The organism is Paenibacillus sp. S-12, assembly GCF_030363895.1.
GTDB classification, from domain to species: domain Bacteria; phylum Bacillota; class Bacilli; order Paenibacillales; family Paenibacillaceae; genus Paenibacillus_B; species Paenibacillus_B alvei.
This window is the reverse complement of record NZ_JASIUF010000009.1, coordinates 1-57671: the sequence shown is the minus strand read 5'-3', so window position 1 is coordinate 57671 and position 57671 is coordinate 1. Positions and strand designations below refer to the sequence as shown.

The 57671-nt window shown below is 45.6% G+C and carries 49 protein-coding genes and 1 riboswitch (1 of these 50 running past the window's edge); of the genes, 15 read left to right on the top strand and 34 right to left on the bottom strand.

The features are described from left to right. Window positions 1-429 carry the 5' portion of an SDR family oxidoreductase gene (locus NO352_RS09405; RefSeq protein WP_289355461.1) on the bottom strand. 291 nt of this gene lie to the left of the window's left edge, so 429 of the gene's 720 nt are visible here — the first part of the coding sequence; it begins with the start codon at window positions 427-429; its stop codon lies beyond the left edge, outside the window. Next, window positions 410-976, bottom strand: a complete 567-nt coding sequence (locus NO352_RS09400) for an NAD(P)H-dependent oxidoreductase (protein WP_289355460.1) — start codon at window positions 974-976, stop codon at window positions 410-412. The genes NO352_RS09405 and NO352_RS09400 overlap by 20 nt, the downstream gene beginning before the upstream one ends. Window positions 977-1134: 158 nt before the next feature. Here NO352_RS09400 and NO352_RS09395 point away from each other — a divergent pair, with 158 nt between their 5' ends. Further along, window positions 1135-1476 carry a winged helix-turn-helix transcriptional regulator gene (locus NO352_RS09395; protein WP_171419233.1) on the top strand — a complete coding sequence of 114 codons (342 nt, stop codon included), beginning with the start codon at window positions 1135-1137 and terminating at the stop codon, window positions 1474-1476. 86 nt (window positions 1477-1562) lie between these two features. Here NO352_RS09395 and NO352_RS09390 read toward each other — a convergent pair whose 3' ends face one another. After that, window positions 1563-2030: a hypothetical protein gene (locus NO352_RS09390; RefSeq protein ID WP_289355459.1), complete on the bottom strand. Its 468-nt coding sequence runs from the start codon at window positions 2028-2030 to the stop codon at window positions 1563-1565. 87 nt (window positions 2031-2117) lie between these two features. Beyond that, window positions 2118-2342 (bottom strand): hypothetical protein, encoded by a 225-nt coding sequence (locus NO352_RS09385; protein WP_289355458.1) that lies wholly within the window; start codon window positions 2340-2342, stop codon window positions 2118-2120. A 393-nt stretch (window positions 2343-2735) separates the two neighbouring features. Between NO352_RS09385 and NO352_RS09380 the strand changes: the two genes are divergently transcribed. Next, window positions 2736-3125, top strand: coding sequence for a DUF1259 domain-containing protein (locus NO352_RS09380; protein ID WP_289355457.1), 390 nt, complete (start codon window positions 2736-2738; stop codon window positions 3123-3125). A gap of 98 nt (window positions 3126-3223) precedes the next feature. Here NO352_RS09380 and NO352_RS09375 read toward each other — a convergent pair whose 3' ends face one another. The 3 genes from NO352_RS09375 to NO352_RS09365 all read right to left on the bottom strand — a co-directional run bounded on the left by NO352_RS09375 (window position 3224) and on the right by NO352_RS09365 (window position 6500). After that, window positions 3224-3745, bottom strand: coding sequence for a MarR family transcriptional regulator (locus NO352_RS09375; protein ID WP_289355456.1), 522 nt, complete (start codon window positions 3743-3745; stop codon window positions 3224-3226). A gap of 176 nt (window positions 3746-3921) precedes the next feature. Beyond that, a complete protein-coding gene (locus tag NO352_RS09370) occupies window positions 3922-5409 on the bottom strand; it encodes a monooxygenase (RefSeq protein ID WP_289355455.1) in 1488 nt (495 codons plus the stop codon). Between the two features lie 326 nt (window positions 5410-5735). Then, window positions 5736-6500, bottom strand: a complete 765-nt coding sequence (locus NO352_RS09365) for an SDR family oxidoreductase (protein ID WP_289355454.1) — start codon at window positions 6498-6500, stop codon at window positions 5736-5738. A gap of 602 nt (window positions 6501-7102) precedes the next feature. Between NO352_RS09365 and NO352_RS09360 the strand changes: the two genes are divergently transcribed. Continuing rightward, window positions 7103-8008 (top strand): cation diffusion facilitator family transporter, encoded by a 906-nt coding sequence (locus NO352_RS09360; RefSeq protein WP_005549143.1) that lies wholly within the window; start codon window positions 7103-7105, stop codon window positions 8006-8008. A 106-nt stretch (window positions 8009-8114) separates the two neighbouring features. Here the strand turns inward: NO352_RS09360 and NO352_RS09355 are convergent, their stop codons facing one another. From NO352_RS09355 to NO352_RS09295, 13 genes are all read right to left on the bottom strand, one after another. After that, a complete protein-coding gene (locus tag NO352_RS09355; protein ID WP_289355453.1) occupies window positions 8115-8741 on the bottom strand; it encodes a LysE family translocator in 627 nt (208 codons plus the stop codon). A gap of 11 nt (window positions 8742-8752) precedes the next feature. Further along, a complete protein-coding gene (locus NO352_RS09350; protein WP_268600359.1) occupies window positions 8753-9193 on the bottom strand; it encodes an Lrp/AsnC family transcriptional regulator in 441 nt (146 codons plus the stop codon). 296 nt (window positions 9194-9489) lie between these two features. Further along, on the bottom strand, window positions 9490-11481 hold the full coding sequence (locus NO352_RS09345) for an alpha/beta hydrolase family protein (RefSeq protein ID WP_289355452.1): 1992 nt from the start codon (window positions 11479-11481) through the stop codon (window positions 9490-9492). Between the two features lie 141 nt (window positions 11482-11622). Further along, window positions 11623-12783, bottom strand: coding sequence for a DUF6348 family protein (locus NO352_RS09340; RefSeq protein ID WP_289355451.1), 1161 nt, complete (start codon window positions 12781-12783; stop codon window positions 11623-11625). A 134-nt stretch (window positions 12784-12917) separates the two neighbouring features. Next, entirely contained in the window at window positions 12918-15227 is a 2310-nt protein-coding gene (locus NO352_RS09335; protein WP_289355450.1) for a glycoside hydrolase family 3 protein, read from the bottom strand. A gap of 77 nt (window positions 15228-15304) precedes the next feature. Beyond that, a complete protein-coding gene (locus tag NO352_RS09330) occupies window positions 15305-17620 on the bottom strand; it encodes a beta-glucosidase family protein (RefSeq protein ID WP_289355449.1) in 2316 nt (771 codons plus the stop codon). Beyond that, complete coding sequence (locus tag NO352_RS09325) at window positions 17613-18926, bottom strand: MFS transporter (protein WP_005549154.1); 1314 nt, start codon at window positions 18924-18926, stop codon at window positions 17613-17615. The genes NO352_RS09330 and NO352_RS09325 overlap by 8 nt, the downstream gene beginning before the upstream one ends. Window positions 18927-19092: 166 nt before the next feature. Continuing rightward, window positions 19093-21621: a GH39 family glycosyl hydrolase gene (locus tag NO352_RS09320; protein ID WP_289355447.1), complete on the bottom strand. Its 2529-nt coding sequence runs from the start codon at window positions 21619-21621 to the stop codon at window positions 19093-19095. Window positions 21622-21856: 235 nt separating this feature from the next. Next, window positions 21857-22660: a 2,4-dienoyl-CoA reductase gene (gene fadH / locus NO352_RS09315; protein ID WP_005549157.1), complete on the bottom strand. Its 804-nt coding sequence runs from the start codon at window positions 22658-22660 to the stop codon at window positions 21857-21859. A gap of 199 nt (window positions 22661-22859) precedes the next feature. Further along, a complete protein-coding gene (locus tag NO352_RS09310) occupies window positions 22860-23918 on the bottom strand; it encodes a right-handed parallel beta-helix repeat-containing protein (RefSeq protein WP_289355446.1) in 1059 nt (352 codons plus the stop codon). An 81-nt stretch (window positions 23919-23999) separates the two neighbouring features. Continuing rightward, window positions 24000-24560 carry a GNAT family N-acetyltransferase gene (locus NO352_RS09305; RefSeq protein ID WP_289355445.1) on the bottom strand — a complete coding sequence of 187 codons (561 nt, stop codon included), beginning with the start codon at window positions 24558-24560 and terminating at the stop codon, window positions 24000-24002. A gap of 175 nt (window positions 24561-24735) precedes the next feature. Then, entirely contained in the window at window positions 24736-25182 is a 447-nt protein-coding gene (locus tag NO352_RS09300; RefSeq protein WP_005549163.1) for a GNAT family N-acetyltransferase, read from the bottom strand. A 254-nt stretch (window positions 25183-25436) separates the two neighbouring features. After that, window positions 25437-26903 carry a SulP family inorganic anion transporter gene (locus NO352_RS09295; RefSeq protein ID WP_289355444.1) on the bottom strand — a complete coding sequence of 489 codons (1467 nt, stop codon included), beginning with the start codon at window positions 26901-26903 and terminating at the stop codon, window positions 25437-25439. Window positions 26904-27070: 167 nt separating this feature from the next. Here NO352_RS09295 and NO352_RS09290 point away from each other — a divergent pair, with 167 nt between their 5' ends. Continuing rightward, window positions 27071-27610: a recombinase family protein gene (locus NO352_RS09290; protein WP_289355443.1), complete on the top strand. Its 540-nt coding sequence runs from the start codon at window positions 27071-27073 to the stop codon at window positions 27608-27610. A 108-nt stretch (window positions 27611-27718) separates the two neighbouring features. On the opposite strand, the gene fabG is transcribed toward NO352_RS09290, so the two are convergent. From fabG to NO352_RS09255, 7 genes are all read right to left on the bottom strand, one after another. Next, the gene (gene fabG, locus NO352_RS09285) at window positions 27719-28498 is read right to left on the bottom strand and encodes a 3-oxoacyl-ACP reductase FabG (RefSeq protein WP_289355442.1); all 780 of its coding nucleotides are present in this window, start codon (window positions 28496-28498) and stop codon (window positions 27719-27721) included. Between the two features lie 151 nt (window positions 28499-28649). After that, entirely contained in the window at window positions 28650-29786 is a 1137-nt protein-coding gene (locus NO352_RS09280) for an FtsW/RodA/SpoVE family cell cycle protein (RefSeq protein ID WP_268600347.1), read from the bottom strand. Next, complete coding sequence (gene ftsW / locus NO352_RS09275; protein ID WP_171419395.1) at window positions 29761-30936, bottom strand: putative lipid II flippase FtsW; 1176 nt, start codon at window positions 30934-30936, stop codon at window positions 29761-29763. Before ftsW ends, NO352_RS09280 begins: the two co-directional genes overlap by 26 nt. A 37-nt stretch (window positions 30937-30973) precedes the next feature. Next, on the bottom strand, window positions 30974-31945 hold the full coding sequence (locus NO352_RS09270) for an LCP family protein (protein ID WP_289355441.1): 972 nt from the start codon (window positions 31943-31945) through the stop codon (window positions 30974-30976). A 17-nt stretch (window positions 31946-31962) separates the two neighbouring features. Beyond that, complete coding sequence (locus NO352_RS09265; RefSeq protein ID WP_289355440.1) at window positions 31963-32529, bottom strand: hypothetical protein; 567 nt, start codon at window positions 32527-32529, stop codon at window positions 31963-31965. A gap of 95 nt (window positions 32530-32624) precedes the next feature. Beyond that, on the bottom strand, window positions 32625-34040 hold the full coding sequence (locus NO352_RS09260; RefSeq protein WP_289355439.1) for a sensor histidine kinase: 1416 nt from the start codon (window positions 34038-34040) through the stop codon (window positions 32625-32627). A 3-nt stretch (window positions 34041-34043) separates the two neighbouring features. Further along, window positions 34044-34769 carry a response regulator transcription factor gene (locus NO352_RS09255; RefSeq protein ID WP_005549178.1) on the bottom strand — a complete coding sequence of 242 codons (726 nt, stop codon included), beginning with the start codon at window positions 34767-34769 and terminating at the stop codon, window positions 34044-34046. 135 nt (window positions 34770-34904) lie between these two features. Then, window positions 34905-35077: riboswitch (M-box (ykoK) riboswitch) on the bottom strand. Between the two features lie 692 nt (window positions 35078-35769). On the opposite strand from NO352_RS09255, the gene NO352_RS09250 reads away from it, so the two are divergent. Continuing rightward, a complete protein-coding gene (locus tag NO352_RS09250) occupies window positions 35770-39213 on the top strand; it encodes a GMC family oxidoreductase N-terminal domain-containing protein (RefSeq protein ID WP_289355438.1) in 3444 nt (1147 codons plus the stop codon). 110 nt (window positions 39214-39323) lie between these two features. Here the strand turns inward: NO352_RS09250 and NO352_RS09245 are convergent, their stop codons facing one another. Then, window positions 39324-41090, bottom strand: a complete 1767-nt coding sequence (locus NO352_RS09245) for a metallophosphoesterase (RefSeq protein WP_289355437.1) — start codon at window positions 41088-41090, stop codon at window positions 39324-39326. Between the two features lie 531 nt (window positions 41091-41621). On the opposite strand from NO352_RS09245, the gene NO352_RS09240 reads away from it, so the two are divergent. Next, complete coding sequence (locus NO352_RS09240; RefSeq protein WP_085981377.1) at window positions 41622-42908, top strand: lytic polysaccharide monooxygenase; 1287 nt, start codon at window positions 41622-41624, stop codon at window positions 42906-42908. Window positions 42909-42916: 8 nt separating this feature from the next. On the opposite strand, the gene NO352_RS09235 is transcribed toward NO352_RS09240, so the two are convergent. Together NO352_RS09235 and NO352_RS09230 are read right to left on the bottom strand one after the other, a co-directional pair. After that, the gene (locus NO352_RS09235) at window positions 42917-43579 is read right to left on the bottom strand and encodes a winged helix-turn-helix domain-containing protein (RefSeq protein WP_289355436.1); all 663 of its coding nucleotides are present in this window, start codon (window positions 43577-43579) and stop codon (window positions 42917-42919) included. A gap of 146 nt (window positions 43580-43725) precedes the next feature. After that, on the bottom strand, window positions 43726-44661 hold the full coding sequence (locus NO352_RS09230) for an aldo/keto reductase (protein WP_262866760.1): 936 nt from the start codon (window positions 44659-44661) through the stop codon (window positions 43726-43728). Window positions 44662-44915: 254 nt separating this feature from the next. On the opposite strand from NO352_RS09230, the gene NO352_RS09225 reads away from it, so the two are divergent. Together NO352_RS09225 and NO352_RS09220 are read left to right on the top strand one after the other, a co-directional pair. After that, the gene (locus NO352_RS09225; RefSeq protein WP_268600345.1) at window positions 44916-46013 is read left to right on the top strand and encodes a hypothetical protein; all 1098 of its coding nucleotides are present in this window, start codon (window positions 44916-44918) and stop codon (window positions 46011-46013) included. A gap of 43 nt (window positions 46014-46056) precedes the next feature. Next, window positions 46057-46611: a GNAT family N-acetyltransferase gene (locus tag NO352_RS09220; RefSeq protein WP_005549187.1), complete on the top strand. Its 555-nt coding sequence runs from the start codon at window positions 46057-46059 to the stop codon at window positions 46609-46611. 135 nt (window positions 46612-46746) lie between these two features. Here NO352_RS09220 and NO352_RS09215 read toward each other — a convergent pair whose 3' ends face one another. Further along, window positions 46747-47751, bottom strand: coding sequence for a hypothetical protein (locus NO352_RS09215; protein WP_289355435.1), 1005 nt, complete (start codon window positions 47749-47751; stop codon window positions 46747-46749). A gap of 198 nt (window positions 47752-47949) precedes the next feature. Between NO352_RS09215 and NO352_RS09210 the strand changes: the two genes are divergently transcribed. From NO352_RS09210 to NO352_RS09185, 6 genes are all read left to right on the top strand, one after another. After that, a complete protein-coding gene (locus NO352_RS09210) occupies window positions 47950-48429 on the top strand; it encodes a DUF6530 family protein (RefSeq protein WP_005549191.1) in 480 nt (159 codons plus the stop codon). A gap of 1 nt (window position 48430) precedes the next feature. Continuing rightward, entirely contained in the window at window positions 48431-49645 is a 1215-nt protein-coding gene (locus tag NO352_RS09205) for an MFS transporter (protein ID WP_289355434.1), read from the top strand. 13 nt (window positions 49646-49658) lie between these two features. Beyond that, complete coding sequence (locus NO352_RS09200; RefSeq protein ID WP_289355433.1) at window positions 49659-50777, top strand: AAA family ATPase; 1119 nt, start codon at window positions 49659-49661, stop codon at window positions 50775-50777. 143 nt (window positions 50778-50920) lie between these two features. Further along, window positions 50921-51880, top strand: a complete 960-nt coding sequence (locus NO352_RS09195; protein ID WP_483311827.1) for a vWA domain-containing protein — start codon at window positions 50921-50923, stop codon at window positions 51878-51880. A 40-nt stretch (window positions 51881-51920) separates the two neighbouring features. After that, entirely contained in the window at window positions 51921-52280 is a 360-nt protein-coding gene (locus NO352_RS09190) for a GIY-YIG nuclease family protein (protein WP_005549195.1), read from the top strand. 151 nt (window positions 52281-52431) lie between these two features. Beyond that, window positions 52432-52911, top strand: a complete 480-nt coding sequence (locus NO352_RS09185) for a DUF6530 family protein (RefSeq protein WP_005549197.1) — start codon at window positions 52432-52434, stop codon at window positions 52909-52911. Between the two features lie 163 nt (window positions 52912-53074). On the opposite strand, the gene NO352_RS09180 is transcribed toward NO352_RS09185, so the two are convergent. Next, window positions 53075-54058, bottom strand: coding sequence for a hypothetical protein (locus tag NO352_RS09180; protein WP_289355432.1), 984 nt, complete (start codon window positions 54056-54058; stop codon window positions 53075-53077). Window positions 54059-54267: 209 nt separating this feature from the next. Next, window positions 54268-55245: an NAD(P)H-quinone oxidoreductase gene (locus NO352_RS09175; RefSeq protein WP_005549201.1), complete on the bottom strand. Its 978-nt coding sequence runs from the start codon at window positions 55243-55245 to the stop codon at window positions 54268-54270. A gap of 546 nt (window positions 55246-55791) precedes the next feature. On the opposite strand from NO352_RS09175, the gene NO352_RS25125 reads away from it, so the two are divergent. Beyond that, window positions 55792-56127 (top strand): fused MFS/spermidine synthase, encoded by a 336-nt coding sequence (locus NO352_RS25125; RefSeq protein WP_353961244.1) that lies wholly within the window; start codon window positions 55792-55794, stop codon window positions 56125-56127. Between the two features lie 129 nt (window positions 56128-56256). On the opposite strand, the gene NO352_RS09170 is transcribed toward NO352_RS25125, so the two are convergent. Continuing rightward, a partial coding sequence (locus tag NO352_RS09170; protein WP_289355431.1) for a collagen-like triple helix repeat-containing protein occupies window positions 56257-57671 on the bottom strand: 1415 nt, incomplete at its 5' end.

Below are 57671 nucleotides of genomic sequence, written 5' to 3'. Positions count from 1 at the left end.
CGAACCAATCATAGCCTTATAGGCTACAACTCCAGAAAACAAAACGATCGAGCCGTTCGTTGAGAGCTTAGACGCGCCATACTTTACAGCATGATATTGTCCCCAAAACTTATTCTCGAACAATTGTCTCGCTTGATTGGTATCCGACTTCAGGAAGGAGCCGCCAGAAGTCTCGGCCGCACTTACGACAAGATGATCGAATGCATCGACATGCTGGAAGAAAGCCTCTACCTCATGTTCAATCGTCAGGTCAAGTTGATGTGTCTCTGCTTTCGTCCCAAGCTGTTCCTTGGCAAGCTGCAACTTGTTCATAGAGCGGCTCGCAATGACTACTTCGGCTCCATGCGCAATCGCTTGTTTTGCAGATTCAAGTCCGATCCCGGAGCTGCCACCGATAATTACGATCTTTTTATTTTGCAACTGGTTCATTTGTAAGTGCCTCCTTCAAGTGCTGTTCAAGATTGGCAATATATTGTTTGATGTTTGGATTTTTGACTACATCGTAGCAAGAAAAGCTTTTTAACGGCTTCATACCTAAAAATTTGTGTATCCGGTGCAGGTGCTGCAGCGCCTCGTCCAAGCTGTTCCCTTCGAAAAATTGAGTCTCATCCTCAAATGCAGATGCCGGAGCATTCCAGGTTGTGGAGAGCATATATGTTTTATCTGTCAGCAACCCCCCAGTTCCGTATTGATCCGCGCCAGTGAAGAATGTTCCGTATGCATAGACCTCGTCCATATACGTTTTAAGCAGTCCCGGCACACTGAACCAATAGATGGGTGTCTGATAAATCACTACATCGGCCCACAAAAATTTCTGCTGTTCTTCTTCTGCGTGGTAACCGTTTTGAATGACTGTTGTCTTGACATTGTTGTACGGACTCAGCACTCGAATCATGTTCTCCACTAATGTGTTGTTCAGCTTTCCCTCCGCAGAACGGTATTGCTGATGACCGTTAATAATCAGAATATTTTTCATCGGATTCAGCTCCTTGATTTTGATGTATTGGCTGCAAACTCATTATATGTTCCATTAATTCATTTAGGGAAGTACTGATATTTTATTCACATTATTTCCGTAAATGAAGTATTGTGATATGATGGGACTAAATCGTCATATTTTTAGGAGGATTCGTTATGACTGGTTCATCTGATTCTATTACGTTGACCAAAGGAACGCCCGGACAAACTTGTCCGATAGCAAAAACACTCGATGTGATTGGGACAAAATGGACATTTTTGATCATCCGGGATTTGTTGATAGAAGGCACAATGCGATTTAGCGATTTATTAAGAGCAATGGATGGAATCAGCCCGAAAACACTATCGCTGCGGTTAAAGGAACTAGAGGATCACGGCATAGTGGATAGGAACGTATACCCCGAAGTCCCTCCGCGGGTCGAGTATACGCTTACTGACAAAGGCAAGCTCTTAGAAGGAATTTTCATCGAACTAAAGCGATTCGGATTACAGCTATAACAAGATAAAGAAGCCGGAGCAAGGGGTGGTGTCCCTCCCCTCTCCGGCTAATCGATTTTCTCAACTTACAGAACGATGAGTGTTGATTATTGTAACGTCAGCTTCTTGGTCCACGTACGTTCCTTGCCTGAATCATTGCGGAATACGAATGTAACTTCCCCAGTCTCTCCCTTTCGTTTTTCATCATAAATAAATCCGGAAAATTGGCCATTTCCACTAATATAAAACCCGTCTTCTCCATTGCCGCCATGTTCGATCGCTTGCTCTGTTGTATTGATAACAGTTGTCTTATCTGACTTCCATCTCAATTCGGCTAAAGAATAACCTTTAGGGATTTGCTCGACTTGGAAATAAAAATGCCGCTCTGGCTGGCCTGGATATTTCGTCTGATCCACAACGACTAAGATGGGCTCCTCAAGCTCAGTCTGCGTTTGCGCTGGTGGAGCTGGCTGTTTTTTTGCGTTAGAGCTTATTTCTCCATTTTTTCCGCACGCTGAAGCTGCTAGAATAGCTGCACAGCATAAGATGAGTCCGCTTAATTTAACAAGGTTCAATATTGTCACCCTCTGATTCATTTAATGAAAAATAAAACACAACTCTTGCATCAGCCGATACACGAAAATCTTCTTGCGCAGTCCAAGCTATGTTGCAGTGTTTCCTGCCCGCTTGTACATCGAACGCCTCAACAACCCTCGTACTTGCTCATTGATGGAATAAGAGCCTCGCTTAAGTTCAATCGCCCTCGCTTCATATCTGGACAGTTCCATCATATCCATGATCGGGGCATTCATCTTATCCACTTCAGACAAAATATGCTGGTAGTAGCGATCTCGTTTCTCTAGTGCGACATTGTCCTGCAATCCCACCGTGAACCCTTTTACAATACCGAGTGGTGTCTTCAGCTCATGAGAGTATGCTTAACTCGTTAGTACAGACATCGTAACCATCGCACCTATAAATAATATTGTTATACCTTTGTTCATGGCAATAGCCTCCTGTAATCAGGTTTACAAAGGCTATTATAGAAATCCAATGTGTTCATCATGTGTACATCGCCTCAACAGCGGACTTCAATGTCAGGACTTTTACATCACATTAGGGAAGCGCCTAGTCAAGTGAAGTCCATAACACATAAATTATGTTGACTATAGAATGCTTAGCATGCATCCACCAACTTCTTTTTCGGTTTTCAATTCGTGTATTGAATTAACGTAATGGGGATTTCATGGGAATGTTCTCGGAAGGGGGATCAGTCTAACATGAGCAATGATGAACGCCTATGCAAGAGATTCGCACTGATCATCGGTGGACAATCTGGATTCGCCGGCGGAAAGTGCGTGGCAACAATAACTCGAAAGCACCTACGGACTTTCATTTTGGGGAAAAGATTCCGTGTAACCTCTTCTTTCTCGTTTGAATCAAAAAATACTATAACAGGCAAAGCCTTATGCTTAGGAAGAATCGCTCTTTTGCAAAACGAAACCAATCGTTTTCTATCTGCTATTCGCAAACAGGGCATACTCGTCTCTTCTGTTCACAATGAATGGCTGTTTGAACGTCCGCGTTTGATTTATGTCAATATTGAAGCGGTAGAAAAACCGCTAATCTTCGCTAGAAAAGTCAGAAAAGCACTGGATGATTCCAACTAATTAGCTTTAATAAACTTCTTCCCGCTTGATACGTACAAATCCATGTGTGAGATTACGCCCAGCCCGTTCGAGTATGGACTGGGCGCATAATAAACAAGCTAGTCTTTAGATTCCAAAGTCTCATGGATATACAGCCAATTGTTCAATATATCTTGGAACAGCCTTTGTACGATGAGAAGCTCTTCTTCGTTATATTGATCCAGAATGTCCGAAAATCGCTGCTCCAGTTCTTTATGCGCTCGATCATGCAGTACGTTCAATCGCTTCCCTTTTGGATTCAAACGAAAATAAACTTCTTTTTTGTTATCGCTCAGTTGGGTTCTGCGTATGATGTCATTCGACAACAATTTGGAGCAAATTCGTGACACCGTCGCTTTGGAGATCCGTAATCGTTCGGCCAGTGATGTGACATTGATCGGTTCATGCTCCCCAATGCAGGATATCACATGAAGTTCTGTAATATTCAACTGAAGTTCTTGATCAAACTCATCCCCCAGCTTATTTAGCACTTTAGCAATATGCTTTTGAATCATAAATTCGTGCTGCTCTTGTTGATGAATGAGATCAATAAATAATTCGTAAAATGCATGCTTACTGTAAGCAGAATTTACCTGATCCATGCCTATCCTCCGCTTGAATTAATTCTTTTATTATACCCGATCTTGCATCAGCGGAGTAGCAGGAGACATAGGCATTCCTGAATCGGGAGCTGATAGCATCCTACTATAATCGAACCAAATTTATAGCGATAGATACTGTTTATCATGTATGCGCAGCCTTCGGTCAATTGAAGAATTTATCGTGCGCACCACCGATGTATAGCTTTTTGCAAAAGTGAAGGGAGATCTGGCTGTTGCTTGCTTAATGCCCATGCGACATGTCCGTCAGGACGTATCAGAGCTGCATGGACATCGGCCCATTCAGAGCGCTGCTCAGCAATGGTGGCATGTATCATCTGGAATGGAGCGGAAGCGCCACAATGTGCAGACTCATCTGTGTGATCTTCCAGCAAGAGGCATACATAACTACCAGCATGAAGAAGTGAGTATAAGGATGTGGCCTCCCCGTTTGCTAACAAGATGTCTAAATCAGGAAGTCTCTTCCCATGAAGAGGATGGATAGGCAGCTGTGAGTCTGGTTCGTAATTTACACCGATTGCAGATATCCGTTCTGATAAGTATCGATTAGCGTCAGGGAATTTCAGCAGATCGGCCATCATTTTTCTAAGCTCTAAGCCAGCGGGGCTGAAGTCAATTAATTTTGTCTGTACCTCTGTGTTATGCAGTAATTGTTCTGCCACCGGATGCCGCTCGCTATGATAGCTGTCAAGCAGACATGCTGGAGCCCAGCCCTGAATCTCACCCGCCAGTTTCCAACCAAGGTTCATAGCTTCCTGCAAACCAACATTTAGGCCTTGGCCGCCTGACGGGAAATGGATATGCGCTGCATCGCCAGCCAGTAAAATGCGGCCGTTTCGATAATATTTCGCGATTCGTGTGGCATTGCCGAAGCGCGACATCCATATCGGATCGGATATGCCATAATCCGTGCCGCATATCTGCTGCAGACTAGTGCTTAATTCCATTAGGGACACAGGCTTTTCCTTAGGTGTCTGCGTGCACATCGGATCGACAACAACAATTCGATACTTGTCCTCCGGCAAAGGTATAATGTATGCGTTTCCGCGTTGATTGAATACGAATAATAGGTTGTCACTAGGTGGATTCGAAAGCGTTACATCGCCTAAGGCAGCCGTGATATTGCTATCCGTGCCTTCGAACGGAATTCCCGCTTGCTTGCGAACAATACTGCCAGCGCCATCCGTACCAATAACATATTGCGATTGGAGTAAAAGCATACCCTCTGTACCTACAGCAACGATTTCGGCTATTTCATCATTTTGGCGAACCGCCACGACTTCCATTCCTCTGTAAATTGGAACATTCAGACTGCGAATGTGCTCTTCCAGTAATCGTTCGGTTGTCCTCTGTGGAATCAATAACATATGATTCGAGCCTGTATCCAACACTGAAAAGTCCAGTCTTGTTTCCAAGGCAGAGAAATGACCACTCGGTATGATTTGCCCTTCATCCATAAATCTTTTCAGAAGTCCTCTCATTCCCAGTATCTCCAAGGAACGAGGATGCAGGTTGAATGCTTTTGAAAATGTTCCCGGCTGAGGCAAGCGTTCAACAATGCAAACGGACACGCCAAACAAGGCAAGCTCAGAGGCCAGCATCAATCCAACAGGCCCCGCTCCGACGATTATAGCTTGATAATCCATGTTATCAACTCCTTTGGGCATAATGTGAACTGAAAATACATCCATCAACCTATTTTTGTTACATATGTAACAATATGATTGTAAATAAGTTCACCACATACTCCGCTAATCCTCCTTTCTATAATCAAACAATGTTATCTAAAGAGAGTACAAAAAGTGGTCATGTAATTGTTACATACGAAACAATTACATCATAATCCTATCACTCACACATTACAAGATCAAATTTTAAATAAACGGCAAATCGCATAAATAGATAAAGAAAGTTGATATTCAACAAAACAAAAAGGAGAAGGCTGGCCTTCTCCCTATAATTGTTACATTTGTTACAAATGTGATCCCCCGCTTGCATCAATCAACTGTCCGGTTATCCAGCGGCTGTCGGTCGAGGCCAAAAAGGCGGAAATATCTGCTATATCCTCGGGTTCTCCCCATCTGTTAAAGGTGGATAATCCGGCAGCCAACTTCTGTCCATGAGAATTTCCCAAAGTCCTGGCATTCATCTCCGTATTTATGATACCGGGAAGAATTGCATTTACTGTAATATGACGCGACCCTAATTGCTTAGCTAAGGCGATAGTAAGTGTATTAATTGCCCCCTTGGTCATACTGTAAGCGAACACGCTCGGGGAGGCCGCGCGTGTCACAAATGAAGAGAGATTAATAATTCGTCCATAATCGTTTAGGCGAGGCAGCGCCTGTTGAATAACAAAAAATGGCCCTTTCACATTGACGCTCATCACTTCATCAAATGTCTCTTCCGTTGCGTCCTCAATGGACAGAATTTGCCCAATTCCAGCGTTATTCACCAAAATATCAAATCGAGGATCCCCCGTATATTCTCGAATCGTCTCATCCAAAACTTCATAAAGTTGATTGATCCCGCTAACATTACTTACATCAGCGCCTACCTTGAACGCAGCTCCTCCATATTGTTGGATTTGCCGAACCACTTCTTCTGCTTGCTCTTGTCTTCTCCCATAATGTACAGCGACTAAAGCGCCCTCCTGTGCAAGACGCAGCGCAATGGCTCGTCCGATCCCCCTGCTTGCACCTGTTACGACTGCGACTTTCCCTTGTAATTTGCTCATAAGCTCATCTCCTTGTGTATATGATCCATTATGTTATAGCACAAGGCGATATTCGAAATGTTGCTCTCCCATATCCACACAGGTATCACAAAAAGGGAATACTGTCCTTCCCTTTACCATTTCGTATGGAGGCTCGCAATAGTTACAAACTCCAAAGTGCTTTTCTTCCTTCCCTTCAACCCATTTAGCTAGGTCTGCTCATCCTTTATTTTCTTTGTAGAAGACGGCTTTAACGGCAAATCGGCTGCAAAATCAATTGCCTTCTCTATCTCGATGGCTGGTTTATGAGCCGATGCAGCCATTTCAGGTTATCTGGTTTGAAAACCCTTCATTGTTATTTTTGGGACAGGTATCCCCATAATAGGAGAGCCGTTTGATATCAAGTTAGACATACTGGTTGCCTCCTTAACAAGCTGGATCAGATATCCATTTAATAGCACACAATCTTCGCACAACACAGAATATTATGGTATAAGATGGGATTATTCAGTTTTTTTGCATTCCATCAACTTTTTTCAACATGCACTATTTACCTGCAAACACGAAAAAAGGTTTCTGTAGACCCACACGATTTTCATCTGCTATGTTGGAATTAGCAAACGATGACAATAGTAAGGGTGATGATATTGAACGGTCAAAAAGTTGCATTTCTGTCTGTGCTCAGCAACACGACTGTCGTAATATTAAAGCTGATCGTAGGAATCTTAACGGGATCTATCGCGATTATTTCTGAAGCGATACATTCATTTTTAGATTTAGCAGCATCAGTTATTGCATGTTTCTCTGTACGCATATCGAGTCGTTCTGCGGATCGCAACCATCCCTATGGACATGGGAAAGTTGAGAATATTTCAGGAACAATCGAAACCCTGCTCATATTTGCAGCCGGTATTTGGATTATTTACGAATGTGCCCATAAAATCATGCAGCCTGCGGAAATTGAAATGCCATACTTGGGGATCGCTGTCATGTTTGTTGGAGCGACCATTAATTTTATTGTTGCGAAAAAGGTGCGCAAAACGGCGGATGAGCTTCATTCGGTAGCGATGAAGTCTAATGCCCTGCATTTGCTCACGGACGTATATACATCGCTAGGCGTAGGGGCAAGCTTGCTTCTTGTTACATTGACGGGATGGACAATCTTAGATCCGATTATCGGGATATTTCTTGCGATGTACATTATGAAGGAAGCATTTACACTTATGAAGGAATCCTTTCCTCCCCTGCTCGATGCTAGATTGTCCGAAGAGGAAGAACAGCAGCTTCAGCAGCTGATACTCCTTCATAAGGAGAAGTATATAGAATTTCATGATTTTCGTACAAGACGCTCCGGCCCGGTCGAATACGTAGACTTTCACCTCGTGGTACCCTCTGGCATGGATATCGCCACCGCGCATCATCTATGTGATGAGATCGAACATACCATTCAGAGCTCCTTCGAGCGTGCAGAAGTATTGATTCATATTGAGCCTGAGCATGAACGGAGAGATAGACTCGCTCAGCAATAAATAGATTGGGCAGCTCCCTCACCGGGGACTGCCCTGTCTTTGTGTTCATCATTCAGAATGAGGGACAGTACATGAGGAGGCAGTCAATCCAGGACAATCCTCCAAATTAGATTGATTTCCTCACGTTCCACACCTTCAATAGAGACTCAGCTCCAAGACCGATTAATAACATTCCAGCTATTATATTCATGCTTCGCATAATTGCAGGTGTCACAAAGCTGCCAATCCAGGCTCCGATGCATGCAACCATAGTTAAAAAGAAAAGTGTAGAACATAAAGCACCCAAACTAAATACATAAACCTCCATCTTCTTCAACTCATCTTCAAGCACCCTTGTCGAAAATACATCGGCCCAAAAAACGATGCTGAGCGGGTTTGAAGCGACCAATAGGACAGCAGGCAAAAAGACGCTAGTTGTACGAGAATGAACCCTATCGCCTATACTGTAATAATCATTAGTTTCCAGCGCGTTCGCAACAAAGCTCATCCCAAATAGGCACAAGACGATAGCTCCAAATAGGTTCAATCCCATTTTGATTCGTTTGCACTTTATTACTGCTGCCACACCAAAAATGGCGGCTAACATAAAGATAAGATCAATGAATACAGTAGCTAGCACTGCGGTCTCAGCAGTTAGAAATCCCTGGAACGAAGCTGTTTGAAAGATAAAAATACATACCGGTCCTACAGCGAACTGCAGTGTCATACCAAAGAAAAACCCCTTCTTTAACATCGTACGATCTCCTATAGATTAATATTTTCTTTCAAAGAAGATAGGGAAATAATCGTATTACTGCTATGAACACCGATCATATTTTTCAGCGTATGAGATATAAAATGTTCCAATTCCTGCGTATCTGCAACGATCACCTTCAATAAATAATCGTATTGGCCCGCAACATGATGACATTCAAGTACAGATTTACATGCGACTATTGCTTTCCTGAAATCCTCGATATGCTTGGACTGGTCAATGGTAACAAAAATAAAGGAAAGTAAGTTGCAGCCCATCTTCTCACGACTGATTTTGATCGTATAAGCTTCTATGATATTTGCTTCTTCCAATTTCCTTATTCGTTCTGTTACAGCGGGAATTGAGAGATTCACTCTTTTACTAATTTCTGAAGCAGTCGTTCTGCCGTTTTCTTTTAACGCATTCAAAATTGAGCGATCAATTGTATCCATTCCTCCACTGACCCTTCTTCTTAAAATGATTAATTTTATTATAGTGACTAATCGGTATATTTAAATGAAATGACATAAAATACGTAAATTTTAAGTTACATGTGTTTATAAAATTAAATTAGTTAATTTATATAGGTTTCATTTCGCAATGAGACTTAACATTTAAGTTGAAAAAATCGATCGCCTTCATCTCATCATATAAAAAAGAACAGATGGAAAGCTCCCCCTTTCCAATCTGTTCTTATCCATTTCTTAATCGATTTTATTATTGCAAGAGGGAATCTTGTTCGTTGACCCTACACATATTGCTTCATCCAGCCAACAATTCGGTTCAGCCGCTCTACACGGAGCTCTGGATGGCCGTTGCGCGATAAATCATGATTCGCATCTGGGAATCGCACCAACTGTGTGGTCTTGCCTAGGCGCTTCAAGGCCACATATAGCTGCTCAGCCTGCTCGATCGGACAGCGCAGATCTTGCTCTCCGTGCAAAATAAGGAGCGGCGTCTGCACTTTGTCTACATATGCGAGCGGTGAATGCTTCCACAACTTCTCCGGATCTTCCCATGGCTGTGCACAGATCTGATCCTCGGTAAAGAAGTATCCGATATCGCTGACACCATAGAACGAGAACCAGTTCGAGATCGAACGCTGTGTGACAGCTCCCTTGAAGCGGTTCGTATGGCCAACAACCCAGTTCGTCATGAAGCCGCCATAGCTGCCGCCCGTAACGCCAAGCCGATCTTTATCTATGAAGTCGTAGCGGGCAATCGCCTGATCTAGCGTCTCCATAATATCCTCGTAATCCTTCCCGCCGTAATCCCCGCGACAAGCATCAACAAATTTCTGGCCATAGCCGTGGCTGCCGCGCGGATTCGAATAGAGAACCGCATAACCTTGGGCGGCAAGCAGTTGGAACTCATGCATGAAGGAGTGCGCGTACATCGTATGCGGGCCGCCATGAATTTCAACAATTGTCGGTACCTTGTCGCCTGCAGACATGCCTGGCGGCTTCATAATCCAAGCTTGCACCTTCCAGCCGTCAGACGTCTGGAACCAGAACGATTCCGGCTGGCTCAGATTCAACTCAGCTAGAAAGCTGTCATTCGGGGCTACTAAGCGCTGCTCTCGCCCTGTGGACATATCCATCGTGCACAAATTACCTGGCTGCAGCGGATCGGCTGAGATAAAGACAATTTGCTTCCCGTCCTGTGCCACCGTAAATTGAGTAATCTCACGATCACCAGAGCTCAGAATTTCATAGTCTCCATTCAAGGAGAAGCGCGCGAGTTGGACACTGCCCTCCGCCGATACGAGCGAATAAATAGATGAGCCGTCTGGTGTAAAGACAGGAGCCGAAGAACCAAGAGCTTTCATATCGGTCACGGCTGCATTATCGAGATATAGATCCAGGTCAGGATGCATACATTCTGCTGTTCCGCCTGTAACAGGCACGGTATACAGAAGAATTAATGTTGCGTTCTCATATTGGCGGTTATGTCCTAGGAAAGCAATCGTTTGCCCATCTGGTGAGAAGGCAATATTTCCAATCACAAGACCAGAGTTTGTCACACGACGACATACTCCGTCTTTGCAATTCACGATGTAGATATCTTGCGTGAAGACCAGATCTTGGTCGACCCTATCTTCCTCGATGCGATTCGCTGAAAAAGCAGCATGAACCCCATCTGGTGACCATGCAAAATCATGGATATCATAATCTCCAGAAGTTAAGGGGACGGTCGAGCCAGATTGAAGATCAAGCACGTGCAAATGCGAACGCTTGCTGTCCAGCAATCCTTTGCCGTCCGCCTTGCATTTTAACCGATCGACAACGATTGCCTGCTTGCCAGGCTTATTCTCACAGTCTCCCTGCGCGTTCACTTTTTCAATCTCTGCTTGATTGGTGCTCGTGGTATACAACAAGCGGGAACCGTCAGGCGACCACAGGAATGCGCTTACACCAAACTCTGTGTCTGTGAGAGCTTCCGCTTCGCCGCCGTCAGCTGCCATTAGCCAGATTTGCTGGTACTTCCCCTTCTTGCGAAGAAAGGCCAGCTTTTGACCGTCAGGCGACCAGATAGGAGCGTTGTCTTGTTCTCCATGTGTAAATACCTTGCTTTTCGTCCCGTCAGCTGTCGTAATATGTATGCGCGATCGATAACCGCTCTTTTCTTCATTCACCTGTTTCGCTACATAAGCAATCGTCCCGTCTACTGGATTGACGGCCGGATCAGATAACCATACGAACCGGTACAAATCTTTTGCTGTAATCACGCGACGCTCCATTGACACACCTCCCATGATTGATATACACAGTATGGCATTCCTTTCCTGTAAAAGACAAGTACATTAGGACCTAGTCTCGCCTACCTCTTCCTTCCACGTTACATTTTTTGTAATGTCGAAATTCGTACACCTCTCACTTCCTCATCTAAAGCGATACTGCTCCGACATTCCGTAGGAAAGCGTCAAAACGCCGCCGTCCTTCACCAAATCCGCTCCCTGCTCCCTCGCTTGGCAAATCACGTTGTAAATAGAGCTGACACTTATGTATTGCTTATATACGTCATCATCAAATTCTCCCGTTCGAAAGCCTTCAAACAATGCATTTGAAATCATCGAATAGCTGGCAAATTGAGTCCGGTATACATTGAAAGACTCCTCTCCCCTGTACAAAAGCAATTCTTCGTTATAACTAAGCATATCGAAGGCATGCTCTGCACAGATTTCAGGTAAAAAGGAGTATAACTCCTGAGCTAAATCGCTATCCTGCAATCGCTCGACTAATATATCTGTGAAATTATCGTACTTCTCCTGCGTATCGCACTCCATAAAGAGGCGAACCGCTGTATGCGTCGCCTCCGCAACATGCTCGGGAGAATAAGGATACGGTGTATATGTTTCCTCCGACTGCAACAAGAAAATAAACTGCTTTTGTGATGCAAAACCTTCCACCTGCCACTTGCTTGCGATCTCCGCTACGATTTGTCCTAGCTCGGGGCTCGGAATATCATTAATGCGACACTCGCCGGTAATGTCGTCCTCGTGCTTCGCGGCATAAATTTTGATATAGCAAAGCTTTTGATCACCGATCCGCTTGGCGATTTCGTCCTTAAGCGTTTCCCAGTATGGGGACTCTTCCATTTCAGGCGACGACTCTCCCAAACCGACGATATTGCTCTTATAAGCCTTCCAGTGATGCACCGTGTCTCCGTATGTCGAATGCAGCGTCTCGGGATTTCGATCCTGCTCCATGGAGGCGATTCCCTCCATAAAGGAAAAGGCAAAGCCGCCTATCGCCGTACCAAATGCATTTTTCAAGCTGCTGCCGATACCAGCCGTCGTTTCATATATATCACGATCCCACTTAGGCGAGCTTACTTGAAATTGAAGCATAACAGTCTGATCCGTCCACTTCGCCACATGCGGGCGTATCGTAAGCTCCCATTCTGGGATAACGATGCAGTCCCCCTCTACCATTTCCTCTGCCTCAAAGATTCCTCTCATCCCATGATGAAGCAAAAAATGCGCAGGGTCATCAATCTTTTCGTCTTCCCAATCCATTGTTTGTTCTTGTTCGCGAGTCATGTTGCCGCTCCTCTCTGTAATGCCTGCTACTATGTCTTACAATACCATAAAAAAGAATACTATATTTTGACGAAGGCAAGATAAATACGAAAAAAAGACAGCATCATCGCTGACACTGTCTCCTCTCTTGCCGTTTATAGTGAACTGGTGCTAAAAACTATTGTAGACTGCTTCTTCTTGTAGGTTCGCGTACGTTCATCTTCAACAAGTCCGCTCCAGTTCAAGCCGTATCCAAAATCATAGACATTGTTCTCCGTATCAACATGACACTCCATGTCATGCGCCACATCCTCGAATTGCGATTCGACGGTCGCCATGTTTGCCGGCATTTGCATCGGCAATCGTCCAGAAGGTTCAGCAGTTCCCGTCAATATATCGAGAATGGCTTGATCCTGGACGCCGAAATGGGCGATGATTCCATCGACATGTGATTCGAACTCTCCCACGATCATAGGCGTAGATAATGAAAGCGAGACTATGACGGGCTTCCCCTTCATTTTCTCTGCCGTGTCCATAACGGCATCCAAATCTGATTCGTTATGCGTTGTCACGGTTTTCCCTAGATAAGTTCGGTTCAGAACCTCATCTGGGCGCGCATCCCCTGCAAGGCTTTGTTTGCGAGCATGTTCAGCGGTGTACGGCTTGTACTGCAAACTGATAGGGACATATCCATTCCCGCCGTTGTCCACATCTTCTTGACTATAACCGGTTCCCGACTTCGGACTGCTCATAAAGACAAGGCCAAAATCGGCTTCATCCGGGTTATCCGTTACCTTGAAGTATTTAGCAACAACCTCCATATTCACGGGATACTCAACCGTCTCCGGCGTTGGATTGCCAAACCAATCCTTCCCTGCCGGCATATGCCGTTTTGGAATATAAACCGTGCTTTGACGCGGCAGAGGAAGGATTTGCTGCTTATTCTTCAGCATGACGATCGATTTCAGTTGCGCTTCATAACCGGCCTGCATATAGCTCGGGTTCCCGACGATATGCGCACTTTCTTCCACATCCAAGTATGGATTTTCGAACAGGCCGAGACGGAAGATGTTCTTCAAGAGGCGCACGGCTGATTGCTCGAAGCGGTTTCGCATATACGTTTCACCATGCTCCGCAACACCCATTCGATACGCTTCCAGTACAGGTTCGATTTCGTTGTTGCCGCCAAATTGATCGACGCCTGCCATGATCAGCTTATAATGGCGCTCCGCAACGGACAGCTCCTCCACCCCCCATGGTTTGCCCGACAGGAAGGTATCCTTGCCTCCCGATTCGTCGGCCGTAATCAGCCAATCGGTGCAGACGACGCCGTCATAGCCGTATCGTTCGCGAAGCAGATCTCGAATCAGGTGCGAGCTGTACGAGTTGCCGACATTCTCCCCGTTCACGGTATCCTGGTTAACGGAGATCGTGTAATACGGCATCACGGCTGAAGCCTTGCCTGTACGGCCATGCAATCGAAATGCGCCTTCAGAGAAAGGCTTAATGTGTTCCGCAAAGTTATTTCCCGGATATACCGCGTACTTTCCGCAGCCGTAATGAGCGTCCCGTCCGCCTTCGCCCGAACCGCCGCCCGGCCAATGCTTTACCATCGCATTGACACTGTCATAACCCCAACCGTCCGCAAGCTCTGATTCACCCGACGAGGTTTGGAACCCGTCAATATAAGCACGCGCCATGTCCGTCGCCAATCGGGTATCCTCACCGAACGTACCGTTGAAGCGGAACCAGCGCGGGTCGGTAGCGATGTCAATTTGCGGGGACAAGGCGGTCGTCAGCCCCAGCGCCCGATATTCCTTAGCCGCGATTTCGCCGAACTTGCGCGTCAATGCCGGGTCGAACGTTGCCGCCAGCCCGAGAGGCTCCGGCCACATGGAGATTGCCCCGCCTGCTCCAGCATTGAATTCGGAGCTGGAGTCCGAGCTGTGCCGCGGATCCGAGCTGTTGTTCGCCGGAATGCCGAGCCCCGTGCTTTCTGCGAAAGCTTGAACCAAATTGCTCCACCGGGCAGCCACTTCCGGAGTTTCCACATTCGTCACGAGAATATGGCGCAAATGATCCTCCGAGAGAAATTTCATTTGCTCGTCCGTCAATTCCCAAGGCTTCGCTCCGCTATCTTCATACGATTTCCCGCCGTATGTGCTGGCGAACCATCTGCCGCTCGCTGCCGGAACGGATTGGTGCCTGCTGTATAGCATCAATCCCGCGATTTGCTCAATCGTCATCTTGGAAGCAAGATCCCGCGCCCGCTCCTCCGGAGACAGGCGCCAGTCTTCATACTTGTCAAGCTTGCCATCTTTGTTCAAATCCTTGAAAAAGTATCCGTCTTGTTCCAAAATCGTTACGCCCGAATGCATGCAATATCCGAGCTTTGGGCCGCCGTCGTTCTGAATATATGAAATAGCATTTCCATGTTGATGAGCCATTGTTTCTATATCTTTCATGTATCCGATTCCTCTCCTATCCCCATGCGATTTTCTATATTTGATTCCACCGCTGCTAAGCAAGCATCCACAGGGATTTATTTCGTCGAAGCATTCTTTAACCCTAAGGTCTCATTCAGTTGTCCAATTATCTGATTCAGCTGAGCATCCGTCATGCCGCTTCCCAGCATTCCTGTCAGAGAGCGAATTCCATCATATTTCTTCCATTCTTTCATAGCTTTCAGCAGTTGTGCGATGCCCTCATCGCCCATGCCCTCTGCGAAGACGGCTCCCATGTGCTCCAAGCTCGCCATGCTCTCCTTCATCGCATCTTTGGCAAATTGAGTCGTAGCCGGAATTGCCAGCAGCTCATGAAATTTCGTATTTCGGGTTACCTTCGAGAATGGAATTTCCGTCGAACGGACATGAATGCTTGCCGATAACGGCGTGTCTGCGGATGACGGACCGACTACGATTTCATAATCGCCCGTTTCAGCGAACCAATCATGAATATCGGTATTGAAGTAAGCGAAGGATCGTTTATTGAGCGTAAAGCTCACCGTCGTTGCCTCGCCTGCTTCTAGACTGACCTTCGCAAAGCCCTTCAACTCCTTTATCGGACGGACTACAGAGCTGTCCGAAGGCTTGACGTATAGCTGCACAATTTCTTTTCCGGCACGGCTGCCTGTATTGCGCACGGTTACAGTTGCGGTCACGGTATCCGTATCCTTCATGCTCTGTTTGTCGATATGGATTCGTTCATACGCGAACGTCGTATAACTTAGTCCATAACCAAATGGAAATAGCGGTTTTTCTTTTTTCGCTTCATAGTAACGGTAACCGACAAAAATGCCTTCGCCGTAGAATACTTCGTTTTTGCCGCCAGGAAAGTTTAGATAAGACGGTGTCTGCTCCAATGATGAAGGGAACGTTTCCGCAAGTTTGCCGCTCGGGTTCACGAAACCGTAGAGCACGTCCGCCGCTGCGCTGCCTGTTGCTTGTCCACCCAAATAACCTTCGAGCACAGCCTTCACCTTGTTCAGCCACGGCATTGCGATCGGCGAGCCATTGGACAAAACAACGACCGTGTTCGGCTGTACGGCTGCTACACGTTCGATTAACGCACACTGCGAAGCCGGCATATTAAGATGCGTGCGATCCAGCCCTTCCGACTCGAACGCATCCGGCAAGCCTGCAAAAATGATGGCGACATCCTGTTGCGCCGCGATCGATTCGGCCTCCGCAATCATTGCTTCATCGATGACATCCTCCATCAGAGAATACCCAGGCGCATACGCCACTCCCCTTTCGGCTAGCGCAGATATCGCATCCAGCGCTGCATCCAGACGTGTAGGCGTTATATGCGAGCTTCCCCCACCCTGATAACGAGGAGTTGCGGCAAATGCTCCGATCACGGCAACAGATTGCTTGGTGTTGAGCGGCAGCAATGCATTGTCATTTTTAAGCAGCACCATGCACTCTCCTGCCGCTCTCCGTGCCAGTTCATGATGCGCTTCCTTATCGTAAATGAAGCCTTCTTTCCTATTGTCGATCGTATGGAAGATAACCTTCAGCAGCCGTTCCACTGCATCATCCAACACGCTTTCTTCCAGCTCGCCGGAGCGGATAGCATCCACGATCATCTGATCGCGTTCCGGACCAGCGTAAGGCATTTCTAGCTCTAGACCTGCCTTCAATCCTTTCACCCGCTCATTAATGGCTCCCCAATCCGTCATGACAAAACCCTCGTGATTCCATCTTTCCTTCAATATCTCTGTAAGCAGATACGGATTTTCCGAACAGAAATCGCCGTTGACCAGGTTGTAGGCACACATGACCGTCCACGCCTTAGCGTCGATGATTGGCCCTTCGAAACTGCGCAAATAAATTTCATTCAATGTTCGTTCGTCGACGACCGCGTTAATGGAATTGCGCAGTGTCTCTTGGTTGTTGGCTGCAAAATGCTTGACTGAGGTTCCGACCCCCTGTCCTTGTACGCCCAATACATGATGGGTTCCCATTTCCGATGAGAGGTACGGGTCTTCGGAAAAATATTCAAAGTTGCGTCCACAAAGCGGAGAACGTTTAATATTAACAGCCGGCCCGAGAATAATGTGAACGCCCTCAGCTTGGCATTCCTCTCCAAGCGCTTGACCTACCTCTTCAATCAATTGTCTGTCCCAAGAAGAGGCAAGACCTGCTCCGCTTGGAAAGCATGTCGACGGTACCGTTTTGCTCGACATGTCCGCAGGATCGGCTTGTTTGCGAAGTCCATGCGGCCCGTCCGTCAGGACGATGGATGGGATGCCGAGGCGTTCTACTGCTTTGGTCTGCCACATGTTCAGCCCCGAACAAAGGCTTGCTTTTTCTTCGAGCGTCATTTGCTTCATAATGTCGTGTACATTTCTATTCATGCGATAAACCTCCCATTTGCGGTGCTGTAATGTGATTATCTGTTTGTATGCGACCATTCGAACTTCCGACTTCAGGCAATGGCTTAACGGCAAGCATGCCGAGCACCACGCAAATCGCTAATACAATGTAGAAAAACGTCCAGCCCCCCACTCCTAGCAGCAGCGGCGCAATCGCAGGCACAATGGACTGCGGCAGTGCATTCGCAACGTTCATCAGGCCGAAGTCCTTGGCGGCATCTTCTTTTCGCGGCAGAATCCGAGCGACCAATGCCATATCGACGGCGCTAAAGCAGCCGAAGCCCAGGCCGATAATAGCGGACGCGATTATATAAGCGGTATACTCCGGAATGAAGGCGTACAACAGTATGCCTACGACCATGATGAAAGCCGAACCATACAAGAAAGGTTTCTGTTTCTTGAATTTATCGGACAGAATGCCGCCTACAATGCTGGTAGCAGCCGAAGCGATCAAGCAGACAATATTGAGCGTCCCGACGCTGTTCGTTGCTTGACTTTCCGTGTAACCCATCCGGTTCACGAGCATGACCGTAAGGTATAACGTGCTGCAATAACCCATCATAAGCAGGAATTTCGAGATGATTGCCCACGTAAATGCAGGGAATTTCCTTGGGCTGGGATAAATTTTGCTTATTTTCTCGCCGAACGTTTCTTTTCGTTTTTCGGTCTGGATAATCTCAACCTTCCCGTCGCGAATGACGAATAAACTTATGATCGGACCAACGATGCCGATGATGGAGAGCGACAACCACTTTACGTCAGAGGTTGCGCCGTTCATGAGAATCATGAGCACCATGCCGATGCATACGGCAGCAGGCAGGATAAGTCCGACGATCCCTGAAATCGTACCCTGTCTTTCTTCCTTGACCTGATCCGGAATGAGTGCCGTATAAGCAGCCATGCCAAAATTAAAAAATAGTTGAGCGATCGCCCAGCCGATCATCACTTGCCACACTTCCGTCGCATACCCGACCCAGAATAAGGCGGCACAGCCGACAAGCGGCCCAATGAGCATCCAAGTGCGCCGCCGGCCGAAAGCGTTGTTCGACCGATCGCTAAGCGCCCCGCCCAACGGGTTGCCGATCAAGGCAAAAAACGCGCCCACTCCGGCAATCAGCCCATAAGATGATGTGTATCCATTCGGATCGATCTCTATCATCTTAAAGGTTAACAGCAGCATGGCGGGGGTCATGAGTCCAAGCATCATGCAGCCGTATCCGAGTATAATTCCAAACGTTAATCTGCCTAGCGGGGTTCTGACTTGCCCTTTTACTCTTGGTTCAGTCATGTTATTGCCTCCTAGAGATGTTTGAAATCGCTTACATAAATCATTATAAAGAAAACCACCGGCTTCAGGCAGGTGGCTTTTTGCAGACTTTTATAGCTATTTTTAATGTCTTTTTTGGTAACGCTGTCATGAGATATGCCGCGCAGGTTAAAAATGAACACAAACATCAGTAAATCGAACGAAGTTCCATAAATTCTACGCCATGAGGCTCCAATACGGAGATATGGTTTATCGAGCCGCCGTCGATATCTATTTGCCGCACCTCCAACCGCGGTCGAGAGCCGGCCTTCAGATATTTGATATCATCGGATGTGAGCGATTCGGGCGCCCCCATCCCTACCCAACGGTCGTAGCTGCTTCCATTGTTCCGATCGAGCGCATAGGTTGTCATTCGGTATTTCCCGCTCGGTATTCCTTTCATAACAATGCTAAGTTTGATCGTTTTCTCATCTTTGAAGCCATTGTATCGGTTCGTCATATCGATGAAGGATGTATCTCCCAGCGCGTATAGGTCATCGAAATGGCAATAATTGAAGGTAAGGACTTGATACCCGCCCCGCCCTGCTGTTACGGCATACCCATTTCCGCGTGCAATGAGACGTTCCCCCAGCTTCGATAGCAGCTCGTATGCAATGAGGCCCGCCTTCGGAATGCCGAATTGAGCGATCAGACCGAGTCCCCCATGGAATATGTGCGGCGAGGCCGCTGTCTCCTCGATGTTGTCGCTCAGTACCCAATAGCCGAAACCGTTAATGCTGTCCAAATTATCAATAACATTTTTGACAATATAGGCGGCCTTATATAGGGTGTCATTGGTTAATTCCCGATGATAGGCAGTAGAATTCCATTCCGTAATGTACAGTTTTTTGTCGGTTAGCCCTTGCTCGGCCAGCAATCGCTTTTCCCGAGATAGCATGTCCCGCAGGTAATCCGGATTGGACGATATCCCCCTGAATTCCTCCAGCAGCTTGCGATAAGTCTGCAATGGACACCGTTGATCCAACTGCTCCTTGCTGCGAATATCCTCCAGATTGTCATGCGGATAAAAATGTAGCGGAATAAAATCAGGCAAGCAGTCATGTTCCCTGCAGTATGCAAAAAAGACATCGTTCAGCTCGTTCGAGCGAAAAGTAATAATGCGGCCGGGGGCGCCTATTTGCAGCTGAGAAGATATGCCCTTCAGCGTCCGGTAAGTACGCATGTACAATTCTAAATACTCGGTTATGGTTCCCGGCCAGAATGCCAGCAACTCAGGCTCGTTCCAAAATTCAAACTTCCAGCTTGCCACCTCTTCGAACCCGTAACGATTCATGCAATGGCGCAGGAATCGTTCGACGAGCTCGCACCATATAGCGTTCGACTTCGGAGGGCTAACACAGCTCTTTTTATAAAATACCGTTTTGCTCGGGTTGGCCGCCAAAAGAGATGGCATAAATCCAAGCTCTACAAACGGCTTCAAACCAATGGATAGTAAAAAGTCGAAAAGCTGGTCGACAAATCTGAAATTATAGTGAACCCTGCCCGCATCATCCTCGTCGTAAACCATCATTTCGTCGTCGAATATGCCGTGAAAACGCAAATGTCGAAAAGGACATACGCGTTGAATGTGACGCAAATGCTCCTGTACATCCGCATGAAGTCCTTCTTTGGCTTTTCCGATCGTAATCAGGTTTTTCCATGTATGCTGGACAGGACGACCCAGAGCGGATGCATCCACCTCGTAGGTCTCATGCTCTACCTTGCGTATTTCTGCTGTACCAATGGACGGAGTGCGCCGCAAATATTGATTAATAATCCCAAGGGCATTTGATTGATTAAATGATAAATAGTTTGATGAAAGAGGCTTCTCTTTATTTCCCGTATGCGGCCGATATTGTTTGCGATAATCGCTCGGAGTCATACGATATTTCTGTTTGAAGGCGGCATAAAAGGACTTCGCATTTGGAAAGCCGTGCATCATGGCGATATCCGCTATTGGCGCATCATCATTGCGGAGCAGCTCCTCGACCGCGTTTTTCAAGCGTATGCTGGTTAAGTAAGACTGAAAGTTCACGCCGATATTATCGCCGAAAAATCTGGAAAGATAGGGTACTGACAAATATTCTCTCTCTGCAATCGCCTGAAGTGTTATCGGCTCTTGGTAATGCTCGTCAATGAACGTAATGATCCGCAGCATGCGTTCCATATACTTCTCATTTATTTTCCCTTCCAAGACAGGACGTTTGAACTGCTTGATTAGAATGGAGAATACGCCAAGCATGCATATTTGCATATCAAGCTGGTACCCCTCGCCCTTCTTATATTTCAACTGAACCATTTCCGCCAGGCATTGGCGAAGACGATCCAGAGCGGACTTCTGTTCCTTGCTTGCGCTATGCGAATAACACGCGAAATTGATGCCTTCTATCCCGTTTATATTCTCCTTTATATATTTTAGCGGAATAAGGAACGTGGCAATGATGTTCACGCCAAGCCCGATGACTTCATGTACATGACATTGATTGATCACCAATACATCGCCTTCCGATAAAGAATATTGTTGATCGTGCAAAGTCACCTCCAGGTTGCCTTGCAGCACGAATATGATTTCAATGCTGTTGTGCCAGTGATTGGGCACATAATTCACGCTGTGCAATGAAACGTCGAAGGGCAATGCCTCGTCCGTTTCAATGAGTTCGTATATCGGATTGCTCATCGATGTCTCCTCCATTGCTTTCGCTTTGAGCTAAATCTCATTCTTCATTCCATATTCTTTATTTTATAGAAAATCAGATGCAAATAAAAATCGTGTTCTAACATACACACAATATTGATTCATCCCTATCGATCACTTCCTGACAGGCATAATAAAAAGCGACTTCCCCATAAAGAAGTCGCTTTTGTATACGTCCAACAGTTTTTAATTTCCATGATCAGCAGGGTATGATGTCTTACATTGCTCCAGTACGTTCCCATTGGTGAAGAAAGCCTTTATCCAGCCAGCTTCCGCCGTCCACGGTTATCACGTCGCCCGTTATGTATGAAGCATATCGGGACACCAGGAATGCGGCGACAGATGAGATTTCTTCCTTCGTTCCTAATCGCTTTAGTGCGACGTTATCAATTACGGCTTCCTTCATTTGCTCATTGGCCATCAGCTTCTCTATTCCACCTGTTCCTTCAATTGGACCGGGTGCAAGACAGTTGATGCGTATTCCGTATTTCCCCCATTCCGAAGCAAGCGTGCGCGACATTGCAATAATTCCAGCCTTCGCCGAAGCAGAATGCACGACGCCTGGGCCTCCTGTCCATGCATAGCTGGCAACAATATTAAGCATCGCGCCTCCTTTACCAGCTGCAATCATTTGTTTTCCAACTGCCTGGCTGCAGTACCATGTTCCGTTGAGCACGATATTCTCCACCGCGTTCCAACCATTCACGGACAAATCTTCGGCCCTGCACACGAAATTGCCTGCCGCATTATTTACGAGAATGTCGATGCCGCCCCATGTCTGCACCGTTTCATTCACCATGGATTGCACCATTTCGGGATTGCGTACATCACACTCATAGGCCTGTGCCTTGCCTCCAAGCGATGTGATTTCTTCAACGACTGGACGCAAACGTTCCATACTTCTGCCACAAATCATGACCGAGGCTCCAAGACGTGCAAAATAGAAGGCCATATCCTTCCCCATCCCGGACGATCCTCCCGTGATGATAGCCACTTTACCCTGTAAAAGATCTTGCTCCATTTCTGCTTTCCCCCTTATTTGCTTCATCGTACACAGGTTTCCGCTTCCATGCTGTGCAGATCGGAATTTGGAGCAGCATCTAAGGGGCTGTTAACTTATCCGATCGTTATTACTCCTGCTGTTTATATGCAATCGCATACATTACATATATTTACATTCACCTTACCACATGAAGATTTATCTGTAAACGTTCTCCTTCTCACTTCAATTGAACATCGGTTACATATGCAGTAATATTTCCTTTATACATATTCCCAGACGGCGTTCTTATCGTATTGGCAGCTTTGGCATTGGCATTATTGTAGGCAGCAATGACATAGGCTTCCGAATTGTCCATATGTACTTTATTATTGATAAAGATATTGTTGCTGCCCCATCCCGTGACAACCTCATGAAGCTGGAATGCATCTATGATCGTGTGATTGCCCTCCTGATATCCCACATTATTGCGTATAATCGCATCATTGCCTTTCACATCCATGAAGCTATCTGCATAGTTGGCTCCGCTGATCCCTTCGCCGTGAAAAATACAGTTTTCTACTATTGTTCCTAACGTTCTTTCCTTAATATCAACATGTTCAGCGGTCACTTGCGGGCCAAACACAACATTTCGAATCGTATTGTGATGGGTGGCTTGATTATAGCCTGCGCCGTCGGCAGAACCTACGTATACCCCTTCCCCATATCCTGGTGCAGTTCTGCCGGTATGATGAATGCTTGAATTCTGAATCGTACTGAACGAGCTGCCGTCTCGAAAATGGACGCCTTCCATGCCCGTATTGTACACTTCTACATCAGTGATGAGCGAATAATTGGAATGATCCAGGATGATCCCCTTCTGTGCATTCGTGAATTTAAGATCGCGTATCTCCCAATAATCGCCTCGTACCCGCATGGCATAACCCGATGAGGTTGAATTTCCGGATAGTACAGCAGGATGGCTAGGGTCAGCACTGCGAATTACAATAGGCTGGCCAAATGCTCCGTTAATGTCTGAGGAAAAGCTGCCCTTATATATTCCCGGCGCAAGCACGATTGAGCTCCCTGGAGTAATCCTCTTCAATGCCTTGGATAGACAGGATGTCGTATTGCAAGTTATCTCCTTCGCATCACCCCTGACGGTTGCTGATAATGGTTCCCCAGCAATGCTGCTCCAAGCTAAAGCTTGGGTTGGTGCTAAGCTAATCACAAGTAAAAAAATCAGGCCATACAGCCATCCTCGTTCTGGTTTCAGCGAACGCAGATCAGCTATTTGCATCTCCATTCCTCCTCATCGTATTGGTACTTATTTATACTTTTCTGACAGAGGGTTCATTCGATACAATTGCAGCAGATATAGCTAGCTTGGCTGTATTTCGGCTGTAAATCGTGCCATTACGATCGTGTTATAATAATGGCCGTCTGACAAGAGCTTGTCCTTTTTTAAAATTCCTTCTACCTCAAAACCGAGCTTTTTATAAAGGTGAATCGCACCTTCATTCGTTTCCAGTACATTCAACGTAATTTTCTTAATCCCGTTGGCTTCTGCCCATGCAATCGACTGCTGCATCAGGTTTTTGCCAATGCCGTATCCCCAATACTCTTTCAATACACATACTCCGAATTCGACTTTGTGTGAGAATCGCTTCAAATAAGTTCCCGCGCATCTCGAAAAACCGACGATACGATTTTGCACTACAGCAACGAGAAACAAATTTCTTGAGCTCTCGGAGTCCGATTTGATGATTTGTTCAAATCCGCTGGCATCGATGAAAGCCTCACCTTGTTCGCGATCCATATTTTCGGTCTCCCCATCAATTTGCACTCTTGCTGCAGATAACGCTATCGCATCGCTGTTTACCGCAGATCGAATCGTATAACAAAGACCATTCATGTTGAATTCTTTATCATCTATTATCATTTATATCCTCCTTGAATTAAGGTGCAGCATGCTAGAACCAAGCATATTTTCTAACTAAAAACAAACAAGGATGAGTCTTTAAGCAAGGGAAATGACCCTCTCATGACTCATCCTTTTATAAAACTTATTTCCTATCACTAAATGAAATGTGTAATGTGTACTATTATGCCAATGATTACCTTGAAATGCGATTTTGCTGCAGTTTCAAATGCAATATCGGATAAGGACGTCCGCTACTATCCGTTGGCGACTCGTTTACGATCGAAAAACCATTTTTCAAATAAAACATTTTTGCACGCTCATTATCTTTATTGACATCAACTGAATTTACCCCAAACTCCTTGATAAGCAATTGAATGATTTGTGTTCCGTACCCTCTTCCGCTCTTGTCGGGATCTAAAAACAACATCTCCAAATGGTTCTGATGAGTACCCGAAAATCCGACGAAAGAGCCTTCAACAAACCAAAGACGCACATCAAGATGAGGAAAATACAAAGGGATTTCTTCGCGAATTTCCAGCTTATCCTCGAGTTTCAAAAAATGATGGGTAGCGGTTACGGATCTATCCCACAAATTCAAAATAAGCTCATGATCATTTCCTGTCGCTTTTCTGTATTTCATAAAACAATCCTCCTATTTTTTTATCACGCTCCTTTCCCTAATTTATTAATGATCTTAATTACACGGCTCCAACCCATATACGACATCACACATTCTCCCTTTGCCATTCGAATCGATTACAACATCAATTTTCCAGCTACCCATCATTTTACAAGCTATATTTGGAAATAGTCAAATCAGCATCGGCAAGCTTTCATTCCATTAGTTAGCGCTCAAGTTATCTGAATACTTATCTTTTAAATTTCATGTTGATTCTATGCTGTTTGCTGGAATGTCTCATGAAGAGGCGCCTCTCCAGATAATGTCCGCAGCATATGCAGACTAGACGAGTTCAAGCCCGTCAGCATTACTTGCTTCTTATTTTCACGAAACTTGTTAAGCACCTTATCGATTGCATGAACGGCTGAGTCATCCCAAATATGTGCCTGAGTGAAATCAATCTCGATATGATTGGATTGGCAATTGAAATCAATCGCCTTCACGAAGCTTGTTGTAGAAGCAAAGAATAGTTGGCCTGTAACCTGAATTCTTGTAGACTGCCCATCGTTCTCTTGAACAACCTTAATTTTAGAGATTTTCGCAACAAAGAACACGGCACTCAGCAATACGCCTGCAATGACACCTTTGGATAAATCATGCGTAGCTACAACGATGATGACGGTAGCCACCATAACAACAGCATCAGTTATAGGAGCCCTGCGCATATACGTAAAAGATGACCAATCGAACGTGCCTATCGATACCATAATCATAATGCCGACTAGCACCGGCATCGGAATTTGAACGACCAACTCGCCGAGCACGAGAATCAAGAACATTAAAAATGTGCCCGCAACGAATGTAGACAATCGGCTGCGGCCTCCTGATTTGACGTTGATGACCGATTGCCCGATCATGGCACATCCTGCCATACCTCCAAAGAACCCATTTATCATATTGGCAATTCCTTGCCCTCTTGCTTCTCTTGCCTTGTCGCTTCCCGTATCCGTCATTTCATCAATGATCGTGGAGGTTAGAAGTGATTCCAATAACCCGACCAAGGCCATAGCAAAGGAGTATGGTAAAATGATCATCACTGTGTCGAGCGTAAAAGGCACATCGGGAATAAGGAAGGACGGCAAGGATTGCTGAATATTTCCCAGATCCCCAACAGTCCCGAGCTCAACATGGCCGAAAATAGATACGCTTGTCAGTAGTACAATTGCAATTAAGGGAGCCGGCACGGATTTAATCCATCTAGGCAGCATGTATACAAGCAGTAATGTGATACCGACGAATACATAGGTCATCGTTGAAATTCCCCAGAAGTGCGGCACCTGTGCCATAAAAATAAGTATGGCGAGTGCATTTACAAACCCGATCATGACCGCTCTCGGGATAAATTTCATAAGTCTATTAATTTTACAAATACCGAGAATAAATTGAATAACTCCAGTTAGAATGGTTGCAGCAAGCATATACTGCAAGCCATACTCCCTTACTAAAGGCGCCATTACCAACGCCATCGCTCCTGTGGCTGCTGAAATCATGCCTGGTCTTCCACCGGCAAAGGAAATGATGACGGCAATGCAAAAGGAAGCATATAGGCCCACCATCGGATCTACACCTGCGATAATCGAAAATGCGATAGCTTCCGGAATGAGTGCTAGAGCGACCACGATTCCTGACAGCAAATCAGCTCTTACATTAGAAAACCATTGTTGTTTTATTTTTTCCCCCACAATTTCACACCTCTTACTTATGTTCAATACAAATCTAGAAACAACTTATAAAACAATAGCAACAGTGTATCACGGCAAGCCTCTAAATGGAACCATTTTGGGACTTTTTTTATTTCAAAATTGAGATATGATATGATGAGAGTAGCTTTGATAAAGGAGCGAATCAGGTGATAATCGGATACATAAGGCCTTATTTTGAAGATGATAGCTGTGAGGAACAGTTGAAGCTGCTGGAGGACAAATGTGATCGAATCGTTCAGGAAGAGCACTCCTCTGCCAAGAGAAGAGTCGCATTATATGATATGGCACATCAACTACAACCTGGTGATACCGTGATGGTGTCGAAGCTGTACAGCTTGGCAGATTCAACGCGACATCTCATGGAAATGCTCGAATTATTCGATGAAAAGCAGTCGTGTTTCTGCTCATTGCAGGAAGAAATCGATACACGAAAGGAATCATGTGCCAATTTCAGATTGATGGTTACGCATTTACTGGAATTCCAGAGTGACGTCATTAGTGAGAAGACAAGACAGGGCATGTATGAGGCGAAGCGCAATGGAGCAGTTACCGGACGTCCGCGCAAGCCTGATGAAAATGTAAAACGAGCCATTACCATGTACGAGAGCAAGCAATATACTTTGGCTGACATTAAAAATGAAACGGGTATTAGTAAGTCGACCCTCTATCGATATTTAGAGAATTAATGATAGTTCGGTTCCTATAGACGTGCAAAGACGCCTCCGAAACCACTGAATTTGTGGGAATGGAGGCGTCTTTTTTCATGTATGTTCTTGCCAATTCTATCAATTATATCAGTTCTGCCCCATCGCTTCCAGACACTCTGGAAGAAGCTGACCGCCATCAACGATGATGGTTTGACCCGTAATGTAGCCGGCCTCCTTCGAAGCCAAAAAAAGAGCGGCGTAAGCGATATCTTCGATGCTTCCGAGCCGCTTGAGCGGAACGGACGCCGTCATCGCATTCAGATAATGTTCCCCAAGGCCTTTCAAGCCTTCCGTCATGATGTTACCGGGCATGACGGCGTTAATTGTAATATGGTAACGCGCAAGCTCAAGCGCCGCGCTGCGCATGAATCCAAGCTGAGCGGCTTTACTCGCACCGTAATGCGACCATCCGGCATAACCGGTGGCCGGCCCCGTAATGGAAGAGGTAACAATGATCCGGCCGTACTCCGCTTTCTTCAAAAAAGGCAAGCAAGCTTGAAGAGAAAACAGCGTCCCGCGTGCATTCGTGTCCATCACCTGATCCCACTGCTCTCCGGTCATCTCCTCAATCGACGCATTCGGAAAAATACCGGCATTGGCACAAAGCACGTCAATCCCCCCGAAAGTACTTGCCGTTTCGTTCGCAACACACTTCATCGACTCCAAATCGGAGACATTGCCTTCGAAAGCATGAGCAATGCCTCCATTTTCTTGGATTTCCGTTACGGTTTCCATCGCTTTTGTCAGGCTGCGTGCAACAACTGCGACGTTCGCCCCCTTTGCAGCGAAGGTTCTCGCAATTCCTTTGCCGATTCCTTTGCTTCCTCCGGTCACAACAACCGTCTTATCCTTCAGTGGCGTTAGCATGTAGATGTGCCCCCATCCTTTTCAATATGTGCTACAATATCCCATCACTTAGATTCCTTGTTATCGTACTACATACCCAAATGCGGGGGCAACTTGACTTATGAACACTTAAACACTCATAAAGAATCCTTCGAAGTTTGAAACCTGCTTCTTATCCAGACATTTGGAGAGGGACGGTATCCTTATGAATGTGCACACTCATCACTAAGCCAATTGTCAGCATATTCGTTAGCATGGAGCTGCCTCCATAACTGATAAATGGCAAAGATAAGCCTGTTAGCGGGACAAGTCCGATATGCATGCCGATATTGACGAACACTTGGAATACGATCATGCCCACTAAGCCAATTACAAGATAACCTCCCGCTAGATTCATGCTTGTATTGGCAATGAGGACGATACGATAGATCAGCATAAAATACAGCAGCAGCAGAACAGATGAACCTAGAAATCCATATTTTTCACCGATGACAACATAGATGGAATCCGAATATGCATATGGAATGAAGCCTCTATCCATATAAAACCCGTCGCTCCCGCTTAAGCCCCCAGTCCCAATGGCGCTCATTGCATTTTTCACATGCCAAGATTTATCAGGATCGCTCGTCGGATCAAGGAAGGTCTGAATTCTTGACATCTGATGGGGCTTGACGAGCTTCGCGAGCAACTCATAATCCGCAAAATAAAGCCAGCAAATCGTTCCTACTGCAATTGCGATCACGGACAGGCAAATGACCATGTAAAGAGCCTTAACGTTCCCCATCCACAGCATGCTTAGCATAACAGCAATAAATACGAGCGCAGTGCCTAAATCCGGCTGCTTCATAATAATAACGGTGGGCAGAAGGAACACCAGAGCAAACGGCACGATATCGTACAGCAAGCGGAGCTGCTCCCCTCCCCGCTTTTGCAAAAGATGCGCTGCTAGCAGTACCGTTGCGATCTTCATCATTTCAGACGGTTGGAGCTGAAAGCTTCCAATGCTCAGCCACCGAACTGCACCGTTAATATTTTCACCCTTGAACATCACGAGCAGAAGCAGCAGGATCCCTAACCCATATATGACATATGATAGCTTCCCAACTAATAGATTGTAGTCAATGGTTGCAAGCAAGAGCATTGGAATGCAAAATACGCCAAACAGCACGATATTATTCACATGTATGCCATGCAGCTTCGTTTGAAATGTTGCCTCATATACCGCAATTGTACCAATCGCAATAAGACATCCTACAATAACTAGAGTAAACTTATCGATCTTACTAAGTTTGCGCAAAAATATGATCATAGCTCTGTTCCTTTTGATTTCCTTTCCGACCGTAGCCCTGTTGCTGCCGTCTTCGATAGTTATCACGAGAAATGCTGAGGATAATGCCTGTGCTTGCCATACATAAAAGTAAGGAAGATCCCCCGTAGCTAATGAAGGGAAGCGGAACACCGGTTATTGGAAGAAGTCCGGTGACTGCCCCTAAATTAAGCATAACCTGAATAAAGATCATGCTGACAATTCCGGTTCCAAGCATAATGGCAAAGGGATCATCGCTTCGCAGCGCTGTCATGAAGCCTTTTACAACCAAGATGAAAAAGCCGAGTACCACCATACATGCGCCGATAAAGCCGAACTCTTCTCCGATGACCGCAAAAATGAAATCAGTATGCGCTTCTGGAAGATAAAATAGCTTCTGAATACCGTGTCCGAATCCGGTTCCTGTCATTCCACCATGAGCAAGAGCATAAATGGATTGGATCAGTTGATAGCCTGAGCCTTGCTGATCCTCATAAGGATTCATAAAAGACGCGATGCGCTTAAAGCGGTAGCTTTGGCTTACTGCCAAATAGATCATTACAGGCGAAATTCCAATAAATAATAAGCCTAACTGACGTAAATTAACGCCGCCAATGATAATAACAGTTAGACAAATAAAGAATAGCATGAGAACAGATCCGAAGTCGGGCTGCTTCATAATAAGCAATGAGATGAAGCTCACTACGATAAGAATGGGCAGCAGCCCCTTCTTAAAGCTTTGGATACGCTCTCCCTTGTTGCTAATTAGAGATGATATGTACATGATGAGTGCCAGCTTCGTGAATTCAACCGGTTGAAACTGAAATCCAGCTACAACAATCCATCTTCTCGCTCCATTCATGCTGCTGCCTGCCGCCACAACGACAAGCAGAAGGACAATAGAAACAAGCAGCAAATAAGGCGCTGTTTTCTTCCACACGCGAATGGGAATATTCATCATGACGAACATACCGACGAGTCCAATGCAGGCAAACTTGATTTGCTTGGATGTATAATACCAGGGATTATCATGCTTCACGCTGCCCAATGCGGAGCTTGCGCTGAATATCATCGCCATGCCAAAACATGCAAGCAGCACGACGGTAAATAACAACAGGAAGTCTGGGCGGCCTTTTTTCATTGTCGGTTCCATCAGCTATGCCTCCGTTCTTGCACGGGGGTGAGTTCAATTACTTTTTGGATCGGGGCTCCATCAACTTCTCAGCTGTTACCGCAGGATCGAGCCAATTCGCGATAAGCTCGCGCGCATATGCCAGATCCCCTTCGTCCAGGTTGTAATACCAAATACCGTGCTTCATCATCCCCTCTCCATCTAAAGCATAGGTTGTGAATTGAGGGAGAGTGTCCTTCATGAAGATGGATTTGGCCAGATCAATCATATCGGATGGAGAAATGTCTGTTGTAAAGTGCTCGCCCGCAATGCCAAGCAGTTCAGGAATATGGCTGAATTTATCCAACTGAACCGCACGTTCCGCTATGGCCTGTAAAAAAATTCGATTGCGCATCATGCGATCCATATCGGAATCCTCGCGATATCTTACATAGTTAAGAGCTTCGAGACCGTTGTAAATGGGCTTGTTCGCTTCAATTCTGAATTTGTCATGATTCCAGTTTTTATTGACAATATCTTTTGTTATCGGTAACTCAATCCCACCTAGCGCATCCACAACATTCTTAAATCCTGTGAAGTTGATGGCTGCATAATGGGTCACGGGATGCTGCAGCAGATGCTCTACACTGTCAACGCTCATTTTGGCTCCGCCGAACGCATACGCATGGGCGATCTTGTCTTGTTTGTTCTTTCCTACAATTTCGGTATAGCTGTCACGTGGAATGGACAATAACAGAATCCGATTCTCCTTGCGCCTCACGACAGAATAAATCATTGAATCTGATCGGCCTATTTCCTTGTCCCGCTGATCAATTCCAAGGAGCAGAACCGAGAAGGGCTCATCTTGCACCAATGGATTTTTAATTGTTAATGGCTTATACGCTTCCTCCAGCTTCTTCTCCACCTGCTTCGATAAAAACATATCGAAGGTCATGAGGGCAATCTGCTTGCGGCATAGATATCCCACCGTCGCTGTCACTACGAGAAGAAATGCCAGCGAAATGATTATCCATTTTTTATTGATTTTCATTGTTGCCCCTTTCTCTTTCATTCCCTATTTCTTATGTGATTTCTTGATTTCTCATCGGCATTTACATCGAAATCAATCTGTCCACTGTATGTTTTTTTGTCCCATAACTTCAACGCCTGGTCCTGCCATGTATATACATCAAGACCATTTTCGTCGCCGCCCATTGTCCAGCCTAATACAATCTCGGGCAAGCCGTCCTTGTTGACATCAGTCAAGCTAGCGTAATCAAGTCCGTATCCGTAGCCCTTCGTATCCCACACGATGTTCCATTGCTTATTTTCGTATCTGAGCAAGGCCGCCTTGCGCGTCTTCTCATTACGTACATTCTCTTCATACACGATAACAGCTTCATCGTGGCCATCCCCATCGACATCTCCATACGATATACCGGTATTCCCTCCCCCATGCTTTGGGATTAATAATCGGGAGCCGTCAGGCAGTGCCCGCCGAACAACAGCATCATGGCTATGACTTGCGGGAAGTGGTGGCTGAATGAGGTCGATAGGTGCAGCTGGAACTCCACAACCAACTGTCCACATGAGCAACCCCAATATCCATATTTGCCGCATCTTCTGTCTTCTCATTTATCCATATCCACCTTCCTTGCCTGATCGTACTCCATGTATTAGTGTATATTTTCAATTGGATGAAAGGGTTATGAAATCGTTAAAATTCATAATCATTTTTCCTCTTCTCGATCAATGACTTGCTCATTTATGGGCAAATAAATACGAACTGTCGTGCCAACACCTGGCTCACTATCAATTTCCATCCTGCCATGATGGAGGCGTATAATCTCTTGACAGATAGACAGTCCGAGCCCGCTTCCAGTTGGACTGTTCTTTCCTTTGTAAAATTTCTGGAGCACCAACTTGAGCTCCTCTTCCGCTATACCGCAGCCGGTATCTTGAATATGAATCATAACTTCTCTATGACAAACTTCGGTATGAACAACGATAGTACCGCCTGCATCCGTAAATTTAAGCGAGTTGTCCAACAGGTTAATGAACACCTGTCTCAAGCGATTCTCATCGGCTGTGATCTTAGGAATATCGGAGTCAGCATAAATATCAAGACGTATTCCTAAACGCGCAGCCCTTGGAGCCATCAATATGCCAATCTGCTGGATCAGTTCGGGAACATGCATAGAGCTTCGTACCAATTCGAGCCTGCCATTATCCAGCTTGGATAAGTCTAATAATTCGTCTACTAATTGAGCTAGCCGATCTGTTTCTGATTCAATAATATCCAGTCCTTCCGTCACCAATGACTCATCACGTGCTGCATCTGCCTTCAATGTTACTGTCCACCCCTTAATATTAGTCAGCGGGGTACGAATCTCATGCGAGACCGAGGAGATAAATTCATTTTTATGCTGATCGTTGCGGCTGATTCTGGACGCCATTGCATTCATCGTGTCCGCAAGCGTTCCTAGCTCATCTCGATAATATTTTTTGGCTCGTATAGAAAAGTTGCCATCCGCCATCTGTTCAGCGGCTTTTGTCAGTTCTTTTATGGAGTTGGTTATCGTTCGCGATATGAACAGACTTAACATCGCAACAATGAGGACAACGAGCACGCCCGCTACAATAATTAGACCGGAGACATAACGAATGGCTTCAATTGTTCCCGTGAGAGAACTGATAAAGCGAACGATGCCTACTGTTTTGCCTTTTGATTGGAGCGGATAAGAAACGGCAACTATATTCTCATTGGTGTCGCCATCAACGCCGCGCCATGTGCCTGCTGCACCTCCAGAGGCCTGCTGTACGTCAGCGTATTTGATGAACGAAATGCCTGACCTAGCGCCAAATGAATCTTGTATCATATGTCCGGCGGCATCCAAGATCTGAACCTGTCCGGAAGTATGCTGCGAAAATGCTCTAACGAGCCTTTCCGCTTGCTCATTCACTTCTTCTTCTGAGAAATATTGTTGGAAGAATGAGGCCGAGATTTCAGCTTGATTCATCAGCGCCCGCTCAACATTATAGTGATAGTAATAGTTGACTGAAGTGATCAAAATGACTTCTAATATGCATACGGTTGCTAGGATTACAGCTAAATAACTGCCAACTAACCGTTGTTGAATGCTCAATCTTTATTCTCCTTTCTTCCAACGATACCCCATCCCCCAGACAGTTTCGATCCGTCTCGGATTCGAGCAATCATCCTCAATTTTCTCTCGCAGCTTGCGAACATGAACATCAACCGTCTTCGGATCGCCAATAAAGTCTTCGCCCCAAGCTAAATTCAATAACTCATCTCTTGATAGAGCCTTATCCGGATGCTCAAGAAATGCCTTGATCATGCCGAACTCTTTTGGAGTCAGCTCGATTTTTGCACCGTGCTTGAACACTTTATTTGCTCCCTTATCCAGTCTTATCGGGCCAGATTCGAGTACGGTATTTGATACAGAAGATGTTTGTTTCGTACGACGCAAAACCGTCTTGATTCTGGCAACAAGCTCAAGCGGATTGAACGGCTTCACAATATAATCGTCAGCTCCAAGCTCAAGCCCTTTAATTTTGTCAAAGTCCTGTCCCTTAGCGGTCAAAAAGATAATGACGATATTCGCATCTATTTGTCTAATCTGTTGACAAATATCGAAGCCCTCCATATCAGGCAGCATAATATCAAGAACAACAGCGTCCGGCCGATTATCCGTAAATTGCTTCATCGCCTCTATCCCCATTGCCGCCTCACTCACTTGAAAACCATTACGCTCCAAATTAATCGAAATAAAACGGCGTATATGACTGTCATCCTCAACGACTAGCACATGATTGCGGATTTGTGACTCTATCGAGCTGGTCCATTTATTCATCGAATTCTCCCCCAATCGATTTGCTTATATAACGAATCGGATTCGTACTTACTCTGAATAAAGTAAACAGCCCTCCCTTCCTCGGGAGAGCTGTTGATGAAAAAGGCTGCTATAATTGCGCACAATTCAAATAAGCACCGTTCCCCCTGGTACAGTTTTGGCACTATACAACGTAAAGAGGCACATGCCTCTTAGCCACATTATGAAAAGCCTTAATCCGGCAATCCCTGTTCTACCCATTGGCATCTCTCGATGTTTCCGGGCAGTGGCCTATATTCGTATAGGAGCCTCACCTAACGAGGACATATTCTACTTCCTGCATCTTACCTTCAATGTTCAGAACTGTCAATGAAGCCGTGCTTGCAATCAAGAGAGGTAAATGAATGATATCTGAGAACATTTCGGACAATGAGAGCAGCGCTAGCTTGAATTATTCCTTAAAATTAAGGCTACTCTAACGGTGAGCCTGCTAACGGATCCATTTGGGCCACTAGGGAGAAATTGAAAAACAGCTTGTTGCTGGTCACTGATTCGATATCGATTATTTCAAATATTCAGGTATGTAAGTAAATCTTGAAGAACAACCGTTCGATCCTTTCATGGTTTGTTCCTTTCTTCCCGAACAAGCGATCAAATAGTCCTACCGAGAACTATGTCATATCATACCATCTCTGATCCCATGATTATTGACTAACCAACCATTCTGATTGCCCGAACGAAAGGAAATAAGCGAGTCCTCCCGCAGCTTACTACGGGGAAAATTCATAGCAACCTTTTTCACGTATTAGGGGGGACAAAAACAGCCAGTTTCCATCTGGACGACTACTGAATGATAAATACGTAAAGGTAATATATCCCATATTTATCATGGATATTTTAATCCTCTGTGACTTAAAATGTAGATGCCAGTGTTTGCTGCTAAACCAATATATTGTGAGCACTTCCATCCGCTTTCTTGCGATATGAACATGATGACAGGAATGGAAAGGAGAAATTTCGAATGAGACGTCTATCCTTATCCCCCGATAAAATCCGAACACATTACCAAGCCATAGTAATCGGGTCGGGGTATGGCGGAAGCATCGCAGCCTCCCGATTGTCCAGGGCGGGCTTACAGGTCGGCCTTTTCGAGCGTGGAAAAGAATTTCTTCCGGGCGAATTTCCTAATACGGAGCTCGAAGCCGTAAGAGAGCTATCGTTTCGGTTGCCGAACAATTCCATTGGCTCCTCCGCAGGACTGTATCATTTTCAAATCGACGATGATATAAATGTGCTTACTGGGTGCGGCTTAGGAGGTACCTCCTTAATTAACGCTAACGTTATGCTCAAAGCTGAACCTAGGGTATTCGAGGATGTTTGCTGGCCCAAAGAAATCCGTCATGATCTCCATACTTTGATCGAGGAAGGTTACGAAAGGGCAAAAGAGATGCTGAAGCCGTCTCCTTATCCGGACGATTATCCTGCTCTACTCAAATCCAAAGCGCTGGAGAAATCGGCTAAACATATGGGCTATCCCTTTTTTAAGCCCGACATTGCGGTTACCTTCCAAGAATGGAAGGACGGAATCAACCATGTAGGCGTTGAGCAACGTTCTTGCGTTTGCTGCGGAGATTGCGTATCCGGATGCAATTATGCGGCTAAGAATACGCTCGCGATGAATTATTTGCCGGATGCTTACAATTTCGGAGCGGAAATTTTTACTCAAATCGACGTTTCACATATCGAGAAGAAGAACGGTCATTACTTAGTGCATTATAATTTGTTGCAGGAAGGCAGTGACCTGCTGAATAAACAGGAGACCTTGTTCGTCACTGCCGAACTGGTCGTACTAGCAGCAGGTTCTCTTGGAAGTACAGAAATACTACTTCGGTCCAAAGCCCGTGGACTACCTCTTTCTGGACAAATCGGGCGGCACTTTACCGGAAACGGCGACGTTCTTGCTTTTGGTTATAATACGGAAACGGAAGTGAACGGCGTCGGCTTCGGTTTTTTGGATCCCACATCGATGGATCCCGTGGGGCCTTGTATTACCAGTGTGATCGATCTGCGAAACCAGTATGCTCTTAATGATGGCATGATCATCGAGGAAGGCAGTCTCCCTTCCCCATTATCAAATATCATCCCTGCTAAACTGGCATTGGCCTCTAAACAGTTCGGTGAACCACTGAGCCCGTCAGTGGAAGATCGTATCGAGGAAGTGCAAAGAGAACTTCAAAGTTTAGTGCAGGGTGCTCGCACCGGTGCCACACGCAACACGCAGACGTACTTGGTCATGGCTCATGATGACTCTGCTGGCCAATTGTATTTGGATAACAAACACAATCGATTACGAATCAGCTGGAAAGACGTAGGCAAACAACCCATTTTTGAAGAAGTCAATATCAAACTTAAACGAGCTAACGAAGCTCTAGGCGGCGGGGAGCATCTCAAGAACCCATTATGGAGTAGTCATTTCGATAAACATCTGATTACGGTTCATCCCTTGGGAGGCTGCAATATGGCTGACAAGGCGGAGAGTGGCGTCGTAAATCATAAAGGGCAAGTATTTTCCAGTATAGAGGGTGAAAACGTGCACGAAGGTTTGTATGTGTGCGATGGTTCAATCATCCCCCGTTCCCTTGGTGTCAATCCGTTGCTAACTATCGCTTCTTTAGCGGAGCGAAACTGTTATCTTCTTGCACAAGATCGTAATTTACGGATCGACTATCGGCTTCCCTCCCGTCCACCAAAAGAGGATTCAATGCCTAAGCAACTCGGTCTATCATTCGTAGAAACGATGAGTGGCTATTTCGCATTACAAACAACGGATAATTATCATGACGCCTATGAAATAGGCCGGAGGGAACATTGCCGATTGAGCTTTACTGTTACCGTGCGCATTGACAACTTGGAAGACTTTCTTGAAAATCCAGAACATCGTGCGGCGATTACCGGAATCGTTGATGCTCCTGCTTTATCGGACAAGCCATTATCCGTCCATCAAGGAGAATTCTATATATTAAGGAGAAACTCTGATCAGCCGGATGCTAAGGAAATGCGGTACCGATTACAACTTACCTCAGTTGAAGGACGGGACTATTTTATCGAGGGGTTCAAAAGTATCAAACACGATACAAAGCTCGATCTTTGGGCTGATACAACAACACTCTACATGACGATTTTCGACGGTGGGAATACTGGAGCTACTTTACTGGGCAAAGGCATTCTAATCCTTGAAAAAGAAGACTTCATGAGACTGCTCTCAACGATTCGCATTTTGAATGAGTCCGGATCTATTGAAAAAATGAAGGCGATCGCCCGTTTTGGAACGTTTTTTGTAGGTTCTCTTTACGAAACCTACGGCAGTATTTTTGCCAAAGAGCATGTATTTAACCCTATGGCTCCTCCGCGCAAAAAACGGCCTTTACGCACTGGAGCACCCGAGTTGCATTATTTTGCAACCGGAGACGGGATTGAACTTCGTCTTACCCGATATCAGGGGGGCAATAAAGGTCCGATTATGCTCTCTCACGGATTTGGTGTCTCAAGCATTATTTTTTCGTTGGATACGATTGAAACAAACTTATTAGAGTACTTGTACGCTCATGGGTATGACGTTTGGTTGCTTGACTGGCGTGCCAGCATCGAGCTGCCACACCATCACAATCAGTTTACACTGGACGATGTTGCGAACTTCGACTATCCCGCTGCTGTCTCCACCATTAAAAAGGTAACGGGAGCTGCTTCCATTGATGTTCTGGCCCATTGCGTCGGTGCGGCCACATTCACCATGTCAATGCTTAGTGGACTTCAAGACGTACGTTCTATTATCCTTACTCAAATCGGGGCTCACTTCAAACCTCCCCTGTTAAACCGGCTTAAGGTAGGATTATATACTCCGACCGTTTTGAAAGCGCTAGGTATCGATTCGTTACAGGCATATACGGACGCTCAGGACGACTGGGTTGATCTCTTGTATAATCAGATTTTGAAGCTGTATCCTCTTCCCATTGAGGAACGGTGCCACAGTCCAGTTTGTCGCCGCGCAACCTTCATGTACGGGCTACTATTCGAGCATGAGCAATTGAACGATTTGACCCACGAATGCCTCTTTGAAATGTTCGGAGGGGCCAATATTTCAGCTTTCGAGCATCTGGCCCTCGTCTTTCGGGAAGGAAAACTGCTGCGGCACGACGGAGCCGATGTGTATATGAAGCACTTGGATCGGCTGGCAGTTCCCATCACCTTTATTCACGGAGAGGCCAATCAAGTGAATAAGCCCGAAGGTACCAGGATAACTTACGATCAATTGCGTGATCGTAATGACCCCTCGCTCTACAAGTATCACGTCATAAAGAATTATGGTCACATCGATTGCTTATTTGGCAAACATGCTGTTCGCGATGTGTACCCGCTGATTACAGACCATCTGGAAAGCGTACAGCAACGTTCAAAGCAACTGTAGTATTGCGTAGAAATTAGATTCACTCGATCCTCACAATGCAAATTGTAAATCGCTCTCCCAATAAGCCCTTCGCTCTTCCATAGTGCAAAGTGTCGAAGGGCTTATTGGGTCTACGAGCGTGAAAGCGGTTGGATCACGATAGGGGATTCAATCAATCTCGGCTCAGCCTCTTTCCGCTCGCTTTCTCGCAAATCTGGTTCCAGCAAAGGCCCATATTCCGTTGGTGGAACGGCCTTCCACCGCCTTGTTATTTTTTCCAGACCAATCGGGTATATCGTCAATACCCCCTCCTTGTCGATATGTATGCGCAGAAAGTTTTTCCAGTCTTCAATTTTTAAAGAGGAAAAAGCTTCGTTGCTGTGGCGGCCGAATACATTCAACGAGAGGTATAAATACAAACCCATCAAACATGATCCTATAACCCATCCACCTATTCCGATCAATAGCAAGGCCAATATATAGGCTCCGAACCCCCAATCTGTAATAAAATGGCTAATCGAAAAAATGACCCCGTACTCGATCAGGAGGGCCGCCGCAACATGGCTAAATCCATGAAGGCTCCCCGCTATCCATTTGTATCTGTATGAATGAGTGTCCGTAAACAGCCAAAACCCTCCGAGCACTACCAGAATGCAAAAAATGGACTGCGGAGAATGAACGATTCTGGATAAACTCGAAATGAACCATTCGCTGAAAGCGCCCTTTATCGGAGTCGCCATAGGGAGCCCTATTACGGAAATCGCTATAAACAAATACAAAATGGCGGTAACGGCGCCGAAAGTTCTGTTTTTTTGGAAAAAACGTAAGTTGCCCCTGCAAAGCCGCCTTGATACTTTTTCGTCTGGGAAATCTTTCTTACGCTCGAACGAGCGCTTTTTCTTCCCATTAAGTTCCTCTGAAACGTGCTCTAATAGCGATCGTTCACGTAGGTCGTGAGTGGGATGCAAGAAAGCGCCCCCTCCCCCTGAAGTTATTTTTTCTACCTTTCGGCTATGATCCGGTTGTCCATTCGAATCCTTGGGAATGAATTCAAAACGACGATAATGGTGCTGGTCTCCGGCTATGAAAATTTGTATGCGCTTTTTCAAGAGTTTTTCAAGAAAGAATAAATTATTTTCGTTGTAAGACGGGTCGTAGGCCCCGTATTTATTGGAGGAGACCCAATAAGGCTCGGCATTGCAAAGAATTACGCGATCTCCTTCCTTCATATGCTCGGCCAGGCTTTCGAAATATTTCACCTGCGGTCCGTCGATGTCCGAATTTAATTGTACATCCGTCCCAATCAGCCACCAATTATGGGGGAGCTTTATCCCGAAATAGCTTTTCTGTTGGGGGCACTGCCAGCCATTGAACCATTTTCGCGAGCAAAACAGCCGCGTGAAGGAGACGAGACCGTCGTACCAGTCATGATTTCCTGGAATGGCGAACAACTGCGGATGAGGGTCCATGGAATACCCCATGGCAAGATGATATGGCATAATCAACCGATGTAAATATTCCTTTCGATTTGCCGTAGGATACACTTGGTCTCCGCCGAAAATAAGGATATCTCCTCTTGAGGTTGAATAATTAGTATTCGAATCGAATTCCTTGATTTTCAAGCGTGGACGGGAGAGGTAATAAGCAATGGTGTACGTAGAATTGAAGCCATCGCCCAGATCGCTCACATAATCTATCCAGATTTCTTCGCGATCTCGTTCTGCATCCGTGCTATAGAAGCCATGTTTATCGGTTTCATAGTCCTCCTTTCCTTCTTTCTGCTTAAAGGCCTTTGAGAAATCCGCAAATTCTCCGGAGTTAGGTCCGTAAGCTTCCAACAAGCGAAAATCGGAATAGAGTCCGAAGATAGATGAAAGCACGGTTTTCACCCCAGTCACAATCAGTTGCTTCGGGTTGTACCATTCTACCATGCTGCACCGGGCATGGAGGGTTCTTATCATATCTGCTGCAATGGATGGAATGCGTCGAGAACATGCGGAGCTAGTTTCCTCTTTTTCGCTCATTACTGCGTTATTCCCCTTTCTTCGATTTAAGAAGTTAATTTTTATAGTTACGAACATCATATTTTGAGTTTTGATTATATTGTGCCCTTCCTTAATTTTTGTAATACTTCAGTGTGTTTGGCGAAAAAATTTTCTTCTCATCATACTCGAAGTTAAAGCGTATACATTCTTTTGTGGTCTGACTCCAACCCCTTTTCATCCGGTATAGGCTCATAATGAGTTTTTATACATTCATTTCAACTTGAGAAATCAGATTCCAAAAAGGAGGTGTGTACACAGTAGCTGCATGAATAGTAAGCAAGTATTTGCATGCTTTTGAACGTGTCCAATTAAAGGAGGAATTTCATTTTGACAGAAAAAAGTTCGTGGAAATTAGATTTGCGCAAATGGCTGGTCATTGGCGGAATGATGCTTTCCATGGCATTTGTCTTGCTCCTGTTCTCTAGTACCGCATTTGCTCACGGCTATATCGACTCGCCTAGCAGCAGAGCGGATTTGTGTGCGAGAAAGGTAAACAAAAACTGTGGTTTCATCATTTATGAACCACAAAGCTTGGAAGCACATAAGGGCTTTCCGGCAGCAGGGCCTTCAGATGGCAAGATTGCCAGTGCGAACGGCGCTTTTCCTGAATTGGATCAGCAATCAGCTACACGTTGGAGCAAGGTGAAAATTACACCTGGAACGACTACCTTCCACTGGACGATTGAAGCAAACCATGCAACGACAAGCTGGAAATATTACATGACAAAGCAAGACTGGAATCCAAATGCGCCGCTTGGCCGCGCCTCCTTCGACTTAACTCCGTTCTGCAGCGTGGACTATAAAGGCAAACAGCCCCCACATTCTTATTCCGATACGTGCAATGTCCCTAGCCGAACCGGATATCAAGTAATATTAGCGGTATGGGAAATCGCGGATACAGCCAATGCCTTTTACAATGTTATAGATGTTGACTTCGGCGGCGGCTCCCCAGTCGATCCTACTCCGCCTACTGCACCTACGAATCTTGCCGTATCGAACATTACGGCATATACCGCTACATTATCGTGGAATGCTTCCTCAGATAACGTAAGTGTTACCGGCTATACTATTTACAAGGATTCCACACTCGTTGGCTCCACGAACGGAAACACAGTAACGTATGCGTTGACAGGGCTGACGCCAAATACATCCTATTCGTACACCGTGCGAGCCTTGGATGCAGCCGGCAATGAATCCACTAGCAGCAATGTCGCTTCTTTCCAAACCTCGGCGCCGCAGCCAGATACGGAACCGCCAACTGCCCCAGCTCAATTATCTGCATCGGATATTACTTCAACCAGTGTGAAGCTGTCCTGGAAAGCTTCGACGGACAATGTAGGCGTCACCGGTTATCGAATATACAATGGTTCGACATTGGCAGCCTCAACAAGCGGTTTGACCTATACGGTAACAGGACTTACACCTCATACGGCTTACACGTTTACGGTTATTGCTTACGATGCCGCGGGCAATGTATCGCCGAGCGGCAATGCGGTTAATGTCACAACTTCACCTGCACCGACTGCTTCTCCTTGGGCGGCTAATACCTCATATGCCGTAGGCGCACTTGTAACTTATAACGGCAAAACCTATGAAGCGCTTGTTGCCCATACGTCTCTAGCTGGATGGGAGCCGCCTAATGTCCCTGCACTGTGGCTATTAAAATCTTGAAATGAACACTACCATTCCACGGGTGCTATCTTTGAATATCCTGCTATGTGCAGCACGTATCCTTTTCCTCTTATGTGCTGCAAGATAGTAGGCTGACTTGGGTTCTCTTCAATCTTTTCGCGGACTTTTTTGATATAGATATAGAGCACACCTTCAGAAGTATCCAAACTATCAGCAAGTTCGTGAGCCGATACCGGTTGGCCGTCTTGTTGAACCAAATGATAGAGCAGCTTAAATTCAAGTGTTGACAATATATGTTCTACTCCGTTCTTCTGAATGGAATGGTTGGCTACCTGAAATAATGTCCGGTTATCATCCAGCACGACAGCATTATCAATTGCATGACGATTCCTTGTGTGTTCTTTTTCGCTTTCGTCACCCAACATTCCAGAAATGGATTGCTCCCACATCATCATCTTCTTCAATGTATCCTTCTCATCTGGATTCACGATCATGATAGGCACCTTGGTCTCTGTCATCATGCGGGTGAAGCATGTGTCGTCCTCGATCTGATTCGCATCTAATAAGAATACGCTGCGAGATGTTGCGCAAGCGATTGCCTCACGGAACCTGTGGCAATCTTGAATATGAGTAAGCTTCATTTTGTCGTTGAATAAATGACTGACGTATGTAAAGAAAAAATGGTTATTCGTATACACGGATAATTCCATGTCGCTTCCCTCTCTTCATTATCCCCTTGTTCGCATAGAAGCGCTAGATTCTATTGTATACAGGGAGAGAAGCTATGTAAATTGCTGCGGCAGAGCCAACACAAGCCCTCCATCATGAAGAATGTGTGGGCTTGTGTATATTTACGTTATTCTTCGAGAACGAGTTTAATTTGATTCATAGTTGATGCAGATAGAGGAATGCCGCTGGCCTCTGCATTGTTGCGAATCTGTTCTACCCGCTTCCCGCCAGGAATGACTGCGTCGACGCCTGGCTGATGTAGCAGCCAAGCAAGTGCCAAATTCGGCAGCGTGAGCTGCTCCTCGCTTGCAATGGCTTTTAATTTCTCTACTCTAGCTAGATGCCGCGTGAACATATCCGGCTGGAACAATGCCAAATCCTTGCGCCAATCCCCATCGTCCAGTATCATATCGGATTGATACTTTCCTCCTAATATGCCGAACGCGAGAGGCCCATACGGAATAAAGGAAATATCATGTTCCATACAATAAGGAAGCAGCTCCTGTTCAGCTGAGCGATCCAGCATGTGATAAGGGCTTTGCAGCACGTTGAGCTCATTTGTTTCATTTGCTTGCTTTACTTGCTCGATCGTCGCATTGGAAATGCCGATTGCACGTATTTTCCCCTCTGACTTCAGACGAGTAAGTTCTCCGACAGATTCACTAAGTGGGATACTCCCATCGATAAAATGAAGATAGTATAAATCGATATAATCGGTCTGAAGCCGCTTCATGCTCGCCTCCACTGCGCTTCTTAGATAGCGGGGGTCATTATTGAAGCGTATGCTGCCGTTGTCGAGCTTCTCGATCCCTCCCTTGGTAGCAAGCACTAGATTATTCCGGCAATCTCGAATAACCTCTCCAATCAATTGTTCCGAACGACCGAATCCATAGGCATCCGCTGTATCTAAGAACGTTATTCCCTGATCAATGGCTTCTTGAACAGTTTGTTTACCGGTAAGTTCATTTACATTAGCGAAATTGTTATGCCCACCTACCGCATTTGTCCCAAATCCAATTTCTGATACTTCAATTGATGTTTTTTTAAAAGTAGTAAACTTCATTCGGTTCTCCCCTTCTCATAATAATCCTCTGTGATTCGGTGTTCCCTTTGCCTTCTCAATAATACGCATTTGCATGGATGGGTATGAATTCTAAATGTTGAGCAGCCCGTTATGACACCTATAACGTTATCAATTTTCAACAGTGTCTGTCTTGAACAAAACGTTAAGGTTCGCCTTAATTTTTGTTAAGATAGAGGATAGAACTAAAATGGATTGATCGATTACATTCACATGTAGATTTGGAGGGATATGTGTTGGAGCCTAAAGAAATCATTCGAAATATTGAAACGATTAGAAACTCCAAACCATTATGGAAAGAGTTCGAATACCAAGAAAAAGACGAAAATTACTTCAAACGATATGCGGCAGCAGTCGCCATTCAATATGACTGGAAGCATGAGGATTATGAGTTCATTCGATTTTTGATGGAAAATGAAGTAGAGAGCCGAACCCATGATTCTTTTCAAGGTTACGGGGATTCCTTGCTGCTCCTTTCTTATTTGTTGGCAAAGTTCCGTAAACCAGAACATGTATGGCTCTATGAAAAAGCTAAATGCGCTAATTTTGATACCTATTGCGGCTATTTTGATGAATTTCTCTTTTCTGCAGGAGTCGAAAATACGTGCAAGTACCTTGAGGAATATGATCTGACGAAATCGAACGGCTATTTATTCGAGAGGAAAGATCGATTGAGATCCCTTTATTCCGAGGAAGAAATTGAAGCGTTCCTGCAAAGGATGGCCTCATGGTTCCCCGACAGCATCGACAAGGAGTCCACAGATAGTCTGTTGTCCAGAGCAATTGATTTTCAAGATCATGAAGAGGCTGATAAGCTGTTTGCCATCCTTGAACAGGAAGCCGGAGCTGACACAACGTCATTATTTTACCGAGCAAAAGAGTTAAAAAAATATGAAAAAGCCATTTCCTATAAACAAAAGGAATTAGCGTCTATCAGCGACCCAAGTGAGAAGGCATCTGCACTCCTAAATATCACCGAGCTGCATGTGTTGAATAACGACTGCAGCCAAGCTTTCGCATCTGCCCGACAATGGGAACAGCTATTATTGCAATTTGATAGTTGGCGGGAAACGGGTCTGGGCCGATCAATGAGTGAGGCTTGGTTCGATATCTGTCTTGGCATGTGCAAAGAGCAGGATGTGACGAATGCTCTCCTATGCTATGAAAATGGAAAATGGATGATCAGCAAAACGAATCATGTATACTTAAATCTATTAAAGAAGGTATACGCATGCAGTGAAGCGCTCCAAAAAAAGAAAGACATGCGTTACTATAAAATGAAAATAGAAAAGGAGAAAAAGAAGATTAATCGAATAAAAAACAGATGCTACTAGAACATATTTTATTCTAATTTTAACGAATTGAGGTAATTTACAAATGGAGATTTCGTATTGGAAAGGCAAGCGTATTCGGTTTCGCGCACCTGTTGCAGATGATATCATCATATTTGACAGTTTGGATGACAGCATACTGCAAAATATGGACTCGATCGCATTTCCTCGGACACAAGCGCAAATGGAAGAATGGATCGAGCAAATCTCGCAGGGAGCTGATGAAAATAGCCATGATTTCTACTGGATCGCCGAGGATGCCGAACAGGGAAACGTTGTTGGTACCATTGAGATCGATGGCTGCGACTCAAAAAACGGAACCTTCGATTATGCGATTTCTGTCTTCCCTGCTTTTCGGGGCAAGGGCTACGCCAGCGATATGATACTTACCATTTTGAAGCATTATTTCTTCGAGCTGAGATATCAAAAAGCGACCGTTTGCATTTACTCCTTCAACGAAGCTTCTATGAACTTGCATCGCAAGTTGGGTTTCATCCAGGAAGGCAGACTGCGCAACATGATTTACACGAACGGCAGGTACTATGACGAGATTTATTTCGGCATAACGAAAGAGGAGTATGAGGGACTGTACAACAGATAATGTATGACGATCCATTTACCTATACATATCTGACAAAGGAGCTGTCGAGCGGTAGTTTTTCTACCTTTCCAACAGCTCCTTTGTTCTGTTTGCAACTTATTGTGATCTTATTATGGTTTCAATCGCTTTTGCAGGTTAATTTTTCAGGCCCTTCATTGGCTGCTGCTCGAATGTATGGAATGTCCCTTTCGGATTGACAAGCGCGCTAACGGTCGGCTGTCCTTGCTTCGTGAACGTATAGCGGTCGAGCTGTATCGCTACCTTCGATCCCTTCAAATCAACGCCAAATAGCTGCTTTACCGTCGGCGCAGCCTTGGTGATCGCCTGTTCGGACGTGAGTATCGGCTGGGCGAACGTTTGCTTATATTCATCGTCGGATTTATAGTATTCTTTTTCTCGAAGCAATTCGGCCCCCCATACTTTCCCGGTATCCGCTCCGATGTGCACTTTGTGCAGGATAGAATTCTTCAATCCTTCATCAAAGAACTTCAGCACCTTTCCCTCCTTGTTTTGAGGATTATAATTTAGGTTCACCCCATCAAGCACCTTTACGTCCTGTCCGCCGTTTAAGAGTTTCATCGTTTTACGCGCAATATCAACCTTAGATTTATCTGGTGCCTTCGCATAGCTAATGGTTGCATTTGTTACTTTTCCGCTTTTTCCATCAATAGTGACAAAAGTAGCTAAATTCATACCGTGCAGGGTCCACGTATCCTTGCCTCTAGATGCGTCTTTTACCTGCGCCATCTTCGGATCCAATTCTTTCAGTTTATTTTTGCCTGCAGTTAGAATGGACAAAGGTACATCCTTGAGATCCGCCACCAGGCTGAAAAGCACGATTTCTTCGGATTGTGAATTGACGACTATATTTCCACGTTTGTCCCTTAGCTCGAAACGAATGTACTCCCCGTCAGGCAAATCCGGCATTCCTACCTGCGAATAATCGACAATTTCATAAGCCGAATTTGGCATGGCATCCTTTATTGCCTTTTTCACCTTCGCAATCATTTCTCCGCTAACCTCGATTTTGGCCTTCGCTTGCTGGGCAAAAGCCCTTGGCAAATATGCCGCGTCAGTTAAAACTCCTGCAGAAAGTGCACTTACAAGCATTACAGCGACAACTGATTTCTTCACATTCATTTCGATTCCCTCCTAAAATGTGGATCTCAAACTACTCTCTCCGGTTCATTAGATCACGAGAGAAATGATCAGGTTCACGTAATTCGCAAAAAAACGGGCGCAAAAAAAGATTGACTCCCGTTACATTCCAATATAAACTGAAGCAGTAATTTAGTAAATTAGTAATTTAGTAAATACAAAATTGAAAAGAGGGAGAAAATGAAAATACCTGCTACGTTAAAACACAAGCCTGTGGTCGTGTCGGACAATTATGAGCAAGTCGATGGCCCATTCGCCAGGAACACAGATGCAAAAGTTCTTTCCCTGGGATTGGCTCAGCATAATGACAGAGGAAAGGTCGAACTTTCCGCCAAGGTATGGAGACATACGGGAGGGAAAGGGGCGCAGAATTCGGAGGAACTTCCCCTCCATCGTGTGCTTGATTTATCCATTTTGATTTGCCGCTCTGTAGCTCATTTTCACGAAGCATACCGCTATGAGCATTTATATGACCCGCAGCAGCCTGTCATCGACCGGATTGGCCTGCAAGGAGATGCCATGACCGTGGCCATTAATACGGAAAATAAGCAAATCAATGAGGACATTAAATTGTTCAGTCAAGCGCTGAGTGACAATGATGAGATGATCAGCGAGCGCCTTCGCAATCTATCCAAAATTTTAAAGGATATGGGGTATTGACATGTTGTCCAATCGATATGTTCGAACCGTGATTCTCTCCCGGGTGCTGCTCCAACTTGGAATTTGGATCCGGAATTATGCAGTTCTGCTGTATGTTACCGAATTGACAAACAATAATTCGATTTATGTATCGCTAATTTCAGTTGCGGAATTTGCTCCAATTTTTCTATTCGGACTAATTGGCGGAACCTTTGCCGATCGATGGAAGCCGAAGCGAACGATGGTATGGAGCGATCTGCTGTCTTCCTTGTCCGTTGTAGCTGTGCTGATTGCTGTTTTGAACAACGGATGGATTGCCCTTCTCATCGGATCATTTATTTCGGCCAGTCTGTCACAGTTTTCTCAGCCTTCGGCCATGAAACTATTCAAGCGGCATGTACCAAGTGAACAACTGCAAGGCGTAATGGCGATGTTCCAAACGCTTGTCGCCATCTTCACGGTCTTGGGTCCGATTATCGGCACATTTCTATTTATACAGTTTGGAATTCACGTATCTCTAATGTTGACGGCTGTCTTCTTCCTGGGATCTTCGCTCATATTGTCCTCACTCCCACGCGACGAGGAAGAACCGCAATCAAACGATGCAGGCAGCTTCATCAAGGAGCTGACAGCCGGGCTGCGCTATATTGGGTCGAATCAATCGTTACGCACACTTTGCATGACCTTCGCGGCTGTCGGATTAGCGTCAGGTCTGACGCAACCGCTTCAAATCTTCCTTGTCATCGAGAAATTGGGATTGAACAAGCAAGATTTACAGTGGTTTGTAATGGCCAACGGAGCAGCCATGTTCGCAGGCGGAATTGCCATCATGGGGATCGCTAAAAAGGTAAAGCCGCAGTTGCTGCTCATGATCGGCTTGCTTGTCGCGGCCGTCTGTACGATGGGCATTGGCGCGTCTACCATGATTTGGCTAACCGTTGTTCTCTTAGTAATTAGCGGCTTGTTCTACCCATGTATTCATGGCGGCATTCAGACACTTATAGTGCGCAATACAGAAGGTGCATTTATGGGCAGAGTATCCGGCGTGATCACGCCTGTTTTTATGGGCATGATGGTCGTGGGCATGTTTTTATCCGGTTATTTGAAGGAGATGTTTTCTCTGCTTACTGTATTTGTGTTGAGCGGTATATTGATTATTGCGGGGACCCTTTTGCTCACCCCTCTCCTTTTTGAAAAAAAGCAAACGATAAGCGAAGCTCCGCATCATGATGGATAAGGAGAATCATGAAATGAACGTACAAGAAACCTATGTCTTGTCCCCTGCGAGACAACTGACGGATGAAGAGAAAACGCTGGTTTGGAAGAAGCCTTCCTCTCATCAGATCAGTGAAGAAGAACAGCGTATTTGTAAAGAAGTAAAGCGCAACTGGAATCGCGGGGAAATGAAAATTGCCAATATTCTGTTAGAAGGCGATGCCGGTTCCGGTAAAACACAACTAGCCAAAGCGCTATCAGCTAATTTCGGATTGCCGTATACGAAAGTAACCTGCTTTGCCGATATGGATAAATCAGATATTATCGGCGCCATTTTGCCAGTCATTCCTTCTGAGCAATTAGAGAAGGTGGAACCTGCGGAGCAACGCATGTGGCAAGCAATCTATGAGAGCGATAGTATGCATCGCATAACGGAAATTTTAATGGATGCCCTAGAGATTACACAGGAACAGGCTACCTTACAAATGAAGCAGCTAATGAAGCGTGCGGTTGAAAATACCGATGGAGAGACTGTTGATTATCGATTTTACCCATCGGAGATCGTTAGAGCGTTTCAAAAAGGATATCTTCTAGAAATTCAAGAACCTAATGTGATTCGAGATGCAGCGGTATTGATGGCGTTAAACTCTGCTCTGGAACTGGATGGAAGCATGAACCTCCCTACTGAGATCATACACAGACACCCAGACTTTATCGCAGTCATCACAACAAACCGAAGCTATGCGGGAGCCAGACCGTTAAACGAAGCACTACGCGACAGAGTTCAACACTCGGAAAAGATGGATCTGCCCGGCAAAGAGGTCATGATGGAACGCGCGATGTCCAAAACAGGCTATCAGGATGAAAAGGTGCTTAGCTTATTAGCAGATGTCATTATCATTTTGGATCGAACAGCCCGAGTAAATGCGATCAAAGGCGTGGCTGGAATGCGTTCCTTTTTCTACTGGACAGATGCAGTTGCTGGAGGAGCCTCCGTCAAAGCGTCCCTATATCATAAGGTCATCTATAAAATAACAACCGATGACGAAGAAATTAAGATTCTGGAAGAAGCACTTGAGAAGCATGGATTGCTTGCTGCCTTAGAGGACACTGCGAATCAGGTAAAAAAAAACAAAAAATCGGTGATACAATAGAAATCAAAACATGGGGAGATATCAACTCGGATCTTGACTATGATGCTGACAACCTAACTGAGGAAAGAGGCATAGCACTGAGAAAGTCTGCGGATAGTGAGGATAGCTCATCACGAACATCTGTGGATCCTCACGACGATACAATGATAAGTACAGATACCGGTGAAGACGGCTCCCCCCACTATCATCAGGCAAATCCGGATCTAATGACTGAGGATGAACAACAAAAAGAGCGCGACTTTCGCAAAAAGCTAAATCGTGCTGCCAGAGAATTAGTGTCCAATACGATTCATGATAAGGTGAAGCTTATCGTTCACCGTCCAGACTATACGCTAGAAGATCAGTACGAATACGATCGTCTCAGCAAAGGACTCATGCCAATCGTGAGGGAGATTGCCCGAAAAACACTCCCGCTGCTGGAACATGAGGTATCTTCCGAATATGTTAGGAATCGTTACTATGGAAGCAAATTTCAGGCGGATAGTGTGGCTTACAGGGATTATCGGTATTTTGCTAAAAAACGCCCTCCATCTGATTCCCCTTCCCTAGTGGTTGGCCTCAGGATTGACGAATCCGCATCGATGTCTGCGTTTGGCAGATTGAAAGCGGCTAAACAAGCGGTAATGGCAGTCTATGAATATTGTCAGATTTGCCAGATCCCCATACTCATCTACGGCGACACGGCTGATGTTTCCAGGATGGAGCAAATGTCGATCTTTGCTTACACCGACTTTGAGAAGCCAGATCCTAGCGACCGATTCAGGCTCATGAACATCCAGGCCAGAAGCAATAATCGCGATGGAATGGCGCTGCGAATGATCGCGGAACGATTAGCCGTATCCCCTCAACAAACCAAGCTGCTCATTAGCATTAGTGATGGACAGCCCAAAGCAATGGACGATTACACAGGGAATAATGCAGTAAACGACATGCAGCAAACGATTGAGGAATACGAGCGACGAGGAGTTCGATTCCTTGCAGCCGCAATCGGTCAAGACAAGGACATCATCCAGGAAATCTACGGGAATGATCGTTTTTTGGATATTTCGGATTTGCATGAGCTGCCTGCTAAGTTAGTTCGGATGATCACTAGATATATATAATTCACATCACTCTTCAACCTTGAAAAGGAGAACAAACAACATGGATATGAACAAGCGCAAGGAGCTTATTGAAGCTTTCAAACAGATCAAGACTTACATGGGAGTTGTCCAGATTAAGAATACCGTCAACGGCAAAATCTATATTGACAGCTATCCTAATTTGAAAAATAAGTGGCTTACGATACAAATGCAGCTGGACATGGGCAGATTCGCAAATGCTCAGCTTCAAAAGGATTGGAAGGAGTTCGGATCGGATGCCTTCACCTATGAGATTCTGGAGCAGAAGGAAGCTGATAAGGTAACCGACATACGCTGGGAAGTGAAGCAAATCATAAAGCCATGGCTTGAAAAATTGCAGCCCTATGGAGACAAAGGGTATAATAAGCCTCCTAAGAATTAAGTTATTGTCGTAATTTACTGCAATTGGCGGGGAAGCTTCCCCGCCGTTTTCTTATATGTCCCAGTATACCCGACAGATTGACTATCATTGAAATCCAAGATAAGATGAAACAGTCATTTAGTAAATTAGTAAATGAAAAGAGGGTCAGAACGTGAAAATACCTACTACGTTAAAACATAAACCTGTTGTCGTGTCGGAAAACTATGAGCAGATTGACGGCCGACTCGCTCCCAATACAGATGCCAAAGGCCTTTCGTTAGGATTGGCCCAATGGAACGATAGAGGAAAGATCGATATTTCTGCCAAAGTGTGGAGATACACGGGAGAAAAATGGTCCAGACAATCCGAAGAGCTCCCTCTTCATCGTGTTCTTGATTTGTCTATTCTGATTTGTCGTTCATTGGAACATTTTCGTGAAGCGTATCGATATGAGCATCTTTATGATCCCGAGCAGCCTATCATCGACCGAGTTGGCCTGCAAGGAGATGCCATGACCGTGGCGGTATGTACGGACAATGAGCGAATTAATGAGGATATTAAGCTGTTCAGCCAAGCGTTAAGCAATGACGATGAGATGATAGGCGAACGTCTGCGCACGTTATCCAAAATATTAAAGGATATGGGGTATTAAGTCTAATTACAGGCAGAAACTAAGCCCTCATCTTACATTATTAGGGGTGTTCCTAGTCGCTCTCAACTTCTGGGACACCCCTTCCTTTTCTATAATCGAATCGTACCTACGGACAATACAGAGTGGTGTAGGCTAGCAGAAAATTGGCTTTATAGCGAATTTGTTAATTCGCCGTAAAGTATCCTGTCCCTGTGCTAGCACCATTACCTACCACATAGATCGTGCCGGTGTCTGTTGTGCGATAATTGCTGATTGGGCCTGTATGATGAACAGGATCTCCTGTAAATGACGTGCCGTAATTCACTGGGGTTGGATAAAGGTTCAGCACATTATTACCAGCGGAATACCAGATATCGCTCCATTGGAACGGAAATCCGTACATGGCTGCCGCCCACCACGCCATTTTAAACTTATCGGTTCCATTATCGGTTGGTTGTGCGCTATTTGCTGCGTTCGTGGCAATAACCGCCGTTTCAATACCTTTGTTACGTTTGTAAGTTAGACATTTGTCAGCTTTAGCTGACCAGTCAGAAATCGATAAATACGAATTGTTAGATATTAGCCAACTTTCGGCAAGATACCAGTCACCAGCACCGATACGGGAAGGCTGGTACACTCCTTTTTCGTTAAGATCTCCTCCAATATCATCCGGATTCCAGGCGTTCATAAACACCTTGAGCCCCTTTCCATGCGCATAATCCGTGACATCATTCTGGATTGTTCTTGTTACCCCATAATCAAATCCAGCACAATCAAGGAACACACCATATATGTTCATACCACTCCATTTGTTGATTTTTTGCTTAATCGTTGTTGTATCAGGGTTCGGAGTGCATCCTAAATTCACGTACCCAAACACCTTCTTGCCGCCGAGTGCATTTAAATTGTTAATAATCGCAACTGTGTTCGAATGATCTCCATGTGTCGTGTCTTCAAGACCTGCCCCAAACACGATGATATCAAACTGTGCAAAGGTGTTCGATGCAGTTGCCACATTTCCAGCCGCACCATTTACGACAGAAGGCCAGCCATAATAGATTGCCAATCGCTTTTGCGGTGAAATGACCTCAGAAGCGCCAGCAGTCGAAATCAAACTGGTTAGTCCTATTAATAAAGCAAGCAATGCCAACCATTTTTTGTTCCTCATGCCATTACCTTCCTTCATATGTTATTGATGATTGTCTTTATGCATTGGTAACACGTCCAAGCCTGTTATTAAGCAGATTCTCCTCTCCCCTCCTGTTTACACAAATAAAATATTGCCTACACATGCGGCATGCAAAAAGGACCGCTATTCTTATATTAGCGGCCCTCGATTTTCATGAATATATTTTATTTGTTTGGTAAAAAGGCTAATCATTTCACCTTTAAAATGATTTTACCTATATTTTGATTTCTCTCCATGTGAACATGAGCTTCGCTTACTTTTTCGAGTGGATAAGAAGTATCTATAATCGGCTTTATGCTCCCATTTTCGAAGTGCTTCATAATGTTAAGGATGAAATCCTGTGTCAGCTTCGCCTTGTACGCATCGCTTCTTGGCGTCAGCAAGGTTCCTGTAAGTTGCACACATTTTGACATTAAGGCAAATAAGTTCACTTGCGGTACCTTGACCCCGCCGAGCACGCCAATGAGCACCCATCGGCCTTCCTTCTTGATGCTGGCTAGGTTTTTCTCCCAATAATCCGCACCTATAAAATCGAGAATAACATCAGCACCCTGCCCGTTCGTAGCACGAAGCACCTCTTCATCAAAGGATTGCTCCTTGTAATTAATGAGCACATCTGCACCGAGCTCACGGCAGAACTCCAGCTTTTTGGCGGAACCAGCCGTTACAATTACAGTGGCATTGCTAATTCGCTTGGCAAGTTGAATGGCAGCTGTCCCCACCCCGCTTGCACCAGCATGAATAAGAACCGTTTCTCCCTGTTGAAGCTTGCCTAGCCAATAAAGCGTCTGGTATGCGGTCAGGAACACTTCAGGAATCGCCGCTGCTTCAGCAAATGAGAAGGAATCTGGAACAGGAATTGCGCGATCAATTGGCATGACCGCATACTCAGCATATCCCCCGCCATTGACAAGTCCCATTACCTTGTCTCCAACTGAAAAGGTGCTTTTACCATTCACGTTAATGACCGTACCAGCTACTTCTACCCCTAATATCGGATTGGTCGCATACCCAGACTTGCCTTCCCGCGTGACAATATCTGTACGATTCACAGCCGCTGCGTGCACTTCGATTAACAGTTCGCCTGCCTGGGGCTCGGGGATTGGCAAATTTGCCAGCTCCAATTGCTCAGGTCCACCTGGTTTCGTTACGATTACACCCTTCATTCTTGAGCCTCCTTGTATGTAAAATCATATTGTTTGATAGTTATGGAACAATGATATTTTATGCGCGCTGTGAAGTCAAGCTCGCCCTGTCTCGCTGATTTTTAGTTCAGTTTGCACTTACTGCTGATCTGTATGAAGGGATCAATTGTCTGAAAACTGTTGCAGTACAATCATTTTCCCTGTGTATGTAATTACTCTATAGAAACCATTTTTTCAATCGTTGCAGAGTTGAGGTCTAAACGTGGCAAGCAAGTGCGCAATCCATTTTTTGTATGTTTATGTATGTATTACGGGCGCATCTATTATGGCGATTGAGATTGCGGCATCCCGCTTTTTGGCACCCTATTTTGGAACTTCTATGATTGTATGGCCAATATGATTGGTCTCATATTCCTATCACTGTCACTTGGTTACTGGATCGGCGGATTTTTCAAATATGAAGGTTACCGGGCTAGAGCTTGATCCAGAGGTCATACAACTCAGCTATCAATATATGGGGCTGAAGCCGGAAGACGCTGACATTGTCAATCAGGGGCCCGTGTAGATATAAGCGGTACGGATAACACATTAGACGTCATCGTTGTCGATTGCTATTCACAGCAAATTTACATTCCTGCTCATTTATCGACCGTGCAGTTTTGTGGCACTCTTCGGTCGCATATAAGTCCAAATGGACTTATTGCCTTAAATGTGAACGTGACAACACCCGATTCACCACTGCTCTTAGCAATAGTTAAGACTATCAAGCAAGTATTTCCCACTACATACATTGTGAAATTCTCCGGGCAATTCAATTATATAATTGTTGGTGCCATACATCCGCTACAAATAGAAAATCTTGCTGACAGATTCGATGGTTTTCGGCTCTATTCCGGACCGTAATAGTTGTATATAAGCAAAGCCACTATACAGAAGAACTGATTGTTCAAGTACAGTGGCTTATATTTATTATTCAGCATATCTGAGATAAGATTCTTTTCAAAATTAATGCAACGGAGTAATAGTGTGTTTTTAAGAAGTAGTTGTGAAGAAAACCGTATAGACAGCGCTTTGGGTAATATTAGGCGAAGAGTAGAGTGATATCGCATTATTCCTTACTACTGTATTACCAGGTACTACACTAGTCCACGTTACTGTTGCCGGTGCCGTTAAAAGTGTTGGGTTATATACGTATACTGGTTGTGAACCAATATCTGTAGATCGGATAGAAAACACGACAGTTCCAGTTATTGGTGCTGTGGTTGTTATCGTTATCGTTGATAGGATATTACTTGGAGATGGGGAAGTAGCATTATTTGCAACGTCAACACAAATTTGAAATAAATATGCGCCTGCTTGTAAATTGTTTACATTAATTGAACCTGAAAAACCAGACACATTTCCTGTACCGAGTACAACATATGGAATTGTATTGGATACTGCGCCAGGAGAGCCGGAAATCCGCTGAAACCCTGAGTTGGCTCCCCCAAATAAAATAGCTTTTGTAGAAACCGAGGCGGCCGGTCCAGTCGCTCCCGTTACTCCGGTTGTTCCCGTGGCTCCCGTACTGCCTGTTGCTCCGGTCGCTCCCGTTGCTCCGCTTGCTCCCGTGGCTCCGGTGCTGCCTGTTGCTCCGGTCGCTCCCGTTACTCCACTTGTTCCCGTGGCTCCTGTACTGCCTGTTGCTCCGGTCGCTCCCGTTACTCCGGTTGTTCCCGTGGCTCCTGTGCTGCCTGTTGCTCCGGTCACTCCCGGTTCTCCGGCGGTCCCAGTAGCTCCTGTTGCCCCGGTGCTTCCCGTCACTCCCGGTTCTCCTGCGGCTCCAGTTGCTCCGGTCGCTCCCGTGCTTCCCGTCACTCCCGGTTCACCTGCGGTTCCAGTTGCTCCGGTCGCTCCCGTTACTCCCGGTTCTCCTGCGGCTCCTGTTGCTCCTGTTGCCCCAGTGCTTCCGGTCACTCCCGGTTCTCCTGCGGCTCCAGTTGCTCCGGTCGCCCCGGTGCTTCCCGTCACTCCTGGTTCTCCTGCGGCTCCAGTTGCTCCTGTTGCTCCGGTCGCTCCCGTTACTCCTGGTTCACCCGCGATCCCAGTTGCTCCTGTCGCTCCGGTGCTTCCCGTTACTCCTGGTTCACCCGCGATCCCAGTTGCTCCTGTTGCTCCGGTGCTTCCCGTCACTCCCGGTTCTCCTACGGATCCAGTTGCTCCTGTCGCTCCGGTCGTTCCCGGTTCTCCGGCGGCCCCAGTTGCACCAGTCGTTCCCGTACTACCAGTCACTCCTGGTTCTCCTGCGGCTCCAGTTGCTCCTGTCGCCCCAGTGCTTCCCGTCACTCCCAGTTCTCCTGTTGCTCCGGTTGCCCCGGTGCTTCCCGTCACTCCCGGTTCTCCGGCGGCCCCAGTTGCACCAGTCGTTCCCGTACTACCAGTCACTCCTGGTTCTCCTGCGGCTCCAG

Bases quoted from the DNA above. Each gene is read 5' to 3' on its own strand.
- NO352_RS09400 (WP_289355460.1), bottom strand. From the start codon at position 976: ATGAAAAATATTCTGATTATTAACGGTCATCAGCAATACCGTTCTGCG.
- NO352_RS09395 (WP_171419233.1), top strand. From the start codon at position 1,135: ATGACTGGTTCATCTGATTCTATTACGTTGACCAAAGGAACGCCCGGA.
- NO352_RS09380 (WP_289355457.1), top strand. From the start codon at position 2,736: ATGAGCAATGATGAACGCCTATGCAAGAGATTCGCACTGATCATCGGT.
- NO352_RS09375 (WP_289355456.1), bottom strand. From the start codon at position 3,745: ATGGATCAGGTAAATTCTGCTTACAGTAAGCATGCATTTTACGAATTA.
- NO352_RS09370 (WP_289355455.1), bottom strand. From the start codon at position 5,409: ATGGATTATCAAGCTATAATCGTCGGAGCGGGGCCTGTTGGATTGATG.
- NO352_RS09365 (WP_289355454.1), bottom strand. From the start codon at position 6,500: ATGAGCAAATTACAAGGGAAAGTCGCAGTCGTAACAGGTGCAAGCAGG.
- NO352_RS09360 (WP_005549143.1), top strand. From the start codon at position 7,103: ATGACAATAGTAAGGGTGATGATATTGAACGGTCAAAAAGTTGCATTT.
- NO352_RS09355 (WP_289355453.1), bottom strand. From the start codon at position 8,741: ATGTTAAAGAAGGGGTTTTTCTTTGGTATGACACTGCAGTTCGCTGTA.
- NO352_RS09350 (WP_268600359.1), bottom strand. From the start codon at position 9,193: ATGGATACAATTGATCGCTCAATTTTGAATGCGTTAAAAGAAAACGGC.
- NO352_RS09345 (WP_289355452.1), bottom strand. From the start codon at position 11,481: ATGGAGCGTCGCGTGATTACAGCAAAAGATTTGTACCGGTTCGTATGG.
- NO352_RS09340 (WP_289355451.1), bottom strand. From the start codon at position 12,783: ATGACTCGCGAACAAGAACAAACAATGGATTGGGAAGACGAAAAGATT.
- NO352_RS09335 (WP_289355450.1), bottom strand. From the start codon at position 15,227: ATGAAAGATATAGAAACAATGGCTCATCAACATGGAAATGCTATTTCA.
- NO352_RS09330 (WP_289355449.1), bottom strand. From the start codon at position 17,620: ATGAATAGAAATGTACACGACATTATGAAGCAAATGACGCTCGAAGAA.
- NO352_RS09325 (WP_005549154.1), bottom strand. From the start codon at position 18,926: ATGACTGAACCAAGAGTAAAAGGGCAAGTCAGAACCCCGCTAGGCAGA.
- NO352_RS09320 (WP_289355447.1), bottom strand. From the start codon at position 21,621: ATGAGCAATCCGATATACGAACTCATTGAAACGGACGAGGCATTGCCC.
- fadH (WP_005549157.1), bottom strand. From the start codon at position 22,660: ATGGAGCAAGATCTTTTACAGGGTAAAGTGGCTATCATCACGGGAGGA.
- NO352_RS09310 (WP_289355446.1), bottom strand. From the start codon at position 23,918: ATGCAAATAGCTGATCTGCGTTCGCTGAAACCAGAACGAGGATGGCTG.
- NO352_RS09305 (WP_289355445.1), bottom strand. From the start codon at position 24,560: ATGATAATAGATGATAAAGAATTCAACATGAATGGTCTTTGTTATACG.
- NO352_RS09300 (WP_005549163.1), bottom strand. From the start codon at position 25,182: ATGAAATACAGAAAAGCGACAGGAAATGATCATGAGCTTATTTTGAAT.
- fabG (WP_289355442.1), bottom strand. From the start codon at position 28,498: ATGCTAACGCCACTGAAGGATAAGACGGTTGTTGTGACCGGAGGAAGC.
- NO352_RS09280 (WP_268600347.1), bottom strand. From the start codon at position 29,786: ATGATCATATTTTTGCGCAAACTTAGTAAGATCGATAAGTTTACTCTA.
- ftsW (WP_171419395.1), bottom strand. From the start codon at position 30,936: ATGGAACCGACAATGAAAAAAGGCCGCCCAGACTTCCTGTTGTTATTT.
- NO352_RS09270 (WP_289355441.1), bottom strand. From the start codon at position 31,945: ATGAAAATCAATAAAAAATGGATAATCATTTCGCTGGCATTTCTTCTC.
- NO352_RS09265 (WP_289355440.1), bottom strand. From the start codon at position 32,529: ATGAGAAGACAGAAGATGCGGCAAATATGGATATTGGGGTTGCTCATG.
- NO352_RS09255 (WP_005549178.1), bottom strand. From the start codon at position 34,769: ATGAATAAATGGACCAGCTCGATAGAGTCACAAATCCGCAATCATGTG.
- NO352_RS09250 (WP_289355438.1), top strand. From the start codon at position 35,770: ATGAGACGTCTATCCTTATCCCCCGATAAAATCCGAACACATTACCAA.
- NO352_RS09240 (WP_085981377.1), top strand. From the start codon at position 41,622: ATGATGCTTTCCATGGCATTTGTCTTGCTCCTGTTCTCTAGTACCGCA.
- NO352_RS09235 (WP_289355436.1), bottom strand. From the start codon at position 43,579: ATGGAATTATCCGTGTATACGAATAACCATTTTTTCTTTACATACGTC.
- NO352_RS09230 (WP_262866760.1), bottom strand. From the start codon at position 44,661: ATGAAGTTTACTACTTTTAAAAAAACATCAATTGAAGTATCAGAAATT.
- NO352_RS09220 (WP_005549187.1), top strand. From the start codon at position 46,057: ATGGAGATTTCGTATTGGAAAGGCAAGCGTATTCGGTTTCGCGCACCT.
- NO352_RS09215 (WP_289355435.1), bottom strand. From the start codon at position 47,751: ATGAATGTGAAGAAATCAGTTGTCGCTGTAATGCTTGTAAGTGCACTT.
- NO352_RS09210 (WP_005549191.1), top strand. From the start codon at position 47,950: ATGAAAATACCTGCTACGTTAAAACACAAGCCTGTGGTCGTGTCGGAC.
- NO352_RS09205 (WP_289355434.1), top strand. From the start codon at position 48,431: ATGTTGTCCAATCGATATGTTCGAACCGTGATTCTCTCCCGGGTGCTG.
- NO352_RS09200 (WP_289355433.1), top strand. From the start codon at position 49,659: ATGAACGTACAAGAAACCTATGTCTTGTCCCCTGCGAGACAACTGACG.
- NO352_RS09195 (WP_483311827.1), top strand. From the start codon at position 50,921: ATGATAAGTACAGATACCGGTGAAGACGGCTCCCCCCACTATCATCAG.
- NO352_RS09190 (WP_005549195.1), top strand. From the start codon at position 51,921: ATGGATATGAACAAGCGCAAGGAGCTTATTGAAGCTTTCAAACAGATC.
- NO352_RS09180 (WP_289355432.1), bottom strand. From the start codon at position 54,058: ATGAGGAACAAAAAATGGTTGGCATTGCTTGCTTTATTAATAGGACTA.
- NO352_RS09175 (WP_005549201.1), bottom strand. From the start codon at position 55,245: ATGAAGGGTGTAATCGTAACGAAACCAGGTGGACCTGAGCAATTGGAG.